Below are 56761 nucleotides of genomic sequence, written 5' to 3' on the forward strand. Positions count from 1 at the left end.
CCATGCCAGCTTCGCCTGCCGGCTCCAGCATCCTTGCGATATCCTTGTGCGATCCGACCCGGATACGCGTCGGCGCGTCTTCTTCGCCGACATCCGAGAACAGGAAAAGCATCAGGAGCGCCCGTCCGCGCGAGGTGACGTTCACTCGCCAGGCGGAAAAATCCCGCTGCTCATCTGGGTCGCCGTCGTCTCCCGGAAAGCTCAGATCCACATGCCAGCCGGCATCGCCGGGATCATCAGGATGCGGGAAGCGGACCGGGAAGCTGCCAAGACCGCTGCGCGGTTCCCAGCGTCCCTTGCCCACGAGCTGATCGAAAGCCGAATGCAGCAGGGGCGTATTGACCGCCGCATTGAACGGTCCGCCGCCATAGCCGGCCAGCCGGACGACCGGCTGCACCCAAGTCTTTGAATCGTCGGGATCGAAAAGAATGTCCCGCCACATGATGGCGCGGGCTTCCTCGGCCACGTCGCGGGGAAAAGCATCGTCGATGCGAACGAAGCCATCCTCGATGAATTGTTCGATCTGCGCGGCGCTGAGCGCCGGCGGATAACCAGTGGATGTCATGAAATATCTCTCTATCGCCGAACCCTGTCGGCATTGTCCATCGGCCGGATGCAGGGTGGTTACAGTCCACGGCAACGCCCCAGCCAGCAGGCTGGTGAAGCGGCCGCATCTTCCTTTGCCCGAGGGCAGAGCCTTAGAGGCTCAAGAAGAAGACCGTAGCGATGTTGAGAGCGATCATTTTCATAGCGATGGGAGGCTACCGGCTTCCGCAAGCAGGGTCAATATTTCACCCGAACCTTCGCAGCGCCTTCTCCTGATCGGATGAGATAGAAATGTCTCGCACCGCCTCATGCACCGACTGCAGCACCAATTCCGCCAGCCGGCTCGTTGCAGCATCCGGCTCCGCTTCCGCTCGATGCAAGACCAGCCCCAGGTCAGGCAGTTCCGGCAGGCCGGCTTCCCCCGGCGCCAACATCCGCACCTTGGCAGGCAGCCCGATAGGCGTGCGCACCGTAATACCCAATCCTGCAGCGGTTGCCGCCCAGAGACCGCCGAGGCTTGGGCTGACGAAGGACAGCCTCCAGGAGATACCGGCCTCGTCCAGCACCTTCGTCGCGGCATTCCTGAGCAGGCAGGGTGCCTCCAGCGAAGCAAGCGGCATCGGCTCACCGCTTCCAGCCGCCCATGCCGGCAAGCCGTTCGCCGGGCCGATCCAGCGCATCGGCACATCGGCGATATGCTCGCAATGGGCGGTCAAAGTGCCGACGCTCCAGGCGAGTGCAATATCGAGCTTGCCCGTCGTCACCCGTTCCAGAAGCTCGGCATTGCGCACCACTCGCGCCTCGATCCGCACCTTCGGATGTGCCCGGGCGAAGCGTCCGAGCACTTCAGGCAGCAGGTTCTCACCGAAATCCTCCTGCAGGCCGAGCCGCACCCAGCCCTCCAGCTCGACGCTCTGCACCGCCGCGACCGCTTCGTCATTCAGATCGAGCAACCGCCGGGCATAGGCAAGCATTGTCTCACCGGCTTCCGTCAGGGCCAATCCCCGTCCCGATTTGCGGAAGATCGGCGTGGCGGCCTGCTCCTCCAGCCTTTTTAGCTGTGCACTGACGGCGGATGTCGATCGTCCCAGCCGATCCGCCGCCCTGGCGAAATTGCCGAGATCCACGCCGGTCGCGAAGGTTCTCAGTACATCGAGATCGAACGTCATCCGCCTCATCCTACAATCCCATTTTAATGGACTATAAATCCATAAAATTCTGATTTTCTGCATTATCGTGGCGTGAGATGCTTCTCCAGTCAAGTCACACAACAAGGAGGCATCCAATGCCGTTTGCTCGTATCTCCCTTCTGAGGGGAAAGTCGCCGGACTATCTGCGCGCGCTTTCGGACAACATCCACAAGGCCATGGTTGAGACCTTCAACGTGCCGCCTGCTGACCGCTTCCAGATCATCCACCAGCACGAGCCGGGTGAATTGATCTTCGACCGCAATTACCTCGCCGGCCCGCGCTCGGATGATTTCGTACTGATCGCGATCACGACTGGCAAACCGCGCACGACCGAAACGCGCAAGGCTTTCTTCCGACGAACCGTCGAACTGCTGCAGCAATCGCCCGGCCTGCGCCCGGAAGATGTGATGATCGTCATCTCGACCAGCGAACCCGACGAATGGTCTTTTGGCGACGGCCTGGCGCAGATGGCCGAGCCCGGCTGGGAAGCCCACACCATGGGAGCTCCATCGTGAGCGAGGCCAACCCGAAGACCATGATCATTCGCCGCCCCGGCAACGCCGCCCGCGCTCCGGAAGGTATCTCGAATGCGCCCTTCTGGATCGAAATGGTGCTCGACAGTCAGATCGATGGTGAAAACACCGCCATGCGCGCAACCCTGGATCCTGGCACCGTCACACACTGGCATACACATCCCCGCGGCCAGTTTCTCTATGTCCTCTCCGGCGTCGGCCGCGTGCAGCGGGAGGGCGAACCCGTCGAGAAAGTCAGGACCGGCGATGCGATATGGTTCGCTCCGGACGAGCTTCACTGGGACGGGGCCACAGCCGACAGCCCCTTCAGCTACTTGAGCATCCAGGGCTTCGAGCAGGGACGCTTCGTCGACTGGTCTGGCCGTAAGGAACCTCAGCCATGATGGCCATGCAATATTCCTTCACCCTCCCTGCCGATTACGACATGGAGATCATCGATCATCGTATCCGCGAAAAGGGGCCGGCCATGAACGGCTTCCCGCATCTCGGCTTTAAGGCCTTTCTGAGCGCTCGGCGGGGCGAATACGGCAGCCGCGAAAATCTCTATGCGCCCTTCTATCTCTGGAAGCAGCCGGAAGGCGCCGGCGACTTCATCTGCGGCCCCGGCTTTGCTGCGCTGACGGACGCCTTCGGCCGGCCGCGCATTCGCCACTGGATCGTCTGGAGTGCGCAGGTCTTGTCCGACCTCGCCAATACCCGCTTCGCCGACTGCGAATATCGCGCCATCGAGCCGTATGCCCAACTGCCCCACCTGCGACAGCAGGAGGTTGCCCTGGCAAAGCAGGAAACCGGCGGCAAACATGTCCTCGCCCGCATCGCCGCCTTCGATCCGCATGACTGGACGATAGTACGTTTCGGCCTCTATGCAGAGGCGCCTCCCGCCTCAGGCACCAATCAGATCTATCGCGTCGGCCACCTCTCCCGCGGCTGAAGCACTTAAAGCGAGATCAACAAAAAAGCGCCCCTCTTTCGAGGAGCGCTTTGTATATTCTAGCCTGAAAACGATCAGATGCCGCTCTGGCCGTCCGAACCGATATAGGCGATGCGCAGCATATTGGTCGCGCCCGGTGTGCCGAGCGGCACGCCGGCGGAGATGATGATGCGATCGCCCGGCTTGCCGAAGCCTTCCGCGGCAACGATTCGGCAGGCGCGATTGACCATGTCGTCGAGGTCGGTCGCATCATGCGTGACGACGCAATGCATGCCCCAGACGACGGACAGGCGGCGTGCCGTCTTGATAATCGGCGACAGAGCGATGATCGGCACCTGCGGACGCTCGCGCGAAGCGCGCAGGCCGGTCGTGCCCGAAGAGGTGTAACAAACGATGGCCGACAGCTTCAGCGTCTCGGCGATCTGGCGGGCGGCAAGCGAGATAGCATCCGCGCCGGTTGCTTCCGGCTGGGCGCGCTGCGCGTAGATGATGCCGGGATAGTGCGGATCCTTCTCCACCGTGCTCGCAATCGAGGCCATCATCGAGACGGCTTCGACCGGATAAGCGCCGGATGCGGATTCGGCCGATAGCATGATCGCATCCGCGCCTTCGAAGACGGCGATGGAAACGTCAGACACTTCGGCTCGGGTCGGAACCGGCGAAGAAATCATCGATTCCAGCATCTGCGTGGCGACGATGACAGGCTTGCCCGAACGGCGGCAGGAGCGGATGAGCTGCTTCTGAATGCCAGGAACAGCTTCGAGCGGCATTTCGACACCGAGGTCGCCGCGGGCGACCATCAGCGCGTCGGAAAGCTCGATGATTTCTTCGATGCGTTCCAGAGCCTGCGGCTTCTCGATCTTCGACATGATGCCGACGCGGCCACGGGCGATCTTGCGCACTTCGGCGAGGTCATCGGGGCGCTGGACGAAAGAGAGCGCCACCCAGTCGACGTCGTCGGTCGCAAGAACAGCGTCGAGGTCGGCACGATCCTTATCGGTCAGCGCACCGACGCCGAGCAGCGTGTCGGGCAGGCTGACGCCTTTGCGGTCGGAAATGCTGGTGCCGGCGATGACGGTCGTGACAATGCTCTTGCCATCGCACTTTTCAGCGCGCAGCGCCAGCTTGCCGTCATCAATCAGCAGCCGGTGACCCGGCTGAACGGCTTCGAGAATTTCAGGATGCGGCAGGAAAACGCGCGTATCGTCGCCGGGGGTATCGTTGCTGTCGAGCGTGAAGGTCTGGCCGGGCTTCAATTCCACCTTCACATTGGCGAATTTGCCGACGCGCAACTTCGGACCCTGAAGGTCCGCCAGAATGCCGATCGGCCGGCCAGACCGGGCTTCGACGGCGCGAATGCGCTGCACGAGCATACGCATCACATCATGGCTCGCATGGCTCATGTTGATGCGGAAAATATCCGCCCCTGCCTGGTGCAGCTTCTCGATCATCGATTCCTCGGAGGAGGCGGGGCCGAGTGTGGCGAGGATTTTAACTTTGCGGTTACGCTTCATCAATTCTGGCTTTCTTGCGTCCCTGGGGTGTCGGAGAGTTGAACCATCCAGCTACCCTGGCGGCCCGTATCGTATTCCTTGAATCCCATCTTTTGATAACCCCGGGCATAGCAGTCCTGCACGCCCGCGATCTTGAATTCATTTTCCGCCACGCACATCTGCACGTCACCCGTCCATCGGCCTCCCCGGGCGGCATCTTCTGCATAGAGGTAATAATAACGCGACTGTAATTCTCCCTCGATCAGCGTGGCGCAGGTCGTTGCCGGCACCTGCCACCAGCCCTCCGTGATCCAGCCTTCCTTCGCGCGATATCCGATTGCAACGCCAACCAGATTTTGCGTACCATTGCATACACGGAAATCCGCGCGCGCGGCATCGGCGATGAAGAACGGCGAAACGGCTGCAAGAGCGAACAATGCGAGACGGACCAGCGGCCCGGACCGCGTGAGGAAACTTGGCGCGGCTTGGATCAACACGGCTCCCAAATAGCTCCACGGTTATTCGTTGTCCGTGTCTTCTTGCGCCGCCGTCAAGCGAAAGTCAACGCGATGCTAATCGATTATATTTCCTTTCATAACCGTCTGCTGAGCGCATCCCGTCGCGCTGACCCTGCCCATCGCGCTTGAACCGGCCGAACGCGCATGCAATCACTGGCCGAAGACGCGAAATGACAATCGGCAATTTCCTGATGAACCACTTCCAATCCTTCGAAACCCTACCCGGCCAACATGACAAAGGCATGGTGATCCTCGGCGATCATGCCATGAACCGCCTGCCCGAACGATATGGAAGGCTCGGCCTGCCGGAAAGCGCCTTTCTCAGGCATATTGCTTACGACATCGGCATCGAGGGCCTGACCCGCCGGCTTTGTGCGCAACTGGGCGTACCGGGTGTGCTCGGCGGTTTTTCGCGCCTGCTGATCGACCCCAACAGAGGTGAGGATGATCCGACCCTGGTCATGAAGATATCTGATGGCGCCATTATCCCCGGCAACCATCCAATCACCCGGGAAGAGTGGAATTACCGGATCGAGGCCTTTCACAGACCCTATCACAATGCCGTGTCGGAGACGATCGACAGGGTGGCGAATGCGACAGGCAAGGCGCCGCTGGTGCTCTCCTTGCACTCCTTCACGCCCGCCTGGAAGGGCGTTCCCCGCCCTTGGCATGCCGCAGTGCTTTGGGATAGCGACCACCGCGCCGTTCGTCCATTGCTTGACAAACTGCGCGCCGATCCCGATCTCCTCGTCGGTGACAACGAACCCTATGACGGTGCGCTGAAGGGTGACACCATGTACCGCCATTGCATGATCACGGGCATCCCACACGCGCTTCTGGAAGTGCGCCAGGACCTCATCGGCGATGACACCGGCATCGAGGAATGGGCGACGCGTCTGGCCCCTATCTTTGCCGACATGAACGCCGATCCAGCCCTTCATGCATACAGCGTGCACGCTTCACGCACCGGCCCCTATTGAGTAAAAGGACCAGGCCCATGACCACGCTCAGCAAGGAACAGAAGACGGAATTCGAGGCTGCCGCCTTCCGCCGGCTGATCGCGCATCTTCGCGAACGAACCGACGTGCAGAATATCGATCTGATGAATCTTGCCGGCTTCTGCCGCAACTGCCTGTCCAACTGGTATCGCGAGGCTGCGGAAGCTGAAGGCATCGCCGTCACGAAGGACGAATCGCGCGAGATCGTCTACGGGATGCCCTACGAGGACTGGAAGAACCTTCATCAGACGGAAGCATCGCCTGTGCAAAAGGCAGCTTTTGAGGTGAACAACCCGCATAAATAGGCCATGCGGTCTCAAATCGCCTTGACGCTGGCCGCACTTCGCGGCAGTCACTGGCAACCGAATGCACATCCCGAAATCAGGAGAACACGATGTCTGATGCACATGGCGTCGCCCGCGATCAGCTCCGCGCTTTTGTCGAGCGTATTGAACGCCTGGAAGAAGAAAAGAAGACAATCGCCGACGACATCAAGGACGTCTATGGCGAAGCCAAGGGCATGGGCTTCGACACCAAGATCCTCAAGAAGGTCGTTGCGCTCCGCAAGAAGGACGAGCAGGAACGTATGGAGGAAGATGCGATCCTCGACACCTACCTGCACGCCCTCGGCATGATCGAATCCCCGCCGGAAGGCTGAGTATCAGTCATCTGCTTTTCCCGAGGAGCCACCGCTTTGGTGGCTTTTCTTTTGGTCCCATCAAAATGTCGGCACCAATTTTCGCCTTGCCGGCAGCCACAAAAGCAAAAGCCGCCGGACATTGTTCGGCGGCTTTTGCTTGTTCGGGTATAAGCGGATCAGCGCGTGTTGAACTTGCGCACCTCCATGAAATTGACGGCCGTGCCGCTGAAGCGGGCGGGATCGACCGAAGCAGTCTTCTGGAAGCCTTCGGCATAAACCGCGGTCGGCTGGGCGCGCAGCGTCTGACTGACAAAACGTGGGGCCTGGACCTTTTTGGAGGCCATTTCCAGGCGGGCGTTGGTGAGAGCCCACTGCGAGATCATCTTCTGCGTCAGCTTCGGCTCCGTACGCACCGTCTGGCGGCTTTCATCCGCAGCCACCGCTTCCTGCTTCGTCGGACGGCCACCCTTGGTGGGCAGGCCCTGCGCAACCGGACTGTCGACGACAGTAGGCTTCGGCGCTACGATCGGTGCAGCAAAGCTCGCAGACTTCGCCATCGGCGCGAGTGCGGCAAGCTGCAGCGGCGGCTTGTCGAGTGCCGGCGGGTTCTTCGGCGCGGCAGCGTTGATCGCCTGCTCCACTGTCTGCGGCTCAGAAGGCGCGTTCAAAGCAACCTGCGTGTCTCCGCTCTCATCCTGCTGCTTTGCAAGTGCTGCCACCATGGCTGGCGAAAGCGTATCCTGATCAGCCTCGTCCTCCGCTGCTTCAGGATCGGCATTCTGTGCAGCAAGCAGGTTTTCGGCAACGGCCGGACGCTCGACTGGGGTCGGAACGCCCGCCGACATCAAGTTGGGATCGACGGAGGCGAGTTCGGCATCCCCCGGAGCACGACGCTGCCCAAGGAGCGACGGAACCGGAATACTGTAACCGCTAAGATCTGCGTAATGCTCCGGTCCCTGCGGCTGGCCCGCCGGCATGGCAGCAAGAGCCTGCTGGGCGGCGTTACCCGCAGACGGCGGCACCAGGGCATTGGCAACCTCGTTGCCGGCAAGCTGGTTGCTGAAAGCCGGGCGAACCTGCGGCACCGGTGCGTTCACGCTTGCGACTTCGGTCTGCGGCTGAGGTTCATCAACTGCCGGGACAGCCTCAGCCTTCGGCGGTGTTGCCTTGGCGACAGCCACCGGTGTGCTATCCTCCGAATTATCCTCTTCCTCGTCGGCGCCGCCACCAAAGAGGTAGGCAAACAGTGTCTTCTGCTTGCGAGGTGCGTCATCGGAAACGGAAGCGCCGGCGCTTGCCATCATGATCTGGCTGCCGTTTGCCATGCGGCGCTTGTAATCGGCCATCGCCTGCTGATAACCCGGCAGCGGCTTGCCATCCGCGGGGATATGGATGGTATTTCCATCAGGGAAGAGCCTGACGAGTTCGTCACGACTCATGCGCGGCCAGGCGCGAACGCCGCCGACATCCATATGCACGAAAGGCGAACCGGACTTCGGATAGAAACCGACGCCGCCAACCTGCATCTTCATGCCGATACCGCGCAGCGTGGCGAGCTTCACGTCGGGAATGAAGAAGTCCATCGCCTTGCCGAGCATGTGCTGGCTCTTTTCGGCGACACCGGACTTACGCGAACGGCCACGCAACATCTCGTTGGTGGCAGGCGAGCGGAAACCGCAGACGACGTTGATGTAATCCCTCGAGCCGGACTGGCGGTAAACTTCCCAGATGAGGTCGAAGAGGCGCGGGTCCATCTTCGTCGGCTGATTCTTGCGCCAGTCGCGAAGGAAGCGGTTGAGCTGCTCCAGACCCTTCGGGTCGAACTTGCCGTTGCGCTTGTAGGTGATGACCGCCTTTTCGCCGGTATGAATGAAATAGAGCTTCAGGCTGCGGGTATCGCCTGCAGCCTGAGACGGTGTGCTTACGAATACAGGCGAGGAAACCGCGAGCGCAAGAAGGGCGGCCGCTGCCGTCCTAACTGCCTTTCCGCCAATCTTGGCGCACAAACGCCAACTCAAGCGCGAAAGCTTGGTATTCCCATTCAAATTCGGCAACTCGATCCCCGTCAGACAGTCAATGTCCCGTGCTGTCTCAAATGGCTGTCAATTGCGGTCACACGATGGCAAAAATGCCACACATGATCAACCTTTTCTTTACATAGTGAACGAGCCGCTAACAAGTGGTTTATGGCGAGTAACCAAACATGGTTGCCTATTTCTTAACAAAAACGCCTCTATGCCGCATCTTTCTGAGGATTATCGGGGTCGATACCATAATCCTTGAGTTTCCGATAAAGTGTGGATCGCCCGATGCCTAGCTTTCTTGCCACTTGACTCATTTGCCCGCGATAAAACTTCAACGCGAAACGAATCAGTTCTTCCTCGACATCGGCAAGACGGCGGACGTCACCGGACTGATTGACGCTTGGGATCGCGTTGTCGGGCGCCTCCGGACCGCGGCGCATCGTCTCGGCGACGGATACCGTCTGATAATCCTCGGGGAATTCGGCATCCGGATCGAGATGCGAATTATCGGCGACGAGCGCCAGGTGATCCACGACCTCGTAGTTCGGAAGCTGGGCGGCGATCTGCGGGAAGTCCGATTCGGCCAGTTCCGGACCTTCGGCAAGCACGACGGCGCGAAAGATCGCGTTTTCGAGCTGGCGGATATTGCCCGGCCAATCATAAGCGGTCAGCAGCGCCAGCGCGCCGGCATTGGCCGTCATGCGGCGGCCGTTCTTCTGCTCGCTGGAGAAGCGATCGGTAAAGACGCGCACCAGATGAGGAATATCTTCCTTGCGTTTGCGCAGTGCTGGAATGGTGATCGGGAAGACGTTCAGGCGATAGTAGAGGTCCTCGCGGAATCGGCCGTTTTTGACCTCTTCGATCAGATCCTTGTTCGTCGCCGAAATGAGGCGGACGTTCACCTTGTGCGCAGTGCGCGCGCCGACGGTCTCGATCTCGCCCTGCTGGACGGCCCGCAACAGCTTCACCTGCACTTCGAGCGGCAGGTCGCCGATCTCGTCGAGGAAGATGGTGCCGCCATCGGCTTCCATGAATTTGCCGATATGCTTTTCGGTCGCACCGGTAAAGGCGCCCTTTTCATGGCCGAAGAGAATGCTTTCGACGAGATTATGCGGAATGGCGCCGCAATTGACCGTCACGAAAGGCTTGTTGGCCCGGTCACCGGCCGACTGGATCGCACGCGCCACCAGTTCCTTGCCGACGCCCGATTCACCTTCGAGCACAACGGGGATGTTGGACTGCGAGGCGCGCTGCGCCAGATCGATGACGCGGATCATCGCCGGGCTTGCCGAAACGATATCGTCGAAGCCGACAGAGCCCGCACGCGATCGGCGGCCCGCACGGGCCTTCACCTCGCGCTGGTCGAGCTTCATCGCATTTGAAATGGACGTGTTGATCCGTTCCGGAGAGACCGGCTTGACAACGAAATCGAAAGCGCCAGCGCGCATCGCCTGCACGACCGTCTCGATGCCGCCCTGTCCTGTCTGGACAATAACCGGAATCGGCGTGCCAAAATCATGCATCGCTTCGAGAAATTCGAGGCCAGTCATTTCCGGCATCATCAGATCGAGCACGATGACATTGAAAAGCCCAGGATCGCGCTTCACCATTTCCAGCCCAATGCGGCCGTTTTCGGCCTGATGCACCACATGGCCGCTGCGCTCGATAGCGTTCTTGAGCAGACGGCGCTGGACGGGGTCGTCCTCGACCACAAGGATCTGCCCTGCCCCTTTGAGCTCATTGTAACCGGTCATTGTCGCCTCACTTCATGCGAAACCATAGAGCGCACTCTGACAGAAAGGCTTGAACATCCAGTTTTGAGAAACAATTGCATTTTAACGACTACGACAGGCCGTTTTCGTGCCGTAACAGGGCCTTTTTCGCGCCGAAAAACCCTTGCTGACAGGCGTTACGACGCTTAGACAGTCAAACCTGTTATAAAAGAGAAAGAGGAACCGCCCCATGAGACACACGCTTGCGCACGCCGATCTTCACCTTTCGGCAACGGCTCCCGCCGCAGCGGCAGCCCCGGCTCTGGGCGAGCTTCCGACCTGGAAGCTGCAGGATCTTTACCCTTCGGCCACCTCCACCGCCTTCGTCTCCGATATGGAAAAGGCCGGCAAGGCTGCTTCGGATTTCGAGGACAAATGGAAGGGCAAGCTTGCCGACGCGGCCGAAAAGAAGGGCGAGGAAGGCATCGGCCAGGCGCTGAAGGAATATGAGGCGCTCGATGAGATCATGGGCCGCCTCGGCTCCTTCGCCGGCCTCACCTATTTCTCTGATACCTCCAATCCTGCAAACGGCAAGCTCTACGGTGATGTTCAAGCCAAACTGACAGAATATTCCGGCCGCCTGCTTTTCTTCGCGCTGGAGCTGAACCGCATCGACGATGCTGTTATCGATGCCTGCATGACGAACGATCCGCTTGCCGGCCATTACCGCCCCTGGCTGGTCGATCTGCGCAAGGACAAGCCGTATCAGCTCGAAGACAAGCTGGAGCAGCTCTTCCTCGAAAAGTCGATGACGAGTGCTGCCGCCTTCAACCGCCTGTTCGATGAAACGATGGCAGAACTGCGTTTCGAGGTCGACGGCGAAAAGCTGCCGCTCGAAGTGGCGCTGAACATGCTTCAGGAAAAGGATCCGGAGGTACGCCGCAAGGCGGCGATGGCCCTCGCCGAAACTTTCAAGACCAATATCCGCACCTTCACGCTCATCACCAATACGCTCGCCAAGGACAAGGAAATCGCCGATCGCTGGCGCGGCTTCGAAGACATCGCCGATAGCCGCCATCTGGCAAACCGCGTCGAGCGCGAAGTCGTCGATGCCCTCGCCGCAGCTGTGAAGGAGGCCTATCCGCGCCTCTCGCATCGCTATTACAAGATGAAGGCGAAATGGCTCGGCATGGATCAGATGAATTTCTGGGATCGCAATGCGCCGCTTCCGGAAACCTCGAACGCCCTCATCTCCTGGTCCGAAGCCAAGGACACCGTGCTTTCCGCCTACGCCAATTTCGCGCCGGAAATGGCTGATATCGCCAGGCGCTTCTTTGATGAACAGTGGATCGATGCGCCCGTTCGCCCCGGCAAGGCGCCGGGCGCCTTCGCCCATCCGACTGTTCCGTCCGTCCATCCCTATGTACTCGTCAACTATATGGGCAAGCCGCGCGATGTCATGACGCTTGCCCACGAACTCGGCCACGGCGTGCATCAGGTCCTTGCCGGCGCGCAAGGTGCCCTCATGTGCCAGACGCCGCTGACCCTTGCCGAAACCGCTTCCGTCTTCGGCGAGATGCTGACCTTCCGCGCACTGCTGGACCGGACGACTGACAACCGTGAACGCAAGGCGATGCTGGCCCAGAAGGTCGAGGACATGATCAACACGGTCGTGCGCCAGATCGCCTTCTACGAATTCGAGCGCAAGGTCCACACCGCCCGCAAAGCCGGCGAACTGACCTCAGACGACATCGGCGAGCTCTGGCTCTCCGTCCAGTCTGAAAGCCTCGGCCCGGCCATCAAGATTTCCGAGGGCTACGAGACCTATTGGGCCTACATTCCCCACTTCATCCATTCGCCCTTCTATGTCTATGCCTATGCTTTCGGCGACTGCCTGGTGAACTCGCTCTACGCCGTTTACCAGAAGGCCGAGACGGGCTTTCGGGAGAAGTATTTCGAACTGCTGAAAGCCGGCGGCACCAAGCATCATTCCGAACTGCTGAAGCCCTTCGGCCTCGACGCGACCGATCCTTCCTTCTGGAGCAAGGGCCTGTCGATGATCGAAGGCCTGATCGACGAACTCGAGGCACTGGACAAGGCATAAGACCGCCCAGACCCGCAGCTTCGCTGGAAAGGCAATGGCAGCGCCCGACCCCTTCATTTTGTTCCGGGACGATACGACCGGCGAAATCATGCTCTTCGCCGGCCCCGAAGATATCATCATCGCCCGCAAGCGCGCGGAATTCCTGCCGGCGCTCAAGCGGATGGAGGAGGCGCGAAAAGCCGGCAAATGGATTGCCGGTTATCTCGCCTATGAGGCAGGCCATCTTTTCGAAAAAAAACTCTCTCCCTTTGCTGAAGAAAACCGAGAGACGCCGCTGTTGCTCTTCGGCGTCTTTGATGCGCCGCAGTCGGATGATCATCCTCTCGCAAGGCCGCGGCAGCGCCACGAAAACGAGGAATTCCTGACCGCACCGAAGGCCGGTTGGAATTTCGCTATATATAAAGAGCGTTTCGAACGCCTCCACCGGCATCTACGCCTCGGCGATATCTATCAGGCCAACCTGACGATGCCGATCGAAGCCCGCTGGAGCGGCGATCCGCTCGCCGCCTTCTGGTCGCTGATCGACCGCCAGCCTGTGAAATACGGTGCGTTTGCCAATCTCGGCGGCCCCATCATTCTTTCTCGCTCTCCGGAACTGTTTTTCCGTACCGACGAGAATGGCTGGATCGAGACGCATCCCATGAAGGGCACGGCCAAACGCGGTGCGACACCTGCCGAAGATGCCGAAATCGTCGAAGCGATGAAGGCCGACATCAAGACGCAGGCGGAGAACCGCATGATCGTCGACCTCTTGCGCAACGATATCTCACGCATCACCGAAGTCGGTACGCTCGACGTTCCCAAACTCTTTGACATTGAGACTTATCCCACAGTCCACCAGATGGTGAGTCACGTGCAGGCGAAGCTCCTGCCCGATCTTTCCGTCAGCGACATATTCGCGGCACTCTTCCCCTGCGGCTCGATTACCGGCGCGCCGAAGATACGCGCTATGGAAATCCTCCACGACCTCGAAGACACGCCGCGTGATGCCTATTGCGGCGCGATCGGCATGATCTCGCCCGGTGGCGCCATGCGCTTCTCCGTCAGCATCCGCACTATGACGCTGTTCGATAGCGGCAGGGCCGTCTTCAATGTCGGCGGTGGCATCGTCTTCGATTCCACCGCCGCAGCGGAATTTGAGGAATGCCTGCTCAAGGCCCGCTTCGCCGTCGGCGACCAATGGATTGCCCGATGACGGATTTTTCGCTGATCGAAACGCTGCGCTGGCAACCGAACGAAGGGTTCATTCGCCTGCGCCTGCATCTTGCCCGACTCTCCCGCTCCGCCCGCCGCATCGGTTTTCCCGAGCCGCTGGATGCGGCTGCCAAGTTGGAAGATGCGCTGAAGGGGGAGCACGAACCGCGCCGTGTCAGGCTGACGCTTGACCATCAGGGCCATATCGACGTTACCACGGCGCCCTTCGTCCCGCTTCCGCCCGACGCCGTCTGGACCCTCCGTATCTCGAACACCCGTATCGATTCCGCCGACAGGCTGCTGCGCATCAAGACCACGCGCCGTGGCATCTACGAGGCAGCACGCGCCGAGTTCACACAGCAACAGGCGGATGAAGTCATCCTGCTCAATGAGCGGCAGGAAGTCTGTGAGGGAACCATCACGTCCGTTTTCCTTGATGACGGTACCGGCATTCTCAAGACACCGCCGATCTCCTGCGGCCTACTCGCTGGCGTGCTGCGCACCGAGCTCATCTGCCAGCGCAAGGCCCGCGTTGGTCGCATCACGCTCGATGATCTCGACAATGATACGCTTTACGTTGGAAATTCGCTGCGCGGGCTGATCCGCGCCACGCTGCAAAAGGACTGAGCATGTTTATTCTCTCCCTGACCTATGTGAAGCCGAACGAAGAGGCCGATAGGCACATGGAGCCGCATATGGCGTGGGTAAAGGAGGGATATGCCAGGGGCTGGTTCCTCGCCTCCGGCCGCAAGGTGCCGCGCACCGGCGGCGTCATCCTCGCCGTCGGCGACCGCGCGTTGATCGAAACCTATGTGGCGTCCGATCCCTTTATCATTCATGGCGTCGCCGAATATGACGTCACCGAAGTCGCGCTGACCACGGTGACCGAAGGGCTGGAGGCTTTGAAACGCTGAGCCGCAACCGCGCCGGCTGGTTATCGGTCTCAAAAGGGAGCGGCGATGAAACGTCCGACTTATATGCCCTATGACGGCTCGGCCCGACCCTTCACGATCGGCCTGATGCCGCTCGACCCTGTCAGGTGGATCGAACCCGACGATGATCTCAACCGCTACCTCGCGGAAAAGGCGCGGCTGGCAAACGAGCGCTTCGATGACATCTTCGTCGCTGAGGAAGGGACTGAAACGGCCCAGGAGGAGGCGCTGGATCTTCTCCTCGCGCACCTTGCCGAGCGGCATCCGGCAACGCACCGTCAGGATATTTCGGCCCTGCCGCCTCTGTTCAAGGCCGGTTCGCTCGTTCAGGACGATCTCGTCCTCATGCGCCGCAAGCCCGATGGCTGGCATCTCGTTGCCGCCCACGTCGCCTTTCCCTCTTCGTGGTCGCTGCGCGAGAAGTTCGGCCGCCCGATGCACGAGATCCATGCCGATGTGCCCGGTTTCGGCGAAGGCACACGCAACGCTGCGCTCATCACTCGCATCTTCGATAGTCTGCACGTTGCCCAGCCAGTCGAGCGGCTGAACTGGTCGATCAACACGACGGCCGATCTCTTCCTCCCCGTCTCGAAACATCGCCGGCCGCCTTACGCCGAAGCCTTCACGCTCGAAGAGCGCTTCGTCCGCGTCGAACGCCAGACCCTGCACAAGCTTGCCGTCTCCGGCGATATCCTCTTCACCATCCGCATCTATATCGATCCAATCGCCGTCGTCGCCCGCCATCCGCGCGCGGCTGAGATCGCCGTACGTTTCGCCGATCAACTGGAAGCACTCGACGAACATCAGGCCGCCTACAAGGGCCTGACTTTGCAACGAGACGAACTCGTGCGGAAATTGCGGGCGCTTTGCAGCGCCGATATTTGGCCTTTGCGGAGGGAACGCTCTTTATTGTGACGCCATTTTGTGATTAGAGCCGGTCACTTCGCGAGCTTCGCGGCATTTTCACATGAATTCTTTAGGCTAAAGGCCTTCGTTCCCTTCCAACAGGAGAAAAGAATGACGGAACAGAACTATCCGGTATATGGCGAAATTACCGGTCCGATCGTCATGATCGGCTTTGGCTCCATCGGCCGCGGCACGCTGCCCCTGATCGAGCGCCATTTCAAATTCGACAAGAGCCGGATGGTCGTCATCGACCCGCGCACGGACGATGCCCACATTCTGGAAAAGCACGGCGTCAAGCACATTCAGGCATATGTGACGAAGGACAACTACAAGGAACTGCTGAAGCCGCTGCTGACCGAAGGCGAAGGCCAGGGCTTCTGCGTCAACCTCTCCGTTGACACTTCGTCGCTCGACATCATCAAGCTCTGCCGCAAGCTTGACGTGCTCTATATCGATACCGTCGTCGAGCCCTGGCTCGGCTTCTACTTCGACAAGGATATGAAGAACGAGGAGCGCACCAACTATGCGCTGCGCGAAACCGTTCGCAAGGAAAAGGCCAAAAACCCGGGCGGCACCACTGCCGTTTCCACCTGCGGCGCAAATCCGGGCATGGTCTCCTGGTTCGTCAAGCAGGCGTTGCTCAACCTCGCCAAGGATATCGGCTTGAAGTTCGACGAGCCGGGCCAGGACGACCGCGAAGAATGGGCAAAGCTCATGAAGAAGGTCGGCGTCAAGGGCATCCATATCGCCGAACGCGACACGCAGCGCACCATCCATCCGAAGCCGCTCAACGTCTTCTGGAACACCTGGTCGGTCGAAGGCTTCATCTCCGAAGGCCTGCAGCCGGCAGAACTCGGCTGGGGCACCCATGAAAACTGGATGCCGAAAAACGCCAAGAAGCACAAGAAGGGTTCCAAGGCCGCTATCTTCCTGGAACAGCCCGGCGCCAACACTCGCGTGCGCACCTGGTGCCCGACGCCCGGCCCGCAATACGGCTTCCTCGTCACTCACAACGAGTCGATCTCGATCGCCGATTTCTTCTCGGTCAGGGACAAGGACGGCGACGTCACCTACCGTCCGACCTGCCACTATGCCTACCATCCGGCCAATGACGCCGTTCTGTCACTGCATGAGATGTTCGGCAACGGCGGCACGGCACAGCCAGTTCATCACGTTCTCGATGAGAACGAATTGGTCGACGGCGTCGACGAGCTCGGCGTGCTGCTCTATGGCCACGACAAGAACGCCTACTGGTACGGTTCGCGCCTGTCGCTGGAAGAAACCCGCCGCATCGCTCCCTACCAGAATGCAACCGGCCTGCAGGTGACTTCTGCCGTTCTCGCCGGCATGGTCTGGGCTCTCGAAAATCCGAAGGCCGGCATCGTCGAAGCCGACGAGATGGATTACAAGCGCTGCCTCGAAGTGCAGCTCCCGTATCTCGGCCCGGTCGAAGGCCACTACACCGACTGGACGCCGCTCGACGGTCGTCCGGGCCTGTTCCCGGAAGACATCGACACCAAGGATCCGTGGCAGTTCAAGAACATCCTCGTTCGCTGAGTCCTGTCGTAATGCTTTCGAAGATGCCCGCTGCAAGGCGGGCATTTTTGTAACGCCTGCTGTCTAAATCCGGTCGTCTGCTGCCGAAGGCTTGCCTTCGCAGAATGCCCGCGCCATGTTTTGGCGAACTGTCGCGGATAGTTTCCGCCTAGATTCGCCGGGAGAAGCCTATGAAAATCAGAACTGGTCTCGTTCTTGTGGCTGCATCGGCAGCTCTTGCCGCCTGTGTCTCCTCCGGCCCGCGCCCCCTCCCCGTCGCGTCAGGACCCGCTCCCGCCGGTGTCGAAGGAACCTGGGCCGATCCGAACGGTATCGTCTCCACCTTCCAGGGCGGCACCTTCACCACGCGCACGACTGACAGCAACCAGCTTCTGGCCTCCGGCACCTATATCAAAACCTCGCCATCGCTGGTGGAAATCAACATGACTTCGCTGGTTCGCAACACCCAGTCGAAGGTCAATTGCGCCCTCGTCACGACAAGCCAGCTAAACTGCACCTCGGATGCCGGCGCGCAGTTCGTCCTGACGCGCCGCAGCTAACCGCTTATCTCGATGCTTGGCGCCGCGTCCGGCTTTTTTGCCGGCCGCCCCTTGGAAAGCGGCGCCACTTCCACAGCTTCCCTCTTGCGGTTGAGCCACCGAGGTGGAAACATTCGCGCGCCGGTATCGTCAGTGACGATCCACGTGAAGGATGGGGCAGGATCAGGGATAAAGATCCTGTCCCTAATCAGGAGAACAGGGATGGTGAGATCTCTTAGCTTCGGTCTTTTGACAGCGTCTATTCTGGCGCTGAGCACAAGCGCCGCATTTGCAGATTACGAACTCAATATTCTTCATATCAACGATTTCCACTCGCGCATCGAATCGATCAACAAGTTCGATTCCACGTGTTCTGCCGAGGAAGAGGGCAAGAACGAGTGCTTCGGCGGAGCCGCACGGCTGAAGGTCGCCATCGACCAGCGTCGCCAAGCCTTGACAGGTAAAAACACGCTGCTGCTCAATGCCGGCGACAACTTCCAGGGTTCGCTCTTCTACACGACCTACAAGGGGGCAGCTGAAGCCGAAATGCTGAACCTCATGAAGTTCGACGCCATGACGGTCGGCAATCATGAATTCGACGACAGCGAGGACGGGCTCGCAACCTTCCTCGACAAGGTGCAATTTCCGGTCGTCACCGCCAACGTCAAGGCAAGTGCCGCCTCCAAGATCGGCGACCGCGTCAAGCCTTCGCTCGTGCTTGATGTCGGCGGTCAGAAGATCGGCATCGTCGGCGCCGTCACCAACGATACGCCGGAGCTTTCCTCGCCCGGCCCCAACGTGACGATCGCCGATGACATCAAAAGCATCACGGCAGAGGTTGAGAAACTGAAAGGCGAAGGCGTCAACAAGATCATTGCGCTCACCCATGTCGGCTACCCGCGCGACCTCGCCATGATCGCCAAGATCCCCGATGTCGACGTGGTCGTCGGCGGCCATTCGCACAGCCTGCTGTCGAATACCGATCCGAAAGCCGAAGGTCCCTACCCGACAATGGTCGACAATCCCGGCGGCTATAAAGTGCCGGTGGTGCAGGCAGCTTCCTATAGCAAATATCTCGGCGATCTCGTCGTGAACTTCGATGACAACGGCGTCGTCAAGGACGCCAAGGGCGATCCGATCCTGATCGATTCCTCCTTCACGCCGGATCCGGCCGTCGCGGCACGCATTGTCGAACTGGCAAAGCCGATCGAAGAACTGCGCAAGAAGGTGATCGGCTCCTCCGAAGGCCCGATCGAAGGCGACCGCAAGGTCTGCCGCGTCAAGGAATGCTCGATGGGCAATCTGGTGGCTGATGCCATACTTGATCGCAGCAAGAACCAGGGCGTAACCATTGCCATCCAGAACGGCGGCGGCCTGCGTGCCTCCATAGATGGCGGCGACGTCACCCAGGGCGAGGTCATCACAGTGCTGCCTTTCCAGAATACGCTTGCAACCTTCCAGCTAACCGGTGCCGATATCGTCAAGGCGCTCGAAAACGGTGTCAGCCAGATCGACCAGGGGGCCGGCCGTTTCCCGCAGGTCGCCGGTCTGAAATTCACCTTCGACCAGTCGAAGCCGGTCGGCAGCCGCGTCAGCGACGTGCAGGTTAAGGACGGCGACACTTTCGTTCCGATCGACAATGCCAAGACCTACAGCGTTGCCACCAACAATTTCATGCGCGCCGGCGGCGACGGTTATGTCGCCTTCAAGGATGGCCAGAATGCCTATGACTACGGTCCGGACCTGGCCGACGTGACAGCCGAATATATTGCCGCACACTCGCCCTACAAGCCTTATACGGACGGCCGCATCACTGAAATTGCGCAGGCGGCACCTGCTCCCTCCGCAGAGCAGGCTCCTGCAGCCCCTGTACCCGCGGCCCCGGCTCCATCTGCCGAACCGACCCCAGTTCCCGCAGCACCGGCTCCTTCAGTTGAGCCGGCGCCTGTGCCTGCCCCGGCAGCCTCCGCACCGGCCACGCCCTCGACCCACGTCATCGTTGCCGGCGATACTTTCTGGGATCTCGCCAAGACCTTTTACGGCGATGGCGCCGAATGGCGCAAACTCTCGGAAGCCAATGGCAGCCCGAACCCACGCCATCTGCGGATCGGCGAGGAAATCCAGGTTCCGGCCAAGTAAGACGATTTGTCCCGATCGTGAGAGCCGGTCCGGGGTTCCCCGGGCCGGTTTTTCTTCTTATAGGGTGAACCGTGATCGGCTGGCTGCGTATGAGCCGGCGAGACACGAAAAGCGCGTTGGGGCAAGAATGACAGATACTTCACTCCGCCCGGCGGACCATCCCGCCGTCAAATTCGGCAAGGTCGGCGTCCTGCTGGTCAATCTCGGCACGCCTGACGGCACCGATTATACGTCCATGCGACGCTACCTGCGCGAATTCCTGACCGACAAACGCGTCATCGAATGGTCGCCCTGGAAATGGTACCCGATCCTGTTCGGCATCGTCCTCAACACGCGCCCGCAGAAGGTCGGCAAGGCCTATGAGACGATCTGGAACAAGGATCTGAATGAAAGCTGGCTGCGCACATACACCCGCAACCAGTCCGACTTCATGGCCGCGCGCCTGAAGGACTTGCCCAACGTCAAGGTCGATTGGGCGATGCGCTACGGCACACCATCGATCCCCTCGCGCATCGAAGCGCTGAAGGACGAAGGCTGCGACCGCATCCTGCTCTTCCCGCTCTATCCGCAATATGCGGCAGCCACCACCGCCACCGTCAACGACAAGGCTTTCCAGAAGCTGCTCACCATGCGCTGGCAGCCGGCGCTGCGCACGGTGCCGGATTATCACGACGACGAGACCTACATCGAAGCGCTCGCAAAATCGGTAGAGCAGCATCTCGCTACTATCGACTGGAAGCCGGAGATGCTGCTTGCCTCCTTCCACGGCATTCCACTCTCCTATTTCCAGCAAGGCGATCCCTATTACTGTCAGTGCCAGAAAACCGGCCGCCTGTTGCGTGAGCGTCTAGGGCTCACGAAAGAGAATTTCATGGTCACCTTCCAATCCCGCTTCGGGCCGGAAGAATGGCTGCAGCCCTATACCGACAAAACCGTGGAGAAGCTGGCTCAGGATGGCGTCAAGCGCATCGCGGTCATGAATCCCGGCTTTGTTTCCGACTGTCTGGAGACGCTGGAGGAGATTGCGGAACAGGCCGCCCATTCTTTCAAGCACAATGGCGGCGAGCAGTTCACGCATATTCCCTGCCTGAATGACAGCGAGGACGGCATGCAGGTGCTGGAGAAGGTCGTGCGTCGCGAGCTGCTGGGCTGGGCATGATCAGCCTGGCGGCAGATTTTCTGGCGCCCGGCGATAGATAAAGACGTCCTCCTCTTCAGATCTACGGAAGGGTCGAAGCCAGCGACCGCAACCGCGGTGCACAGGTTCCCGGTCTGAGGCTTATTCATCTGGACGTATTTGATGACTGCAGGTTTCAGAAAATTGATTGTCTTTGCCTATGTGCTTGTCATTGCAGGTGGCGGTTATCTCACTTGGGAGCAATATCAACGGATGCATCGCGGCACGCCACCCAAGGGCATCGTCGGTCAGGTGGTCTGCCAGCTCCGCCTGCGCGACGTCAAGGCCAGCAATCTGAGCCCGGACGATCAGCCATTCCTCACAGATTGCCTGATGGGCGGCTACATCACAAAGACCGACCTGGACGATGCCGGCCTATCACCCTGATTTGACAGGCGAGGCTCGTCATTCCGTCCTTGCAAAGAACGTGCTAACTCACCACGTCAGATAGGTGGGCTGAGGGAGGAATACATGCTGCTGAGCGGCTTCGATATTCTCGTGATCGTATTGGTGATTTTCGTCATCCTGGTGCTCTTTGCGGGCATCAAGACGGTTCCGCAGGGTTATCGCTACACGATCGAGCGCTTCGGCCGCTATACGCGCACGCTGGAACCCGGCCTGAACCTGATCACCCCTTTCATCGAGCGGGTCGGCGCCCGGATGAACGTGATGGAGCAGGTGCTGAACGTGCCGACCCAGGAGGTGATTACCAAGGACAATGCCTCGGTCTCTGCCGATGCCGTGTCCTTCTACCAGGTGCTGAATGCCGCTCAGGCCGCCTATCAGGTTTCCAACCTGGAAAATGCGATCCTGAACCTCACCATGACCAATATTCGCTCCGTCATGGGCTCCATGGATCTCGATGAGCTGCTCTCCAATCGCGATGCGATCAACGACCGGCTGCTGCGCGTCGTGGACGAGGCCGTGCAGCCCTGGGGCATCAAGGTCACCCGCGTCGAGATCAAGGATATTCAACCGCCCCGCGACCTCGTCGATGCGATGGCCCGCCAGATGAAGGCCGAGCGCGAGAAACGTGCCCAGGTGCTGGAAGCTGAAGGTTCGCGCAACGCGCAGATCCTGAGAGCCGAAGGCGCCAAGCAGTCCGCCATCCTTCAGGCCGAAGGCCAGCGGGAAGCGGCCTTCCGCAATGCCGAAGCCCGCGAGCGTTTGGCCGAAGCAGAAGCCAAGGCGACAAAGATGGTCTCGGAAGCGATCGCCGCCGGCAACATCCAGGCAATCAACTATTTCGTGGCGCAGAAATACACCGAAGCACTGACCTCGATCGGCCAGGCGAACAATGCCAAGGTCGTGCTGATGCCGATGGAGGCCTCCTCCATTCTCGGCTCGCTCGGCGGCATCGGCGCAATTGCCCGCGAGGTCTTTGGCGACGGCAGCAATCCACCTCCGCCTCCGCGCCCCCGCCCCGGTCCCGCGCGCTCGACACCGCCCGTCAGCGCAGCTCCGCCCAGTTCTTTCAATCCTAATCCGGAGAGCTGAGCCATGCTGGCGAAGATCGTCGGCGAACTTGGGCCGTGGAGCTGGTGGGTAGCAGGCCTGGTGCTGCTTGCCGCCGAATTGGTCGCGCCGGGCTTCTTTCTGGTCTGGATCGGCCTTGCAGCACTTAGCGTCGGCGCGTTGTCGCTGCTCTTCTGGGATACCGCTTTCTGGGTCTGGCAGCTTCAGGCGCTTCTCTTCGCCGCCTTTGCGGTCATCTCCACACTCATCGGTCGGCGGTTGACGCTGCGCAACAGCAAGACCGACGAACCTTTCCTCAACCAGCGCGGCGCGAGCCTCGTCGGCCGCACAGCCACACTGCACGAACCGATCCGCGAAGGCCGCGGCCGCATTCGCCTCGACGATACGACGTGGCGGGTGATGGGGCCGGATCTTCCGGCTGGAACCCAAGTCAGGGTCGTTTCCAGCAACGGTCGCGACCTGACGGTAGAGCCGATCTGATCAAGCGACGCCGATCCTCAAGAGATCGTGGAAGTGAACCAGGCCTATCGGACGCTGGTCGTCGTCAGTGACGATAAGCGCGCCGATCTTGTATTGCTCGAGCAGCGCCAGGGCTGCTGTCGCCAGGATCGTCGGCCTGACCGTCTTCGGCGCGCGCGTCATGATGTCGTCGACCGTCAACTCCGCAAGATTGCGGCTGAGGTTGCGGGACATGTCACCATCCGTGACGATGCCGCAAAGCCGGCCTTCGGCATCCAGCACGCCGACGCAGCCGAAATGCTTGTGCGACAATACTCTGATCGCATCCGGCACGGACGTGCCCTTCACGACCAGCGGCAGGCGGTCACCGGTATGCATGATGTCGGCAACATGCATCAGGCTGGCACCCAGCTTGCCGCCGGGATGGAAGACATGGAAATCCGTCGCCGTAAAGCCTCGCGCGTCAAGAAGCGCAATCGCCAGCGCGTCGCCGAGCGCAAGCTGCATCATCGTCGATGTGGTTGGTGCCAGCCCATTCGGACAGGCCTCTTCCTCGTTGGGGATAAGCAGCACGATATCGGCTGCCGTCGCCAGTGAGGACTGCGGGCTGCAGGTCATTGCAATCAGCGGAATGGAAAAACGCCGCGTGTAGGAAATGATGCTCTTCAGTTCCGCGCTTTCACCACCCTTGGAGATCGCCAGCACAAGATCATCGCCGGCGATCATGCCGAGATCGCCATGATTGGCTTCCGCCGCATGCACGAAAAAGGCAGGTGTGCCTGTCGAAGCGAAAGTGGCAGCGATCTTCGTGCCGATATGGCCGCTCTTGCCGACGCCGGTCACGATCACGCGGCCGGAATTCTCGCCGATCATCTCGACCGCACGGGTAAAGGGTCCAGCCAGCCCATCATCGAAAGCGCGTTCGAGCGCCTCGAGGGCGAGTCTTTCGATGCTGATCGTGCGCTTGCCCGACTGAAGCACGCTGTTTTCGACGAGTTTCACCGCTCTCCTGATCATGGCAATGCGTTAGACCTTTTCACTTTGCCTGTCCACCCGACAATGTTTCCCATGTATGAACGCGCGGCCCGCACGGCAACGAATGGTTAACCACAAGGCTTTACGCTTGGGTAAGACTTAAAAGCATTTCAGGCGCGGATTTGAATGGGCCAGGGAAAACAGACGAGCAGTGTGACGCCGCTCCGCGCCATGAGCCGTGCCGTCTCCGTTGCGGCTATCGGCCTGCTGATTGCACCCGTCGCTTACGCGCAACAGACGACATCGCAGCAGCAATCGGCAAGCACTACGAATTCACGCACCGGGGCCACCTCCACCACACAGCGCGCCGGCGCGAACAATGCGCCGGACTTTGGTGATGCAGGCGACACCACGACCGCTCCCGCCAATACCGCCGCCCAAGACGCAAATTCGGTCGCAGCACCTGTCTTGGCGACGCAGACCGATGACGAGGTTACCGGCGCAATCCTCGACGAGGATATGCGCAGGCTGAACACTCGTGAGCCGCGCTTTGACGAAACAGCAACGCGAAAAGTGCCGGGGAGTGCCTCGACCGAAGAAACGCCGGGCATCCCTCTCGGCAGCTTCGTGCTGCGCCCAAGTGTCACCCAGACGATCAACAGCGAGATCACCAAGGACGGTGGCACAAAAAAGAGCCGCGGCTTCCTCGAAACCGATATGGGCGCGACGCTGACCTCCGACTGGAGCCGGCATCAGTTGACCGTCACCTCCGAGGGCGCCTGGCAGAAAAACATCAGCGGCGACGGTGAAGAGCAGCCTTCCTTCAAGATCGATGGCGATCTGCGGCTGGACCTGTCGCGCGACACGGTCGGCCACATCACCGGCGGCTATAATTTCTATCGCGAGGATACGGATGATCCGGACGCGATCGCCAACGCCGATCAGCAGTCCGATGTGCAGGAATTTACCGGCGGCGCTTCCATTGAGCACGATTTCGGGATCTTGCGCGGAACGGCCGCCGTTGCACTCTCCCGCTCGATCTATTCGGACGCCACGCTCTCGAACGGCACGACGGTTTCGCTGAGCGACCGCAATCAGACGACAGGCACGGTTCGCGGTCGTATCGGCTATGAACTGTCGCCGGCACTCATTCCGTTCATCGAAGCGTCAGTTGGCAAAACCAATTATGACGAACGCACCGATTCCTCGGGTTATCAGCGTTCGGGAGATAGCTACGGCGCCAAGGGCGGCGTGCAGGTCGATATGGGCGAAAAGCTCAAGGGCGAGGTTGCGGTCGGTTATGCAACGGCGGACTTCGATGACAACAGGCTGAAATCGATCGATACGGCAACACTCGATGCCAGCCTGCTCTGGTCGCCGATCCGCGGAACGAATGTCAATCTCAATCTCCAGACCAGCATCCAGCCCTCCACCTCGGCAGGTGAAAGCGGCTATGTCTCGCATCAGCTGACGACGACAGTTGATCATCAGCTGCGCGACAATCTGGTGGCGACGGTCATCGGCGGCGTGACGCTGCGCGATTATCCAAGCGGCAGCACCATAAGTGACGAGACGGTTTACACCGCCTCGTCTGGTCTCGTCTGGAATATCAATCGTTACCTCGACTTCACCAACACGCTTGGCTACGAGCTGACGACACGCAAGGAAGGCGACGACTCGCAGCAATGGCGAGCCGGCGTCGGTCTCAAATTGAAGCGCTGAACAACCTTAGTTCAGACGGGCGAGCAGGTTCCTGAAGCCGTCTTCGACGCTCGGGCGAATGTCCGCGCGCTCGAGAGCAAAGGCAACGTTGGCGAGGATGAAACCATCCTTGGCACCGCAGTCGTAAGTCTCGCCCTTGAAGTGATAGCCTGCGAAATCCTGTTCCTTGAGCAGCTTCAGCATGCCGTCGGTGAGTTGGATTTCGTTGCCGGCGCCGCGTTCCTGGCTTTCCAGGATCTTGAAGACTTCCGGCTGCAAGATGTAGCGGCCGTTGATGAAGAAGTTGGAAGGAGCGGTGCCCTTGGCCGGCTTTTCCACCATGCCGGTGATGCGGAAGCCCTCGCCGATCGCATCACCAACGCCGACGATGCCGTATTTGTGAGCCTGATCGGGAGCACATTCCTCGACGGCGATAATGTTGCCGCCGCTGTGCTCGTAGAGCTCAATCATGCCCTTCATGCAGCCCTTTTTGTCCTTCATGATCATGTCGGGCAGAAGCAGCGCGAAAGGCTCGTCGCCGACGATCTCGCGGGCGCACCAGACGGCGTGGCCGAGGCCGAGCGGCTCCTGCTGACGGGTAAAGCTCACCGTGCCCGCCTTGGGAAGCTGCTGCTGCAGGAGGGTGATTTCCGCCTTCTTGGCGCGCTCCTTGAGCGTCTGCTCAAGTTCGAAATGAATATCGAAGTAGTCTTCGATGACGTGCTTGTTCCGGCCGGTAACAAAAACCAGATGTTCAATGCCTGCCTCAAGTGCTTCGTCGACGACATACTGAATAATTGGCTTGTCGACAACAGTCAGCATTTCCTTCGGAACCGCTTTGGTAGCCGGAAGGAACCGCGTTCCCAGTCCCGCGACTGGAAATACTGCCTTACGAACTTTCTTATGCTGAGCCACACCGATCTCCTGTTTTGACTATACCGCTTTTACCTAAACGCTATATCGATTTGAACTAGTATAGAATTGCTACCGTTTTGCAAATGGTGACTGTCCCGGCCGCCCATGGTAAAGAATTTGTTGACTCCGTTCCTGTAATTTCGGCGTAGAGCGGACATGACGTACCGCCTTGGCTAAAACTGAAGATGACGGATACGACTGCCGATGACCCAGAAATACACACACTCCCTTCGTGGTCTTGCTCTCGCCATCGTTGTCGCCACCGCGGCTGGACTGGCCCCCAATAACGCAAAAGCCGATGCCCGGTTCCAGAAGTGGATCGCGGACTTTTACCAAACTGCTGCTCAGAGTGGCATCAGTAAGGCAACGTACCAAAAAGCCTTTTCTGGGGTAAGCGAACCCGATCCCACAGTCCTCGAAAAGGCCACCTATCAGCCTGAATTTACATCGAAGATTTGGGACTATGTCGATTCCCGCGTCAACCCCTACACTGTGGAAATCGGCCGCAAGATGGCTGCCAAACACGCTAAAACGCTCGATGCCATCCAGCGCCAGTTCGGTGTCGACAAGTCGATTCTGCTGGCGATCTGGTCGATGGAATCAAATTACGGCGCCGTTCTCGCAAAAGATGAGCGTCTTCACTATGTGCCGCGAGCGCTGGCCACCCTTGCCTATGCCGATCCCAAGCGCGGCAAATACGCCAAGAAGCAGTTGATCGCAGCCCTGAAGATCCTGCAGAACGGGGACGTCCCCGCCAGGGAGATGACTGGCTCCTGGGCCGGCGCCATGGGCCACACCCAATTCATTCCGACGAGCTATCTTCTTTACGCGGTCGACGCGGATGGCAATGGCCATCGCGACATCTGGAATTCCGTGCCTGATGCGCTGGCGACCTCGGCGAATCTTCTGATGAAGAATGGCTGGGATGCCGGCAGAACCTGGGGTTACGAGGTCGCAGTACCTGCTTCTGCGGCAAAGCAGGTTGGCAAGACGCACACGCTTGCTCAGTGGGCAGCACTCGGTCTCAAACGCCCGAGCGGTAAGCCCTTCAAGGATGGGCAGAGCCGCGCCGTCTTGAAGATGCCGGCCGGTTCCGATGGTCCAGGTTTCCTGATGACGGCCAACTTCTTCACGATCAAGAACTACAATGCCTCCGACAGCTATGCACTCGCCGTCGGCCTGCTTGCAGACCAGATCGCCGGCTATGGCGGCATGCAGCAGCGCTGGCCGCGCCCGGAAGGCGCTCTCGACATCACCGAAAAGTTCGAACTGCAGACGCGTTTGAAGACGCTCGGCTATTATAGCGGCGATGTCGACGGCAATTTCGGCTCCGGCTCCAAGGCTGCGATCGCCGCCGTACAGGAGCGTATCGGCATGCAGCCGGATGGTGAGCCATCACTTTCGCTTCTTCACGCGCTGCGCCGCTAGAGCGCCGTGCGTCCAATCGGACGTACAAAGGATGCTCTATCCCTTTGAATCTACAGCATCGGCCCGAAAATCGATTCCGATTTTCGGGCCGATGCTGTAGAAGCGGGAAAAGCGTGACCTAAATAATGATGTGGAGTGGACGGAAAGCCGCTGCCCATGCAAGATGCCCGGCAGATGCGGAACTGCCCGATGACGAGAAAAACTAACCGGACCCGATGGATTCGCGTGCTTGTGTTTGCCGCAGCCGCGCTTTCCCTTTGCCTCGGCTCGATGGTGCCGATGCACTATGCCGAAGCGCAGGAGCTTCGCTACCAGCGCCGGTCCATCCTCGATTTCTTTCTCGGGCGCCGCTACATCGATGAGAATCCGCAGCCCGAAATGCGGGACCAGCCCAGACGGCAGCAGCAGCGCCGGCGCCCGCCAGCAACACAGAAGGCCGTAACCCCGACGCGAACGGCGCCCGTAACGCCGGCTGAGCCGGTTGTTCAAAAGCTAGATAGCGCCCAGAAAATCCTTGTTGTCGGCGACTTCCTCGCCGGTGGCCTCGGTGACGGCCTCACTGCGGCCTTTGAAACCTCTCCAGGTGTCGTGGTCGAAGCCCGCAGCAATGTGTCATCGGGTCTCGTACGCGACGACTATTACAACTGGCCCGGCGAATTGCCGAAGATGATCGACGAACTGAAGCCGGCGATGGTCGTCGTCATGATCGGCGCCAATGATCGCCAGCAGATGGTGACCGATTTCGGCAAGGAAAAATTCCGTACCGACGGCTGGTTTACCGAATACCAGCGCCGCGTACTTGCCTTTGGCAAGGAGATCACAGGCCGCAAGATCCCGTTGCTCTGGGTCGGACTTCCCGCCTTCGAATCCGATTCGATGACATCCGACGCCGTGCAGATGAATCAGCTCTATCGCAACCAGATGGAAAGCATCGGCGGCGAATTCGTCGATATCTGGGACGGCTTCGTGGATGAGAACGGTAAATTCATCGTCACCGGCTCCGACGTCAACGGCCAGCAAGTGCGCCTGCGCACCACTGACGGCATCAACCTGACACAGGCGGGCCGCCGCAAGCTCGCCTTCTATGTCGAAAAGCCGGCGCGCCGCATTCTCGGCACCCAGGCGAGTCCCGACCTCGTGCGCCTCGACCCCGGCAACCTGCCGGCACTGACGCTGCCCACCGATCCAGTGGAACATACGCAGCCGATCAGCCTGTCCGACCCGAACCTTGATGGCGGAGCCGAATTGCTCGGCGCCAGCAGGGCTATGCCTGTGACGCTGACGAAATCGCCGCGCGATCTCCTGGTCGAGCAGGGAGAAATGGCACCGGCACCCGCAGGCCGCATCGACGACTATCGCATGCCGACGCTGAGGACGACGGCAGAAACTTCTATAAAATGAGAAAGGACCGCCCGAGCGGCCCTTTGCATGAGGCTTGCCTGAAGCAGCCGCGCATCAACTGGTCGCACCACGAAGAACTCCGCCGGGATACGGCGGAGTTTATTACCTGACCAATTCTTCCGGCAAATCAGCGCGGCAGAACCGTCGAGCCCATCAACGCTTCGTCGATGGCGCGTGCTGCCTGGCGGCCTTCACGGATCGCCCAGACGACCAGAGACTGGCCACGGCGCACGTCGCCCGCCGTCCAGAGCTTATCGACAGAGGTTTTGTAGTCGCGGTCGTTGGCGACAACATTGGTTGAGCCACGCTTGTCGGTGTTGAGCGTCAGTTTGCCATCGAGCTCCTTCAGCACGCTGTCTTTGAACGGACCGCTGAAACCGATGGCGATGAAGGCGAGATCCGCCTTGATGACGAAATCCGTTCCCGGTACCGGGCGACGACGCTCATCGACTTCACAGCACTTCACGCCCGTCAGCACGCCGTCTTCACCGACGAATTCGAGCGTCGCGACCTGGAATTCGCGGATCGCGCCTTCGGCCTGCGAAGAGGAGGTGCGCATCTTCGTTGCCCAGAAGGGCCAGACAGCGAGCTTGTCTTCCTTTTCCGGCGGCTGCGGGCGAATGTCGAGCTGGGTCACCTTGACCGCCCCCTGACGGAAAGCCGTGCCGACGCAGTCCGAAGCCGTATCACCACCGCCGACGACGACGACATGCTTGGCGCCGGCCAGGATCGGATCGGACGGCCAGCCGGTACTGTCGATGTTTTCGCGGCCGACACGCTTGTTCTGCTGCACCAGATAGGGCATCGCGTCATGAACACCGGCGAGATCGGTGCCTGGAATGCCGGCTTCACGCGGTGTCTCGGAACCGCCGCAGTAAAGCACGGCATCATGATCAGCCAGAAGCTGTTCGACCTTGACGTCGATGCCGACATTGACGCCGCAATGGAAGGTCACGCCCTCGCCCTTCATCTGCTCGACACGGCGATCGATGAAGTTCTTCTCCATTTTGAAGTCCGGAATGCCGTAGCGCAGCAGGCCACCCGGCTTTGTCTCGCGCTCATACACATGCACATCATGGCCGGCGCGGCCGAGCTGCTGGGCTGCCGCCATACCGGCCGGACCGGAGCCGATGATCGCTACCTTCTTGCCGGTATGGATCGTCGCCGGCTGCGGACGGATGAAGCCGAGTTCGTAGGCCTTGTCGGCGATTGCCTGTTCGACCGTCTTGATTGCGACCGGCGCATCTTCGAGGTTCAGCGTGCAGGCTTCCTCGCACGGAGCCGGGCAGACGCGGCCGGTAAATTCCGGGAAGTTGTTGGTCGAATGCAGGTTCTGGATCGCCGCTTCCCAGTTGTTGTTGTAGACGAGGTCGTTCCAATCAGGAATCTGGTTATGAACAGGGCAACCCGTCGGGCCGTGGCAGTAGGGAATGCCACAGTCCATGCAGCGGGCTGCCTGTTTCTGCACTTCCGGGTCCGACATCGGGATCGTGAATTCACGGAAATGCCGGATGCGGTCCGACGCCGGCTGATACTTCGCTACCTGCCGATCGATTTCCAGAAACCCTGTTACCTTACCCATATTTTCGTCCCTTACCCTCATGACCGCCTCGCCTGCGGCCAGTTGTCTGTTCAGCCTCGATCGCGGAGGCAGGTTGTTTGCTTTGACCGTCATCAGAACATATCTCCTGATTTCCATCCACGCGGTCGCGCCAGCTTCAAGCTCGCGGCTGATCGTCGTTGAGTCATTGAGATATTTCAGTCACCCGCCACGCGCTGTTGAGGCGTGGCGGATTGTTCGGTGCAATCACTCGGCAGCGATGCCCATCCGGCTGCGCTCCATTTCCTCAAGCGCGCGGCGATATTCGACCGGCATGACCTTGCGGAATTTCGGACGGTAGTCACCCCAGTGCTCAAGGATTTCCTTGGCACGAGTAGAGCCCGTGTAGTGCAGGTGATTGGAGATCAGCTGATAGAGCCGTTCCTCATCGTGGCGCGTCATGTCACCGGAGACGTCGACGCGTCCCTTGTGCATGAGGTCGCCACCGTGATGGTGCAGCTTCTCCAGCATGTCGTCCTCTTCCGGAACCGGCTCGAGCTCGACCATGGCCATGTTACAGCGGCTGGCGAAATCGCCGGCTTCGTCGAGAACATAGGCCACGCCACCGGACATGCCGGCTGCGAAGTTGCGGCCCGTTCCGCCGAGCACGACAACCACGCCGCCCGTCATATATTCACAGCCGTGGTCGCCCACGCCCTCGATGACGGCGATCGCGCCGGAGTTACGAACCGCAAAGCGCTCGCCCGCGACACCGCGGAAGTAGCACTCACCTTCGGTCGCGCCGTAGAGCACCGTATTGCCGACGATGATCGAGTTCTCAGCCACGATCCTCGAATTGTCAGGCGGACGAATGATGATCTTGCCTCCCGAAAGACCCTTGCCGACATAGTCGTTGCCGTCGCCAACGAGGTTGAAGGTGATGCCGCGCGCCAGGAACGCGCCGAAGCTCTGTCCCGCCGTGCCCTTCAGGGTGACGTTGATCGTGTCTTCCTTCAGGCCGCGATGGTTATAACGCTTGGCCACTTCGCCCGAGAGCATCGCGCCGGCCGAACGGTCGACGTTCTTGATGTCGACCTCGAAGGCGACCGGCGTCTTCGACGCCAGCGCCGGTTCGGCCGCCGCAATCATCTTACGGTCGAGAATGTCGTCGATCGGATGCTTCTGGCGCGTCGTCCAGTAAGTCTCTTCCTTCGGTGCATCGACCTTGTGGAAGATCTTCGCGAAATCGAGTCCCCTAGCCTTCCAGTGCGCTAGCATCTCGTCCTTCTCGAGCAGCTCGGAAGCGCCGATGATCTCATCGAGCCTGGTGAAGCCGAGGGAGGCCAGAATTTGGCGCACTTCGTTGGCGACGAAGAAGAAGTAGTTGATGACGTGCTCGGGCGCGCCCTTGAAGCGCTTGCGCAAGACCGGATCCTGCGTCGCCACGCCGACCGGACAGGTGTTGAGATGGCACTTGCGCATCATGATGCAGCCGGCAGCGATCAGCGGTGCCGTCGCGAAGCCGAATTCGTCGGCACCGAGCAGCGCGCCGATGATGACGTCGCGGCCTGTCTTCAGACCGCCGTCGACCTGCAGGGCGACGCGCGAGCGCAGACCGTTCAGCACCAGCGTCTGCTGGGTTTCGGCAAGGCCGATTTCCCACGGGCTGCCGGCATGCTTCAGCGAGGTGAGCGGCGATGCGCCCGTACCGCCATCGAAACCGGCGACCGTGATATGGTCGGCGCGCGCCTTCGCAACGCCGGCGGCAACCGTGCCGACGCCGACTTCCGAGACGAGCTTGACCGAGACATCCGAGGTCGGGTTGACGTTCTTCAGGTCGTAGATCAGCTGCGCCAGATCCTCGATCGAGTAGATGTCGTGGTGCGGCGGCGGCGAAATCAGGCCGACGCCCGGGGTCGAGTGACGCGTCTTGGCAACGACCGCATCGACCTTGTGGCCAGGCAGCTGACCGCCTTCGCCGGGCTTGGCGCCCTGCGCGACCTTGATCTGCAGCACGTCGGCATTGACGAGATATTCCGTCGTCACACCGAAGCGGCCGGACGCAATCTGCTTGATGGCCGAACGCTCGGGGTTCGACGAACCATCCGGCAGCGGCATGTAGCGGTCGCTCTCTTCGCCGCCCTCACCGGTGTTCGACTTGCCGCCGATCCGGTTCATGGCGATCGCCAGCGTCGTATGTGCCTCGCGGCTGATCGAGCCGAAGGACATGGCGCCGGTGGAGAAGCGCTTGACGATATCGATTGCCGGCTCGACGCTGTCGAGCGACACCGGCTTGCGACCGAGCGCCTCCGCGCTCTTGATCTTGAAGAGGCCGCGGATCGTGTTCATGCGCAGCGCCGACGTGTTCACCATCTCGGCGAACTCGCGGTAGCGATCCTCGGCATTGCCACGCACCGCATGCTGCAGGGCAGCGACGGCATCCGGCGTCCAGGCATGGCTTTCGCCGCGCATGCGATAGGCATATTCGCCGCCGATATCGAGCGTGCTTGCCAGGATCGGGTCGCGGCCGAAGGCTGCCTTGTGGCGAACAACGGTCTCGCGCGCGATCTCTTCGAGACCAACGCCTTCGATGGTCGTCGCCGTACCGAAGAAGTACTTGTCGACGAATTCCGACTGCAGGCCGATCGCATCGAAGATCTGCGCGCCGCAATAGGACTGATAGGTCGAGATGCCCATCTTGGACATGACCTTGAGGATGCCCTTACCGACCGCCTTGATGTAGCGATAGACCACTTCGCTAGCATCGACTTCCTTCGGGAATTCGCCCTTGGCATGCATGTCGAGCAGCGTGTCGAAGGCGAGATAGGGGTTGATCGCTTCGGCGCCGTAACCGGCCAAAAGGCAGAAATGATGCACTTCGCGCGGCTCGCCGGTTTCGACGACGAGACCGACCGAGGTACGCAGCCCTTTGCGGATCAGGTGATGGTGCACGGCAGCGGTTGCGAGCAGCGCGGGAATAGCGATCCGGTCCGGCCCGACCTGGCGGTCGGAGAGCACGATGATGTTGTAGCCACCCTTGACGGCTGCCTCCGCACGCTCGCAGAGACGATCGAGCATTTCCGGCATGCCTTCGGCACCACGCTCCACATCATAGGTGAAGTCGAGCGTCTTGGTGTCGAAACGGTCTTCCGTATGACCGATGGAGCGGATCTTTTCGAGATCGCCATTGGTCAGGATCGGCTGGCGCACTTCGAGGCGCTTGGCGTTCGCCATGCCTTCATGGTCGAGAATGTTCGGACGCGGACCGATGAAGGAAACGAGGCTCATGACGAGCTCTTCACGGATCGGGTCGATCGGCGGGTTCGTCACTTGCGCGAAGTTCTGCTTGAAATAGGTATAAAGCAGCTTCGACTTCTCGGACATGGCCGAGATCGGCGTATCCGTGCCCATCGAGCCGATCGCCTCCTGGCCCGTCGTCGCCATCGGCGACATCAGGATCCTGGTGTCCTCGGTCGTGTAGCCGAAGGCCTGCTGGCGGTCGAGCAGCGAGACGTCGCGGCGAAGCGCGCGCGGTTCGACCGGCTTCAGGTCTTCGAGGATCAGCTGCGTGCGGTTCAGCCAGCTGCGATAAGGATGAGCGTTCGCAAGCTGCGCCTTCACCTCGTCGTCAGAGATGATCCGGCCCTCTTCCATGTCGATCAGCAGCATCTTGCCCGGCTGCAGTCGCCACTTCTGGATGATGTTTTCTTCCGCGACCGGCAGCGTGCCGGCTTCGGAAGCGAGGATGACACGGTCGTCATTGGTGACGAGATAGCGGGCCGGACGCAGGCCGTTACGGTCGAGCGTCGCACCGATCTGCTTGCCGTCGGTGAAAGCAACGGCAGCCGGACCATCCCAAGGCTCCATGAGAGCGGCATGATATTCGTAGAATGCCTTGCGCTCCGGCGACATGGACTGATTGCCGGCCCAGGCTTCCGGAATCAGCATCATGACCGCATGCGACAGCGAATAGCCGCCGCGCAGAAGGAATTCGAGTGCGTTATCGAAACAGGCCGTGTCCGACTGGCCCTCATAGGAGATCGGCCAGAGCTTGGAGATATCCTCGCCGAAAAGCGGAGAGGAGACCGAAGCCTGACGCGCCGCCATCCAGTTGACGTTGCCGCGCAGCGTATTGATTTCACCGTTATGGGCGACCATGCGGTAAGGGTGCGCAAGCTTCCAGGATGGGAAGGTGTTGGTCGAGAACCGCTGGTGCACGAGTGCCACCGCGCTTTCGAAGCGCGGGTCCGACAAGTCCTTATAATAGGCACCGACCTGGTAAGCCAGGAACATGCCCTTGTAGACGACGGTCGTGCTCGACAGCGACACCGGATAGAAGTGGCTCTCTTCACCGTCGAACTCATCATAGATTCGGTTGGAGATGACCTTGCGAAGGGTGAAGAGCCGGCGCTCGAATTCGTCGTTCGTCGCAGCATCCTTGCCGGCACCAATGAAGACCTGCACATGATGCGGCTCGGTCGCGGCAATCGCCGGCGCCTTCGAGAGCGAGGAATTGTCGACCGGTACGTCGCGGAAGCCGATGAAAACTTGGCCTTCTTCGGTGATGACGTCCTTGATCACCTTCTTGAAATGTTCGATCTGCTTTTCGTCACGCGGCATGAAGATATGGCCGACGCCATATTCGCCGGCCTTCGGCAGAGTAATGTCCTGCTTGGCCATCTCCTCGCGGAAGAAGCGGTCGGGAATCTGCACGAGAATACCCGCGCCGTCGCCCATCAGCGGATCGGCGCCGACGGCACCGCGGTGCGTCAGGTTTTCGAGGATGAAGAGACCGTCCTTGACGATCTGGTGGGACTTCTGACCCTTCATATGCGCGACGAAGCCGACACCGCAGGCGTCATGTTCGTTGCGTGGATCGTAAAGCCCCTGTTTTTTCGGCAGGCCGGAGGCGGATTTACGCGTATTGGCCGTTGCGCGCACGTCTGCTGCTGCGAACTGGTCAATACCCATGGATGGCGTCATCTTCGTCATCGTCTTCCTCCTGTCGAAGCCCGCGGGACTGCGGGCGGCTTTTTGTCGCGCTCCGCACCCTGAAGATAGGTCCGGCGCGTGACAGCGCTGTTGCATTGTGAAGATCCGGTCGCAGACACCTGCTTCTCAAGGAAAGCAAACCGTCGCGTTCCGCGCCTGCCATTCGCCTCCGCGCGCCGCCATGTGAAGGCTTGGCGCTCGAAAGAACTATAGCGTGAAAGCCGCTCTGTGCCAGGGCTTTCGGCGCCTCTTCGGCCGGGAAGGCCAAAATAGGACAGCAACCCTGTCCTAGTTCATCCGTTCAATGCCAGAAACAACTCCTCTTCGCAAGGGCATCCTCTTAAAAAAACATCAATTTGCGACGGAAGATTGCCAAATCGGCCAAAACAGCGACATAAAATTACACAGAGAGAAGCCATTTTGTTTTTTGATTACGCAGTTCAATTTCTGTGATGCATTCCGGCTTCCGCCCTTGATCCTGTGAAGCTTTGGCGTAAAGTCCCTTCCCGAACCTCCCGCCCCATGATTTTCAATGGTTTCCTCCATGATTTTTGCTTCTGACAATTGGGCTGGCGCCCATAAATCCATTGCCGAACGCCTGCTTGCCGAATCCGCCGGGTTTGCGGCCGCTTATGGCAACAGTGATCTCGACAAGAAGGTGGACGCCCGCTTCTCCGAGATCTTCGAACGCGAGGTTTCCGTCTTCTTCGTCGCAACCGGCACAGCAGCCAACTCTCTGGCGCTGGCGAGCGTCCAGCGCCCCGGCGGGATCACCTTCTGCCATTCGGAAGCCCACGTGATCGAGGATGAATGCGGCGCGCCGGAATTCTTCTCCGGCTCCGCCCGCCTCATGGCCGTCGACGGTGAGGCCGGCAAGATCGATCCGGCCAGGCTCTCGGCAAAGATCGCGCACTTCCCCGAAGATGCCCTCCGTCATGGCCGCGCCAGCGCTGTGACCATCACACAATCGACCGAAATCGGTACCGTCTATTCGCTGCCGGAAATCGGCGAAATTTCCTCGATCGCCAAGAAACGGGGACTGCCCCTGCACATGGACGGTGCGCGCTTTGCCAATGCGCTCATCGCACTGAAAGCAACACCTGCCGAAATGACCTGGAAGCGCGGCGTCGACATCCTCTCCTTCGGCGGCACGAAGAATGGCTGCTGGTGCGCGGAAGCGATCGTCTTCTTCAATCCGGAGCAGGCGAAGGAAATGCATTTCATTCGCAAGCGCGCCGCCCAGCACTTCTCCAAGTCGCGCTTCATCGCAGCCCAGTTCGATGCCTATTTCGAAAACGGCCTCTGGCTTGATCTCGCCCGCCATTCCAACGGCATGGCAGACCGCCTGCGCGCCGGTATCGGCGCCAGCAATTCCGCTCGCCTCGCCTGGCCGACAGCCTCGAACGAAGTCTTCGCCGTAATTCCGAAGTCCGCAGCGAAGACGGCAGAAGCCAGGGGCGCAAAATTCTACGAATGGCCAATCCCGGCCGGCACATCGGATCTCGTTTCGGAAGGCGAAACGCTCATTCGGCTGGTCGCCAGCTTCGCCACGACCGAAGCCGATGTCGACGGCTTCCTGAAGTGCCTGGCGGCCTGATTTTTGAGAGCACCGGACGCCCGCTCGCAAGGTGGTGTGTTCCGGTCTCTTTTGGAACAAAGCCGATTCTTCGAACGAAAATCCCGCCGTTCGGGCGGGATTTTGCACTCAGGTAGACCGCAAACCCCTGACCTTCTTCAAAATATCCTCCGAAAGGGCCGCCACCAACGCCTGATCGGCTCCCTTGCGCGGCACCAGAACGAATTCGACATCCTCCAGCGCCGGTAACTTGCTTGGAGCGATTTCCTTCAGACCCGAGGGCGCCATGCTGCGCGGCTGCACGAGCACCCCCATGCCGGCGCGCGCAGCAGCCGTCAGCCCGCTCAGGCTGCCGCAGGTGCACACGATGCGCCAGGCCACACCATGCCGCCCGAGCGCCTCCAGCGCGATGGCGCGCGTGACGCTCGGCGGCGGGAAAGCGATCAAGGGAAGCGGACCGGATGCAAGTACATGCTCCGGATCACGCGCCAACCACACCAGCGGCTCTCGATAGACGAGCCTTCCGAGCTCGTCGCCGAGCCTCCGCTTGGCAAGCACGAGGTCGATTGCTCCCGCATCCTGCATTTCGTAGAGCACACCGGAAAGCGCGACAGTCAGTTCCAGGTCGACGGAGGGATGCGAGCGCACGAAATCTTCCAGCACCGCCGGCAACTGGCTCGTCACGAAATCTTCGGAGACGCCGAGCCGCAGGCGTCCCCGCAGGCTGCCGCCCTTGAACAGCGACTGCACCTGCCCCTCGATCAACAGCATGGCGCGCGCATGCGAAAGCAGGGCCTCGCCGTCACCGGTCAGCACGACCTTGTGCGTATCCCGCTCCAGCAGCCGACGCCCGAGCGAGGTCTCCAGCCTCTGAATGTGCTGGCTGACCGTCGACTGCCCGAGACCCAGCCTTTCAGCAGCAAGCGTGAAGCTGCCCATTTGTTCGACGGTAACGAAACTGCGAAGCTGTGAGAGATCCAGCATGCCTAATATCCATATTCGTGATAACTGTTATTTCTTGCATCCTGGATCATAATGAGAGACAGAACAATGACTCATTTATTCCAGCGAGACCGCCATGCGCCGCTTCTTACCCGATACATTCACGATCCTGCTCGTCTGCACCGTTATTCTCGCCTCGATCTTCCCGGCGAGCGGCACGTTTGCCGACTGGTTCGGTGTGGCGACCGATATCGCCATCGCGCTCCTGTTCTTCCTGCATGGCGCGCGCCTTTCACGCGATGTCGTCATCGCCGGTCTGCTGCACTGGCGGCTGCATCTGGTGATCCTGCTGACGACCTTCGGTATTTTCCCGATCCTTGGCCTCGCAGTGGGTCTCATTCCAGATTCGATCCTGCCGCAGCCGCTCTATCTCGGCATTCTCTTCCTCTGCGTGCTGCCGTCGACGGTCCAATCCTCCATTGCCTTCACCTCGATGGCTGGCGGCAACGTGCCGGCGGCGATCTGCTCGGCTTCAGCTTCCAATATCTTCGGCATGTTCCTGACGCCGCTGCTCGTCGGCCTGCTCTTTTCGGTCGGCGGCCATGGCGGCTTCTCCTTCGATGCGCTCGAACAGATCCTGCTCCAGCTTCTGGCCCCCTTCGTCGTTGGCCAGATCCTGCAGCCCTGGATCGGCGACTGGATCCGCTCCAAGAAGAAGATCCTGATGCCCGTCGATCGCGGCTCCATCCTGATGGTCGTCTATCTAGCCTTCTCGACGGCCGTCGTCGAAGGTCTGTGGCACACCTTCTCGATCGCCGACATCGCTGCCGTCATCATCGCCGACATGGTGCTGCTTGCCCTCGTTCTAATCATGACCATGTACGGCAGCCGCTGGCTGGGCTTCAGCAAGGCCGATGAGATCACCATCACCTTCTGCGGCTCGAAAAAGAGCCTCGCAAGTGGCGTACCGATGGCAAACGTCATTTTCGCCGGCCAGTCGATCGGCGCGATCGTCCTGCCGCTGATGCTCTTCCATCAGATCCAGCTGATGGTCTGCGCCGTTATCGCCCAGAAATATGCGGCGGCCGCAGCCCGCCGAGCGACCGAAAAGCAGCTTGAAGAAGCTGCAAGCCCAGCCTGATCGAACAAAATGACCATAAACAAAAACGGCGCCCCTCAAGGGCGCCGTTTGTCTGATCCGTCTGAAAGCGGGTTAGTTGTTGACAACCTGTGCTTCGATGGCCTTCGGAGCTTCGACCGGCTCTGCGGCAATCGCAATCTTGCGGGGCTTCAGAGCCTCCGGGATGCTGCGCAGGAGGTCGATGTGCAGGAGGCCGTTCTTCAACGAAGCAGCGGTCACTTCGACATGGTCGGCAAGCTGGAAGCGGCGCTCGAATGCGCGCTTTGCGATGCCGCGATACAGGTACTCGCTGCCATCAGCATTTTCTTCGCGCTTTTCACCCTTTACGGTGAGCGCGTGGGCATGCGATTCGATGGCGAGTTCGGTTTCGTCGAAGCCGGCAACGGCCATGGTGATGCGATAGGTGTTCTCACCGGTCCGCTCGATATTGTAGGGCGGATAGGTGGGGACCTGCTCCGGCTGGGCAAGGCTGTCGAGCATCGTGAAGAGACGGTCGAAACCGACGGTGGAACGATACAGGGGAGAGAAGTCTACGTGACGCATGATGTCCTCCTTGGGAAGCGACGTGTTGCGATATGATGCCCCTGAAACCCCATTCTTGGCGGCTTCGGGACGGTTGCGCGGACCCTTCCGGCGTCCGCAAAGTTCAAATGGTGATGGCTTTCCGAGACTTCAAGCCCCTCGCCAAATCGCTGGAATTCCTGCGTGAACCCGGCATGAACGGCAGGTTCGGCGAAGGTTCAGACGCCGCTCGCTAGAGATAGGCGCATCGGGTGACACTGGCCCGAAGGCTGGAGTGTATCGTCCCTTCTTCTTCAGCCTAGATTCGGCCGGCCAAGAGCTCCCTCAGCTCCGCCGGCCACTTTTCTTCAGGCATATAGCTCCGCAAGTTGATGCTGCGGCTCGGCGTGTCTCAGCTTTTGCCAATGTTGTCGTATAGAAAAATCTCAATATATTACACTTTGCTCATATTAAGCGGTAATTTCGCCATTGATTTTCCAGATCCCTGCGGTATCCCCTAGTATATCCCTCATGCGAAGAAACACTGCGCTATGGAACAGGTTCTTTACTCGACTCCAGACAATCCGGCGCCGGAAAACCGAACCGAGGGCTTTTTCGAGACCCACGACGGCCATAAGTTGCGTTTTGCAGTCTTCCGGTCGCAAACACCGGTCGCCCACGGAACGGTGGTCCTCCTGCACGGACGCAGCGAATACATCGAGAAGTATTTCGAAACGATCCGCGACCTCACCGCTAAGGGGCTCTGGGTCGCGACCTATGATCTGCGCGGTCAGGGTGGCTCGCCCCGGCTGATCAAGAAACGCAATCACGGCCACATCCGCCGCTTTTCCGATTACGAGCGCGATCTCGACACGTTCCTCGAAAAGGTCGTGCTGCCGGATACAAGGCTGCCCTTCTACATGCTCGCCCATTCCACAGGCGCGCTGATTGCGCTTTCCGCCGCCCCTTATCTTTCGACGCGCATCGAGCGCATGGTACTGTCAGCCCCTTTCCTTGGCCTTATTGGCCAGGCTGCTTCCGAGGGTATTATCCGCACGGTATCAGCCACGCTTAGCGCCATCGGCCTCGGCGGCGTACCGCTCGGCAAGATGAACGAACTGCAATTCCCTGATAACCCTCTCACATCGGATGAAACGCGTTTCGAACGGAACGCGGCGATCGCAAAGGCTCACCCGGAGCTCGCTCTCGGAGCGCCAACCGCCCGCTGGATGCACGAATGCATGAAAGCGATCGACCGGGTGACCCAACCCTACCATCTCTTCTCGATTACCATCCCCTCCGTCGTCATCGCGCCGACGCGCGACGGACTGGTGCCTTATACGGCGCAAGAACGGCTTTCACGTTATTTCCGCGCCGGTCAGCTTGTCCCGATCAACGGTGCCCGCCACGAGATATTCCAGGAAAGGGATATTTATCGCACAGCCGCGCTTGCCGCCTTCCATGCCTTCATTCCCGGCAGCGATGCCGAGGCGACTGATGACGTGACGGCGATCGGCGTCTGAGCCTTTTTACGCATGTCGTTGCTTTAGCGCTGCAGGATGGTGATCGCCTCTTCGTAAACCGCCCTGCTGCCGGCTGCGATGATGGAGCCGCCATTTTCCGGCCGCGCCCCGTCCCAGGTGGTCATGATCCCGCCGGCGCCTTCGATGACAGGAATGATCCCGCCGACGTCATAGGGTTTGAGGCTGTTCTCGATAACGAGATCGACATGGCCCGCGGCCAGCAGCGCATAGGCATAACAATCGCAGCCGTAACGAAAGAGCCTGACCTTGCTTTCGATCTCACGATACTTCTCCATCTCCTCGCCGACGAAGAGATGCGGGGAGGTGGTGAAGAGGATGGCATTGGAGAGTGCGTCGCAGTCGCGCACCTGCAGCCGGCGCTCACCCTCCGGCCCGCTATAGGTCGAGCCATTCTCATCGCCGAAATACCGCTCGCCGGTGAAGGGCTGCTCGATCATGCCGGCAACCGCCCGGCCATTCTTCTGCAGGCCGATCAACGTTCCCCAAACCGGAACGCCGGAAATGAAGGCGCGTGTGCCGTCGATCGGATCGATCACCCACACATGCTCGCGATCGAGACCGACATCGCCATGCTCTTCGCCCAGAATGCCGTGCTCGGGAAAATGCTCCTCGATCAGCGCACGAATAGCCGTCTCGGCGGCCCTATCGCCTTCCGTGACCGGATCGAAGCCCGATGACAGCTTGTTGGTGACATTGATGCCCGAGCGAAAGCGCGGCAGGGTTTCTGCCTTTGCAGCTTCGGCGAGACGGTTGAAGAACGAACGGTCGGGAAGCATGGAGAAATCCATATGGCTAGCGGGAAATGGCGTTTTTCATAGCGAAAAAGCGGCGAAATGCAAATACAACAGGCAATTTCCGATTAGCTGCCTAAAGATTTTGCAGTGCAATATATTGCTTGACAATTGTGCAATGCAGCAGTAGCGTCTTACCTACAGTCTTCTGACTGTAAATACCCTCCTTGGGTGTTTCCTCCCTAGACTTAGCCGCGCTGACGAAGCGCGGTTTTTTTTGACCTGAAGGCTGAAAATCACTCGGCCGCAAGGGCTCGGTCGCCGGCAAATTTCTCGACATAATCAGCCATCTGCCGCATGAACGACGTGATGGCGGCCACAACGGTGTCGAAATCCGGCCGCTTCTCCAGCGTTACCTCATCGACATAGATCGAGCGATTGACCTCGATCTGCAGCGCATGCAGCCCGCGTGACGGCCGGCCGTAATGCTCTGTGATGAAGCCGCCGGCATAGGGCTTGTTGCGGATCGCCGCAAAACCCATCTCCTCGAGAATGCCGATCGCCGTGCGCGAAAGCTCTGCCGAAGCGCTGGTGCCGTAACGGTCGCCGATGATGAAATCCGGCCGCGCATTACTGCCGGCGACACGCACATTGCCCGGCATGGAATGGCAGTCTATCAGGACACCGAAGCCGAATTGCACATGCGTGCGCGCAATCAGCCGCCGCAGCGCGAAGTGATAGGGCTTATAGACGCTTTCGACACGCTCCAGCCCTTCCTGAACGGGTAGCCGGCGCGCATAGATTTCCATGTTCTCAGCCACGATGCGCGGAATCGTACCAAGCCCGCCTGCAACTCTTAGCGAATTGATATTCGCATAAGGCGGCAACAGCCCGTCGAACATGCGCGGATCGAGCTCGTAGGGCTCGCGATTGACGTCGAGATAAGCGCGCGGGAAATTCGCAAGCAGCAACGGTGCGCCGAGATCCACGGCCGCGCCGAACAGTTCATCGACATAATGGTCTTCAGAACGGCGTATTGAGATACCTTCCAGCCGCGACTGCGCGATGAATTCCGGTGGATAAATGCGGCCGCTGTGAGGGGAGTTGTAGACGAAGGGAATGGTCTGCGACACGGGCTCATGCACTTCAAAAAGCTCGTATTCGCGTATTTCCGGCACTTTCTGCCCTCTTTACCATGTCATCAAGTGGCTGTGACGGCCATGTTGCCAGTTGCCTGCCCTTAAGTCCATACTACATAGAAGGGATGGCGGTCGCGGCCAGGGCGATTTCACCGGTTGTTTACCGGGCGAAGTCTAGTGTAGACGGCTGGTATCCCATAAAACACTAGTGATCAGCGGTCCGGATTAATGACTCAGAAGATACTTCTCGCCGAAGACGACAACGACATGCGCCGCTTCCTGGTGAAGGCGCTCGAAAAGGCCGGCTACAAGGTCCTTTCTTACGACAACGGCGCGAGCGCTTATGACCGCCTGCGTGAAGAGCCCTTCTCCCTGTTGCTGACCGATATCGTCATGCCGGAAATGGACGGCATCGAGCTGGCGCGCCGCGCGACCGAGCTCGATCCTGACCTGAAGGTCATGTTCATCACTGGCTTTGCAGCCGTTGCGCTGAACCCTGATTCGAAGGCTCCGAAGGACGCAAAGGTCCTTTCCAAGCCTTTCCACCTGCGCGACCTCGTCGACGAGGTCAACAAGATGCTTGCCGCGTAAGGCGTCTTGGCGGCTCGTCACAAAACTTCAAAAAAGCCTATTGACGGCTCCGGAGGTTTTGTGGTCTATGCGCCGACATCGGATGGGCGTGTAGCTCAGCGGGAGAGCACTACGTTGACATCGTAGGGGTCACAAGTTCGATCCTTGTCACGCCCACCATCCTAATTCGCTGAAAAGCAAAGGCCTTTCGAGAAATCGAAAGGCCTTTTTAGTTTTGACGCTGTGGCCTTCGCAGGCCCTTCTAAGACCGGTACGATGTGTCTGCTTGTTCCGTGCCGCATTTGTCGAGACTTCCCTGAAAAGCGGTCTGACCAAGCGGTTGCAATGTTGTTTCGCTCTCCCGCATTGGGGGGCACATGAAAATTTTCATCGGATTGATATTGCTGATGGTGCTGAGCTGGAGCCCGGCTTCCGCAAAAGAAGACATGAAGCTCCGCACGCTCACGGATAGCAAGGAGACAAGCGTCGTCACGATGCTGATCGGCGAGGCCGGATTGACACTTCGAATGATGAACACCCACCTCGCAGCTGAGGACAACCCCTCTTATACTGCTCGCCGCGGAACGTTACGATTTCGCAAACCGAGTACGTCGAAATCGCGAAGAGATATCTGGAGCGGCACCCGGATGTCGGTGAGGAGACGTTCCAAGTTTGCCCCTTGGCCCTGCTCAGGTCACTGGAGCAAATGTATCAGTGCTGAGACGATAGAAATCCATCTTCGATGCCAAACCAAATTCGGACACAGAGCCATGCCATGCGCGATAATGAGCCCGAGGCGTTGATTCGCCTCGTCAGGACACGGGGTTCGAATCGAAATGAAATTATCTGCGCTTGCCATCGCCGCCTTCTCCACCCTCACTTTTGCCGCTGCAGCGCAGGCGGATGACAATTTTCCAGGCGCGCCCGGCGTCATCGCGCTTGGCGGCAAGTGCCAGAAGCTGGTCGTCGCCAAGTTCGACGCCACGAAGGGCTGCAAGGGAGAGCTGGCAAGTGTGACGCTCGTCAACGGCACCGTCACCTTCATCTTCACCTCAGATGGCAAGCTGCTGGGCTTCCAGGGCGATGGGAAGGCCATCAAGCCTGCATCCAATGGCAATGCCCGCCTGCCGCTCAGCCTCGTCACCACGGGTGTCGGCAACAAGATGACGGGCGAGGTGAAGGTTGCAGGCTTCTGCACCTTCGGCAATCCCTATGCCGGCAAGCCGACAGCCATCGAATGCACGGCGGAAAGCAAGGATTCGGCCTTCACGGGCAGCTTCCGCACCAGCGGCAAGGCACCGGCACGGAAAAACGGTGGAAAATAAGAGATCGTTGGACTGACAGCCTCAGGCGCACCAGGAGCCTGAGGCAGATCCCGGCTTCCTCGCTAGGCCCTCATTGATAAGACGCGTACCGAAGGAGCGCCCGTCACGCGAAATGACGCGCGGCGCGCCACGGTCATTCGCCTTGCCGGCGGCATTCATGTTGAACGGACCGGCATTCAGCAGCGCCAACAGCCGCGATTTGGCGGCGAAGGCGACCTTCCGTTCGTCTTCACAGCGCGCGCGGTCGACATCCGGGCTCACCATATCAGCGATGACGATCTTCTCACCCTTGTACCAGAAGGTGCCGGCATCGCCGACGCAATTGATATGCTCGCCTTGCCCGCAATATCCAAAGGCGGCTTTGGCGGTTTCCGAAGAAGACGGGGCAACAGGGGAGATAGAGGCCGGCACGATCTTTGCCGTCGGAACCGGAGCCGAGGGGATCGCCATAGGCGGCACCGGATCGTTCGTCTGCCGTGGCTTGGCGGCAGGTGCTGCGACAGCAACCTGCTTCGGCGCGTCCTTGGATGCCTGAGGCTTGGCTTCAGCCGCTTCGCGGATAACGGCAGCCGGTGCCTTGCCAAGCATCGGGCGAATGGTTTTCCAGTTGTCATAGGCGGCAATGGCGCCCACCGCGGCGATGCCGAGCACGAACCAGGGCATCGCGCCTCCGGAGGATGCGCTGCTCTTCCTTTTTGCCGGCGCCTTGCGGCGGCCGCGTGTCGCTGTTTTGGCCATCGATCCGATTCCCTTGAATGGGTCGGATTATCGCTGCGCAATCCTTTCCGAAAGGTTGGCAAGTCATCGCCGCGGATCGCTTTCCCGAACCGAAATTCGCCGGACATGAAAACGCCCGGCTTCATGGCCGGGCGTCTCGCACAAGTTCTACCTGGGACTCAGCAGCCTTGCGCTGCCGAAGGTGCAGTAGCGGGCATCTTCGCTGTTTGCTCACTTGGCGGCACGGATGGCGTCTCGCGCTTGCCGATATCCATCCGGCGCTCGGCCGCCTCGCGTACGGCCTGCCACTCATATTCGTGCTGGATGAAGATATCACGCGGCACAAGATTGATTGTCATTCGCATCTCACCTGTCTTGTTTTACGGAACTGGTTTCAACGGACGGGCTTTGCGAGCTTGGTATCGTCGCTCTTGATGTCAGGTCCGCCCTTGGAAAGGTCACTGCCGGTGACATGAGCAGGCACATGGATGTCGTGGAAGACACCCGGCGTAAGCGTCAGGTCGACTTGGTGCGGCGGAAGCACCTGGGCTTTTTGCATGCGATTGGGTCTTGCCCGCTTCATGCGGTCTGAGGCTTCCGTGCGCTTATCGGGAACATGGGTCGAATTCTGCATCGTCGCCCTCCTTCAAGACCATCTCAGATGTTTTCATCGGCTCAGCTAGGTCGTAACGGGCGAGAGCCCCGCATGGTTCCAAAGAAATCGCTAGCTCTGACCGATCGGGTGTCTTGACTGGCGCGACAACTTCACTACCTACTGGAGCACCCGCAGCCTCATCCAGACATCGGCTGCGGGGGAACCCTGGTGCCGGGCCCCTCTGGCGAGAGTTTTTACGGCGCTCTCGTGATGTCGGTACCGCCTGCAAATTAGCCGGCGGATTTTTCATCGATGAAAAAGCTCATCATGCCAAACGCGCATGCCCTTAGTGGTACGCGTTTTTCTGCTTTCACCCCATTTTCCGACCAGGTTTGCGGCTGCGAGGTGCAGCCATGAACCAGCTCCAATCCCACAAATCCTCGCTCGGCTATTTCCGCTGGGCTTTCATCGTCACGGCGGTCGGCCTTGCACTCGGCGCCTTCCTTGGCTGGCAATCGACCGGCACACTTGGCGGCATGGCCACCGTTTTCTTCATCTGCACCGTGCTGGCCGTTCTGGAGATTTCGCTCTCCTTCGACAATGCCATCGTCAACGCCAACAAACTCAAGGAAATGACCCCCGTGTGGCAGCACCGCTTCCTGACATGGGGCATCGTCATTGCCGTTTTCGGCATGCGTATCGTCTTTCCGCTGGCAATCGTCGCCATCGCGGCAAAGATCGGACCATGGGAAGCACTCGTGCTGGCGGCACGTGAACCTGCCGAATATGCCCGCATCATGAACGATGCCCATCTGCCGATCGCAGCCTTCGGCGGCACCTTCCTGATGATGGTCGGCCTCTCCTACTTCTTCAACCATGAGAAGGAAGTCCACTGGATAAGCTCGCTGGAGCGGCTGATGGCGCGTTCGGCCACGATCAAGGGCATCGAGATCGCCTTCGTGCTCCTGCTGATCCTGCTCTTCTCCTACCTCCTGGAGGGTGAAGACGCGACCACCTTCGTCTACTGCGCCATCTACGGTCTCGTGACCTTCCTGGCGGTGGAAGTCATCGGCGGTCTCCTCGATGCATCGCAGCGCGCGATGAGCGAGGCGGCAAAGGGTGGCCTCGGCGCTTTCATCTATCTGGAAGTGCTGGATGCCAGCTTTTCCTTCGATGGCGTCATCGGCGCCTTCGCGCTGACGCAAAACCTGTTCGTCATCGCCATCGGCCTCGGCATCGGTGCCATGTATGTGCGCTCCATGACGATCATGCTGGTGGAAAAGGGGACGCTTGCCGAATACCGCTATCTGGAACACGGCGCCTTCTACGCCATCCTGATCCTCTCGGTGATCATGTATGTGCAGACCTTGACGCACATTCCTGAAGTCATCACCGGCCTCGGCGGCGCGGCGCTCATCGGCATCTCGCTCTGGTCATCGATCCGCCACAACAGGCACGAACGGCAGAAAGAAGCTGATGTCCCCGAGCGGGAGCGCCTGCACGCCTGATGGTCAAAAAGCCGCGGCGGTCTGGCGCTGCGGCCCGCATAGTCCAAAAAACAAAGCCCGCGACCAACCGGTTGCGGGCTCATTCATTCAAGAGGTACTTGGTATTCAATCTATGCATCCGGCACGTCTTACCGGATGACACGGCCGAAGCTAACCGGATCGATACCAAGTTCCTGCAGGTCACGGGCGCGCGGCTTGCGGCCACCTTCGACAGCGGCGCTGACTGCGTTCGCAGCACCGAGCGCTGCAAAGGCGCGGGCCAGGAAACTATTGTGGATCGACTTTCTGAAAGCGGACATCTTCTTTTCCTCTCGCTCTTTGGTTGACCCCTTCTAGATGGGGGAATCTGCATGCACCTACAACGCGCAGGAAATCACCGCAGCTATGCAAAAAGCGCATATTTCTTTCGCCGGCGAAAGAACCAAGCTCAGGGATATGATAAATTTTCCGTTTGAATTCAGATAGTTACAGGGACGTTAATTTCCAGATGCCGACAAAAATGACAAATCGCAAAGAAATGGCCGGCCGTGTCGCCACGGCCAGCCTGAGTTAGGGGTCAGGGTCGTCTTTTGTTTTAGTCTTCGTTTGCCGCAAGCTGAGAGAGAACCTGGCCGCGGCCACGCAATCTCAGGATCAGCGGAATGAGGAAGGCAGCAGCAGCGACGATCAATAGGCCGCAGGCGATTGGCGACATGACGAGCGTAGTTACATCGCCCTGACTGATCGACAGTGCGCGGCGGAGCTGCTGCTCCGCCAGCGGCCCGAGGATGAGGCCGACGACAGTAGGGGCGATCGGGTAACCGAAGATCCTCATGATATAGCCGAGCACGCCGAAGCCAAGCAGCATGCCGAGCTCAAAGACCGACGGGTTAGCACCGATGGTGCCGAGTGTGGCAAACAGCAGGATGCCGGCATAAAGCCATGGCTTCGGAACCGTCAGCAGGCGAACCCAGAGGCCGATCATCGGCAAGTTCAGGACCAGCAGCATCGCATTGGCAATCAGCAGGCTGGCGATGAGACCCCAGACGAGCTGCGGATTGGTCGCAAACAGCAGCGGCCCCGGTTGCAGACCGTACTGCTGGAAGCCGGCAAGCATGATTGCCGCCGTCGCAGATGTCGGCAGGCCGAGCGTCAGCAACGGCACCAGCGTTCCGGCAGCCGAGGCATTATTGGCGGCCTCAGGACCGGCGACGCCTTCAATGGCGCCACGACCGAATTCCTCGGGGCTCTTCGACAGACGCTTTTCTGTGGCATAGGAAAGGAAAGTGCCGATTTCGGCACCGCCGGCCGGCATGGCGCCGATCGGGAAGCCGATGATCGTGCCGCGCAGCCAAGGCTTCCAGGAACGCGCCCAGTCCTGGGCATTCATCCAGAGCGAGCCACGCACCGCTTCCACCTTGTCCTCGCCGCGATTGCCCTGGGCGGCGATATAAAGCGTCTCGCCGATGGCGAACATCGCGACGGCGAGCGTCGTCACCTCGATACCGTCGAGCAGATCGGGAATGCCGAAGGAAAGGCGAGCCTGGCCCGTCTGCTGGTCGATGCCGACCATGGCGAGCGCAAAGCCGATGAAGAGCGACGTGAGACCGCGCAGCGCCGAATCCCCGAAGGCGGAGGAGACGGTGACGAAAGCAAGCACCATCAGCGCAAAATATTCGCGCGGACCGAAAACAAGTGCCAGCTTGACGATATAGGGCGCGACGAAAGCGAGGCCGAGCGTGGCGATGAGGCCAGCAACAAAGGAGCCGATGGCGGCTGTCGCCAGCGCCGGCCCGCCACGGCCCGCACGCGCCATCTTATTACCCTCGAGCGCTGTGACGATCGAGGCGCTTTCACCCGGCGTGTTCAGGAGGATCGAGGTGGTCGAGCCGCCGTACATGCCGCCGTAATAGATACCGGCAAACATGATGAGCGAACCGCCCGGATCGAGCTTGTAGGTGGCGGGCAAGAGCAGCGCCACGGTCAGCGCCGGGCCAATGCCCGGCAACACGCCGACGGCGGTACCCAGGGTCACGCCGATGAAGGCATAGAGCAGGTTGATCGGCTGCGCAGCAACCAGAATACCCTGCCAGAGGAATTCGAATGTGCTCATGTCTTTGTCCCAAGCGGCGGCTCCTTAGGGGCACTAGGACCGTCCGCGCAAAAAGCAAAAAACTGAAAGCGCAAGGCGCAAGGCGGACGCTGTCAGAAGAACAGATGTTCGAGCGGGCCGGCCGGCAGCGTCAGCTGCAGCAACTGCGAGAAGATCGCCCAGACGATGAAGCTCATGATGATGCCGATGGGCAACGAGATCCAGATCTGGCGCTTGCCGAAACCGCGTGCGGTCAGCGCAAAGAGCACGCCGGTCGCAATCGAGAAGCCGGCGGTGCGCAGGAGCAGCATCTGCCCGGCGAGGCCCGCGATAATCCAGATAACGGGCGCCACTTCCTGATGCTCGCGTTCCGGAAAATCGCCGCGCCAGGCTTCGATCGCCGTCCATATGCCAAGACAGAACAGGCCGAGGGCGACAAGCTGCGGGACGGTCGACGGGCCGATGCGATCATATTGCGCGATCGTCTTCAGATGCGAGGCATCCCAGAAGACCGCAGCAGCGACCACGATGAGGAAGGGGGCAATGATCAGCGCCGCCCAATCGGGGCGGCGCTTCGTTGCCGATGAGGTATCGGCTTCGCTCATTGAACGAGACCGATATCTTTGAGAATGCCTTCGGTAGCGGAGACATCCTTTTCGAGCTGCGCCTTGAACTCGTCCCCTGCGAGGTAGGTATCGGCCCAGCCCTTGGTCTTCAAGGTTTCCTGCCACGCGGCAGACTTGTGCAGCTTGTCGAAGTCGGCCGCTATCGAGGCGACTTCTTCATCGGTCAGGCCCGGAGCGGCAGCGACCATGCGCCAGTTCTGGATGGAAACGTCGGTACCGGCTTCCTTGAAGGTCGGAGCGTCGACGCCGGCAATGCGGGCATCGCTGGAAACGCCGAGCAGGCGCAACGTGCCGGCCTTGACCTGCGATTCGAACTCGCTGTAGCTCGAAATGCCGGCCGTGACCTGACCGCCGAGGATAGCGGCGAGTGCTTCACCACCACCGGAGAAGGCGACATAGTTGATCTTCGTCGGATCGACACCGGACGCCTTGGCGATCAGGCCGACCGCGATATGGTCCGTGCCCCCGGCAGAACCGCCACCCCAGGAAACGGCGCCCGGATCAGCCTTCAGCTTTGTGACGAGATCGGCAAGCGTCTTGATGTCGGACGCGGCCGGAACGACAATGGCTTCATACTCGCCGGTCAAACGGGCGATCGGGGTGACGTCCTTCAGCGTGACGACTGACTTGTTGGTCAACAGGGCGCCGACCATGACGTAGCCACCGACAATGAGAGCGTTCGGATTGCCGGCACTCTGGCTGCTGAACTGGGCAAGACCGATAGAACCTCCGGCACCCGGTACGTTCTGAACTTGAACGCTCTTGGAAATGCCTTCCTGCTGCAGCACCGTCTGCAGCGAGCGGGCCGTCTGGTCCCAGCCGCCGCCGGGCGCTGCCGGTGCGATGATTGTGTAATCGGCTGCATAGGCCGGCAACGCGATGGCCGCTGCCAAAAGGGTTGCGATGAAAGTGTGCTTCACGATGTGTCCTCCGTGCTGCGGCTGAGCGGACCGCCACTGCTATTTTTGAAAACGAGGAGAGATCACCGATCGGTGGACGCAATTGTCCTGATAGCGAGCGGAAGTCCCCCCGGAAATTCTTCAACTCTCCGCCTCCACGGAGAGGAAGTAGCCCAAGCCATCATATGAAGCTGTCATTTAGCTGACATCGGCGGGATATCCAGTGCGGCAAGACACTTTTTGCCGTAATTCGACTACCGCTCGTCACAGCCAGGCAAGTAGCCCTTGAGGAGGATTTCCTGGCGCTCGTCGCCAACTTCAACCGCGCCAAGGATGGCACAATGGTCGTGCCGGCTGAATATCTGGAAGTGGTGATCCACAAAGGCTGATTGACGCTGTCGCGGGATCAATTCGGAAGGGCGGGGCACGCCAGAGGTAAACCTCGCCCTTTATACGTTTTCGACTTGGAATTCGCTGCTGAACTGCAGCATTGACGAGCGAGGTTTTACTGCGTGCGCAGCACCTCATTCCAATGCGCAATCAGCCGCGCCCGCTTCACCTGATCGAGATAGACCATCAGGCCGGGGCTGACCGGTACAGGGCGCAACTGTGCACCGAGAAGTTCCTGCAACGTATTGGCAGTATTCTCGCCCGCCACTTCCGGGCTGACGGCCGGGATCTGCAGTTCGCGGGCCATGATCGTCTGGCCTTCCTTCGACATGAAGAAGGCAAGGTAGCGACGACCGAGTTCGGGCTCGGCGGCAGCTTGCGGCACCAGGCCGATCCGCGACATCACGACGGTGTAGTCCTTCGGCAACACGATGCCGACGTCGGGGTGACGCGAGGCCCAGTCGGCTGCATAGGAGCCGAGGATATTATAGCCGAGCACGAAGCGCCCATCCGCCACGCGCTCGAGGATCGCCGAGCTGGTGGAATATAGTTTTACGCCCGCCGCCCCCATCGCGCCGATCACCGACCAGATATCGCCGAACTGTTCCTGATCTCGCGCCATAAACAAAAAGCCGACGCCGGAACGCTCGATGTCATAGGTGCCGATCCGCCCATGGACATCGTTGCCCTTGCGCTTCAGATAATCGACTAATTCCGCACGCGAGCTCGGCACCGTTTCATGGGCAAAGCTGGGCTTATGATAGACGAAGACGGCCGGCTCGAAGGTCAGCGCATAAGCCGTATTGCGCCAGTTCGCCCATTTCGGCCACTGTGCACTCATCGGCAGATTGCTCACCTGCGCATAGCCGTCGTTCGAAAGCTTCACCTGCAGGTCCATGGCAGAAGAGAAGGCGAAGTCCGCCGTCTTGTGGCCGGCATCCGTCTCCCTGACGATCCGGTCGTAGATGTCCCCCGTCAGCATGTCCTCATATTTGACCGCCACATCCGGATTGGCCTCCTGAAAGCCGCGGATCATCGGCTGCGCGAGCGGTTCGTCAAGTGACGAATAGACCGTCAGCACCGGCGCATCGGCATTGCCTGATTTCGCCGGGTAGAAGACCTGTTCCGCGGCGGCAAGACCGGGCACCAGGCACAAGAACAGAATGAAAAGGCTCCTCATCGCGCAAGAATGCCCGAGCTGTACAGGCCAGACAAGGGTCGGCCTCCAATAGTCGCTGCAGCCAGACCTCAAAGTTCGCGCTCGAAGAACATCAGGATCGGCTTCAGACCATCAGGGATTTCGTAATAGGCGTCTCGCTCGCGAAAACCCAGGCGGCGATATAGCTTCTGCGCGGCGATCTGCCGGTGTCCGGTATCGAGCCGCATCATTCGGTAGCCATCCTCCTTGGCCTGTGCAAGGGAAGCTTCGCAGAGCGCCAGCGCCGCGCCGCTGCCGCGTGCCGCCTCGGAAACGAAGAGCCGCTTCATCTCCGAAATGCCCGGCGCAATCTCGTGCTGCATCACGCAACCGACGACCTCTCCGTCAAGCCGTGCCAGGAATATTGCACCGTGAGGCCTTGCATGGATATCAGGCAGATCGGCAAGCAGCGCCTCGAACCGTGCGGGGTTGTAGTAGAGATCGATCACTGGCCGCTCGGCCGGGTAATTGTCGTAAAGCCATTGCCGGAACATGCGGCTAAGTTGGCGCGCGGCGTCAAGGTCCTCGGGGCTTTCCGCGAGCGCAATGGACATATCTGTCATTTTCAGGCCCCCCAGGCTTTGCCGTAACCTTATCACGGCCGCCTTCGCGTCGCCACCGGAGCGACGCATGGTGCGCGAGCGAATACCCCTTGCCATCCTCCATTCACCAAGTCCCAGAATCGCTGTGACATCCGGATGCCATCCCTGATAAACTCCCCGAAAAAATCGAGGGAAACATCCGTTGCGCATCCTGCTCACCGAAGACAATATCGCACTGGCCGACGGCCTGTCGGCGATCTTGCGCGGCACGGGCCATGCGGTGGATGTCGTCCATGACGGAGCCTCGGCCAACGCCGTCATCGCAGCAGAAAATTTCGATCTCGTCATACTCGATCTGAACCTGCCGGAGATGGACGGGCTCGATGTATTGCGCGCCATGCGCGCCCGCGGCAACCGGGCTGCCGTGCTCATCCTGACGGCCCGCGGCTCGCCGGAGGAACGTGTGAAGGGCCTGGATCTCGGTGCCGATGACTACCTCATCAAGCCCTTCGATATCGCCGAATTCGAGGCGCGCGTCCGCGTGCTCCTGCGTCGCCAGGCCGGGCTGCATTCCTCGACTGTCAGTTTCGGGGCAATCTCGCTCGACCTCAACTCCCGCGCCTTTTCTGCCGGCGCCACACCGCTCGATATTCCCGCCCGCGAGCTCGGCCTCCTGGAAATCCTTTTCATGCGCGCCGGCAAGGTCGTCGCCAAGGAAGCGATCATGCAATCATTGACCGCTTTCGACGACGACATTTCGGCCAATGCCATCGAGCAATATGTCAGTCGCCTGAGAAAAAGGCTTTCGCCGCATGGCCTGACGGTCAAGACTGCCCGCGGCATCGGCTATTATCTCGACAAATTGCCCGAGGCCTCATGACGGCAGGCTATTCGCTCCGGCGCCGACTGCTTTTCTGGCTGCTTGTCTCGACTGCCGTCATCGGCACGCTAGCGCTTGCCGATACCTGGCGCGAGGCGGTGCAGACATCGAATATCGTTTCCGACCGCGTGCTCGCCGGTTCCGCACTGGCAATCGCCGAACGTGTCGTCGTCGCCGAAGACGGCACGCTCGAAGTGGACATTCCCTATGTCGCGCTGGAAATGCTGACCTCGGCAGCGCAAGACCGCGTCTTTTATCGCGTCGATGGCCCGCCCGGAACATTCATAACCGGCTATCAGGCTCTTCCCCTATTGAACGAAACACAGGGCGGTACGGCCGCCTTCGCCGACGACGTCTTCCGCGGCGAGCCGATCCGCGTCGCGACCTTGGGGCGCTCCGCCTCGACTGGCATCCGCTCCGTCCCTTTCGTTGTCACTGTCGCCGAAACCACCATTGCCCGCCGTCAACTTGCGCAGGCGATTCTCGTCCGCTCGGCATTGCGCCTCGCGGTGATGATTGCCGGTGCAGCCGTCATTGTCTGGATTTCTGTGACTGTCGCGCTGCGACCGCTCTACAAACTTGGCGATGCCATCGGCGAACGCAGCCCCGACGATCTGCATCCGATCGAACAATCCGTGCCGAGCGAGGTGCAGCCGCTCGTCGATACCGTCAACTCCTTCATGGTGCGCCTGCAATCGGCCCTCGATGCGCTGCGCAATTTCACCGGCAATGCCAGCCATCAGCTCCGCACGCCTCTGACGATCATCCGCACACAACTTGCCCTTTCGGCCCGTGCCGGCTCTCTCGATGAAGCGCAGCACGCCGCACTCAAGGGCGATCAGGCCGTGGCCCATGCCGAGCGCATCCTTGCCCAGCTTCTGCTGATGGCCAAGATCGACGCCGCGACCGCCAAGGAAGCGTTGACGGTCTCGGCCATCGATCTCACCGCCATCGCCCAGGAGATCACCGGTGAGCAGATCCCACGGGCTGCTGAAGCCGGCATCGATCTCGGGTTCGAGGGTGATGGCCCCGCGATGATCCGCGCCGAACCGCTGCTGATCGGCGAATTGCTGCGTAATCTCGCCGGCAATGCCATCGCCTATGCTGGTAAGGGCGCGGAAGTGACTGTCCGTATCATGGAGGATGCGGAAACGGTCAGGCTGGAAGTCGAGGATAACGGCCCCGGCATTCTGCCGGAAAAGCTGGAAGCGGTCCGGAAGCGCTTCTCCCGCGGCAATGAATCCGGTGCGCCGGGTGCCGGTCTCGGCCTGCCGATCGTCGAGGAAATCGCCAATCTTTTCAATGCGAGACTCGTGCTGATACCAGGCCGCGGCGGCAGGGGCCTCAAAGCTTCCGTGACATTCAACCGGGCGGCCTGAAAGCGGTCACCGCGTTAACCTTTCCGCCTTGCATTCTTTCGCTGCATTGCACACACTGATTTTGGGAACAGCTAAGCCGATCAACGGCAAGCGGATAAAAGAGCAATATGTCAATCAAAGCCAGCATCTATCATCTGACCCATTATCAGTATGACAAACCGGTCCGCCTCGGCCCACAGATCATCCGCCTCAAGCCAGCCTCGCATTCGAAAACGCGGGTCTTGAGCCATTCTCTGAAGGTCACGCCGTCGAACCATTTCGTTAACCTGCAGCAGGACCCTTACGGCAATTATCTCGCCCGCTTCGTCTTCCCCGACCCCGTGAGCGAATTCAAGATCGAAGTCGATCTCGTCGCGGACATGACGGTCTACAATCCCTTCGACTTCTTCGTCGAAGAAGAAGCGACAAAGTGGCCCTTCAACTACCCGGAATCGCTCCGTGAAGATCTCTCGATCTACATGATGCCGGAGCCGGCTGGCCCGCGCCTG

At 60.0% G+C, this 56761-nt stretch carries 53 protein-coding genes and 1 tRNA gene (2 of these 54 only partly in view); 31 read left to right on the forward strand and 23 right to left on the reverse strand.

Annotation, left to right across the window (positions count from 1 at the left end):
- Window positions 1-565: the 5' portion of a phytanoyl-CoA dioxygenase family protein gene (locus ACK9YZ_RS17555; protein ID WP_416064666.1), read on the reverse strand. The gene continues 242 nt to the left of window position 1, outside the view; only the first 565 of its 807 coding nucleotides appear in the window; it begins with the start codon at window positions 563-565; its stop codon lies beyond the left edge, outside the window.
- Between the two features lie 226 nt (window positions 566-791).
- Entirely contained in the window at window positions 792-1724 is a 933-nt protein-coding gene (locus ACK9YZ_RS17560) for a LysR substrate-binding domain-containing protein (RefSeq protein ID WP_416064667.1), read from the reverse strand.
- Between the two features lie 107 nt (window positions 1725-1831).
- On the opposite strand from ACK9YZ_RS17560, the gene ACK9YZ_RS17565 reads away from it, so the two are divergent.
- From ACK9YZ_RS17565 to ACK9YZ_RS17575, 3 genes are read left to right on the forward strand one after another with little or no spacing between them, the layout of a single operon-like run.
- Complete coding sequence (locus ACK9YZ_RS17565) at window positions 1832-2251, forward strand: tautomerase family protein (RefSeq protein ID WP_416064668.1); 420 nt, start codon at window positions 1832-1834, stop codon at window positions 2249-2251.
- Window positions 2248-2652 (forward strand): cupin domain-containing protein, encoded by a 405-nt coding sequence (locus ACK9YZ_RS17570; RefSeq protein WP_416064669.1) that lies wholly within the window; start codon window positions 2248-2250, stop codon window positions 2650-2652. The genes ACK9YZ_RS17565 and ACK9YZ_RS17570 overlap by 4 nt, the downstream gene beginning before the upstream one ends.
- Window positions 2649-3200, forward strand: coding sequence for a DUF4865 family protein (locus ACK9YZ_RS17575; RefSeq protein ID WP_416064670.1), 552 nt, complete (start codon window positions 2649-2651; stop codon window positions 3198-3200). The genes ACK9YZ_RS17570 and ACK9YZ_RS17575 overlap by 4 nt, the downstream gene beginning before the upstream one ends.
- A gap of 74 nt (window positions 3201-3274) precedes the next feature.
- Here ACK9YZ_RS17575 and pyk read toward each other — a convergent pair whose 3' ends face one another.
- Entirely contained in the window at window positions 3275-4714 is a 1440-nt protein-coding gene (gene pyk, locus ACK9YZ_RS17580) for a pyruvate kinase (protein WP_416064671.1), read from the reverse strand.
- Complete coding sequence (locus ACK9YZ_RS17585) at window positions 4714-5187, reverse strand: DUF1036 domain-containing protein (protein ID WP_416064672.1); 474 nt, start codon at window positions 5185-5187, stop codon at window positions 4714-4716. Before ACK9YZ_RS17585 ends, pyk begins: the two co-directional genes overlap by 1 nt.
- A 215-nt stretch (window positions 5188-5402) precedes the next feature.
- Here ACK9YZ_RS17585 and ACK9YZ_RS17590 point away from each other — a divergent pair, with 215 nt between their 5' ends.
- The 3 genes from ACK9YZ_RS17590 to ACK9YZ_RS17600 all read left to right on the forward strand — a co-directional run bounded on the left by ACK9YZ_RS17590 (window position 5403) and on the right by ACK9YZ_RS17600 (window position 6867).
- Window positions 5403-6191, forward strand: coding sequence for an N-formylglutamate amidohydrolase (locus ACK9YZ_RS17590; RefSeq protein ID WP_416066762.1), 789 nt, complete (start codon window positions 5403-5405; stop codon window positions 6189-6191).
- Window positions 6192-6208: 17 nt separating this feature from the next.
- Window positions 6209-6514, forward strand: coding sequence for a DUF1244 domain-containing protein (locus tag ACK9YZ_RS17595; protein ID WP_216755877.1), 306 nt, complete (start codon window positions 6209-6211; stop codon window positions 6512-6514).
- Between the two features lie 89 nt (window positions 6515-6603).
- Window positions 6604-6867: a DUF2312 domain-containing protein gene (locus ACK9YZ_RS17600; protein ID WP_007822869.1), complete on the forward strand. Its 264-nt coding sequence runs from the start codon at window positions 6604-6606 to the stop codon at window positions 6865-6867.
- Window positions 6868-7025: 158 nt separating this feature from the next.
- Here ACK9YZ_RS17600 and ACK9YZ_RS17605 read toward each other — a convergent pair whose 3' ends face one another.
- A complete protein-coding gene (locus ACK9YZ_RS17605) occupies window positions 7026-8903 on the reverse strand; it encodes a DUF882 domain-containing protein (RefSeq protein WP_416064673.1) in 1878 nt (625 codons plus the stop codon).
- 179 nt (window positions 8904-9082) lie between these two features.
- On the reverse strand, window positions 9083-10627 hold the full coding sequence (locus ACK9YZ_RS17610) for a sigma-54-dependent transcriptional regulator (RefSeq protein ID WP_216755879.1): 1545 nt from the start codon (window positions 10625-10627) through the stop codon (window positions 9083-9085).
- 208 nt (window positions 10628-10835) lie between these two features.
- On the opposite strand from ACK9YZ_RS17610, the gene ACK9YZ_RS17615 reads away from it, so the two are divergent.
- From ACK9YZ_RS17615 to ACK9YZ_RS17670, 12 genes are all read left to right on the forward strand, one after another.
- Entirely contained in the window at window positions 10836-12689 is a 1854-nt protein-coding gene (locus ACK9YZ_RS17615; protein WP_416064674.1) for a M3 family oligoendopeptidase, read from the forward strand.
- 34 nt (window positions 12690-12723) lie between these two features.
- Entirely contained in the window at window positions 12724-13884 is a 1161-nt protein-coding gene (locus tag ACK9YZ_RS17620; protein WP_416064675.1) for an aminodeoxychorismate synthase component I, read from the forward strand.
- A complete protein-coding gene (locus ACK9YZ_RS17625) occupies window positions 13869-14510 on the forward strand; it encodes an aminotransferase class IV family protein (RefSeq protein WP_416066763.1) in 642 nt (213 codons plus the stop codon). Before ACK9YZ_RS17620 ends, ACK9YZ_RS17625 begins: the two co-directional genes overlap by 16 nt.
- A 2-nt stretch (window positions 14511-14512) precedes the next feature.
- Window positions 14513-14797, forward strand: coding sequence for a YciI family protein (locus tag ACK9YZ_RS17630; RefSeq protein ID WP_216755882.1), 285 nt, complete (start codon window positions 14513-14515; stop codon window positions 14795-14797).
- A 45-nt stretch (window positions 14798-14842) separates the two neighbouring features.
- Window positions 14843-15730, forward strand: a complete 888-nt coding sequence (locus tag ACK9YZ_RS17635) for a heme-dependent oxidative N-demethylase family protein (protein WP_416064676.1) — start codon at window positions 14843-14845, stop codon at window positions 15728-15730.
- 102 nt (window positions 15731-15832) lie between these two features.
- A complete protein-coding gene (locus ACK9YZ_RS17640; protein ID WP_216755884.1) occupies window positions 15833-17278 on the forward strand; it encodes a homospermidine synthase in 1446 nt (481 codons plus the stop codon).
- A 170-nt stretch (window positions 17279-17448) separates the two neighbouring features.
- Window positions 17449-17817 carry an outer membrane lipoprotein Omp10 gene (omp10, locus tag ACK9YZ_RS17645; protein ID WP_416064677.1) on the forward strand — a complete coding sequence of 123 codons (369 nt, stop codon included), beginning with the start codon at window positions 17449-17451 and terminating at the stop codon, window positions 17815-17817.
- Window positions 17818-18018: 201 nt separating this feature from the next.
- Complete coding sequence (locus ACK9YZ_RS17650) at window positions 18019-19935, forward strand: 5'-nucleotidase C-terminal domain-containing protein (protein WP_416064678.1); 1917 nt, start codon at window positions 18019-18021, stop codon at window positions 19933-19935.
- Window positions 19936-20062: 127 nt separating this feature from the next.
- Entirely contained in the window at window positions 20063-21094 is a 1032-nt protein-coding gene (hemH, locus tag ACK9YZ_RS17655; protein ID WP_416064679.1) for a ferrochelatase, read from the forward strand.
- Window positions 21095-21235: 141 nt separating this feature from the next.
- Window positions 21236-21499, forward strand: coding sequence for a hypothetical protein (locus ACK9YZ_RS17660; protein WP_416064680.1), 264 nt, complete (start codon window positions 21236-21238; stop codon window positions 21497-21499).
- Window positions 21500-21583: 84 nt separating this feature from the next.
- On the forward strand, window positions 21584-22609 hold the full coding sequence (locus ACK9YZ_RS17665; RefSeq protein ID WP_216755888.1) for an SPFH domain-containing protein: 1026 nt from the start codon (window positions 21584-21586) through the stop codon (window positions 22607-22609).
- A gap of 3 nt (window positions 22610-22612) precedes the next feature.
- On the forward strand, window positions 22613-23068 hold the full coding sequence (locus ACK9YZ_RS17670; protein WP_216755889.1) for an NfeD family protein: 456 nt from the start codon (window positions 22613-22615) through the stop codon (window positions 23066-23068).
- Here the strand turns inward: ACK9YZ_RS17670 and ACK9YZ_RS17675 are convergent, their stop codons facing one another.
- Window positions 23069-24064 (reverse strand): KpsF/GutQ family sugar-phosphate isomerase, encoded by a 996-nt coding sequence (locus tag ACK9YZ_RS17675; RefSeq protein WP_416064681.1) that lies wholly within the window; start codon window positions 24062-24064, stop codon window positions 23069-23071.
- 144 nt (window positions 24065-24208) lie between these two features.
- Between ACK9YZ_RS17675 and ACK9YZ_RS17680 the strand changes: the two genes are divergently transcribed.
- Window positions 24209-25744, forward strand: a complete 1536-nt coding sequence (locus ACK9YZ_RS17680; protein WP_416064682.1) for an outer membrane beta-barrel protein — start codon at window positions 24209-24211, stop codon at window positions 25742-25744.
- A gap of 6 nt (window positions 25745-25750) precedes the next feature.
- On the opposite strand, the gene galU is transcribed toward ACK9YZ_RS17680, so the two are convergent.
- The gene (galU, locus tag ACK9YZ_RS17685; RefSeq protein ID WP_183735267.1) at window positions 25751-26638 is read right to left on the reverse strand and encodes a UTP--glucose-1-phosphate uridylyltransferase GalU; all 888 of its coding nucleotides are present in this window, start codon (window positions 26636-26638) and stop codon (window positions 25751-25753) included.
- A gap of 204 nt (window positions 26639-26842) precedes the next feature.
- Between galU and ACK9YZ_RS17690 the strand changes: the two genes are divergently transcribed.
- A complete protein-coding gene (locus ACK9YZ_RS17690; protein WP_216755892.1) occupies window positions 26843-28066 on the forward strand; it encodes a lytic murein transglycosylase in 1224 nt (407 codons plus the stop codon).
- A gap of 189 nt (window positions 28067-28255) precedes the next feature.
- Window positions 28256-29467, forward strand: coding sequence for an SGNH family hydrolase (locus tag ACK9YZ_RS17695; protein ID WP_416064683.1), 1212 nt, complete (start codon window positions 28256-28258; stop codon window positions 29465-29467).
- A 127-nt stretch (window positions 29468-29594) separates the two neighbouring features.
- On the opposite strand, the gene ACK9YZ_RS17700 is transcribed toward ACK9YZ_RS17695, so the two are convergent.
- Window positions 29595-31049, reverse strand: coding sequence for a glutamate synthase subunit beta (locus ACK9YZ_RS17700; RefSeq protein WP_416066764.1), 1455 nt, complete (start codon window positions 31047-31049; stop codon window positions 29595-29597).
- 225 nt (window positions 31050-31274) lie between these two features.
- The gene (gene gltB / locus ACK9YZ_RS17705; RefSeq protein WP_416064684.1) at window positions 31275-35999 is read right to left on the reverse strand and encodes a glutamate synthase large subunit; all 4725 of its coding nucleotides are present in this window, start codon (window positions 35997-35999) and stop codon (window positions 31275-31277) included.
- Window positions 36000-36543: 544 nt separating this feature from the next.
- On the opposite strand from gltB, the gene ACK9YZ_RS17710 reads away from it, so the two are divergent.
- The gene (locus tag ACK9YZ_RS17710) at window positions 36544-37596 is read left to right on the forward strand and encodes a threonine aldolase family protein (RefSeq protein WP_416064685.1); all 1053 of its coding nucleotides are present in this window, start codon (window positions 36544-36546) and stop codon (window positions 37594-37596) included.
- A gap of 108 nt (window positions 37597-37704) precedes the next feature.
- On the opposite strand, the gene ACK9YZ_RS17715 is transcribed toward ACK9YZ_RS17710, so the two are convergent.
- Entirely contained in the window at window positions 37705-38559 is an 855-nt protein-coding gene (locus ACK9YZ_RS17715; protein ID WP_216755896.1) for a LysR family transcriptional regulator, read from the reverse strand.
- A 94-nt stretch (window positions 38560-38653) separates the two neighbouring features.
- Here ACK9YZ_RS17715 and ACK9YZ_RS17720 point away from each other — a divergent pair, with 94 nt between their 5' ends.
- Entirely contained in the window at window positions 38654-39658 is a 1005-nt protein-coding gene (locus tag ACK9YZ_RS17720) for a bile acid:sodium symporter family protein (RefSeq protein WP_216755897.1), read from the forward strand.
- Between the two features lie 72 nt (window positions 39659-39730).
- Here the strand turns inward: ACK9YZ_RS17720 and ACK9YZ_RS17725 are convergent, their stop codons facing one another.
- Window positions 39731-40201: an Hsp20 family protein gene (locus ACK9YZ_RS17725; RefSeq protein WP_183735274.1), complete on the reverse strand. Its 471-nt coding sequence runs from the start codon at window positions 40199-40201 to the stop codon at window positions 39731-39733.
- 509 nt (window positions 40202-40710) lie between these two features.
- On the opposite strand from ACK9YZ_RS17725, the gene ACK9YZ_RS17730 reads away from it, so the two are divergent.
- Entirely contained in the window at window positions 40711-41682 is a 972-nt protein-coding gene (locus tag ACK9YZ_RS17730; protein WP_416064686.1) for an alpha/beta fold hydrolase, read from the forward strand.
- A 23-nt stretch (window positions 41683-41705) separates the two neighbouring features.
- Here the strand turns inward: ACK9YZ_RS17730 and hisN are convergent, their stop codons facing one another.
- Both hisN and ACK9YZ_RS17740 read right to left on the reverse strand, forming a co-directional pair.
- The gene (hisN, locus tag ACK9YZ_RS17735; RefSeq protein WP_216755899.1) at window positions 41706-42479 is read right to left on the reverse strand and encodes a histidinol-phosphatase; all 774 of its coding nucleotides are present in this window, start codon (window positions 42477-42479) and stop codon (window positions 41706-41708) included.
- Between the two features lie 251 nt (window positions 42480-42730).
- Window positions 42731-43612: an N-formylglutamate amidohydrolase gene (locus ACK9YZ_RS17740; RefSeq protein ID WP_416064687.1), complete on the reverse strand. Its 882-nt coding sequence runs from the start codon at window positions 43610-43612 to the stop codon at window positions 42731-42733.
- A gap of 189 nt (window positions 43613-43801) precedes the next feature.
- On the opposite strand from ACK9YZ_RS17740, the gene cpdR1 reads away from it, so the two are divergent.
- The 3 genes from cpdR1 to ACK9YZ_RS17755 all read left to right on the forward strand — a co-directional run bounded on the left by cpdR1 (window position 43802) and on the right by ACK9YZ_RS17755 (window position 45468).
- Window positions 43802-44164, forward strand: coding sequence for a response regulator CpdR1 (cpdR1, locus tag ACK9YZ_RS17745; RefSeq protein ID WP_003542883.1), 363 nt, complete (start codon window positions 43802-43804; stop codon window positions 44162-44164).
- A gap of 84 nt (window positions 44165-44248) precedes the next feature.
- Window positions 44249-44323 (forward strand) — tRNA-Val (locus ACK9YZ_RS17750).
- A gap of 656 nt (window positions 44324-44979) precedes the next feature.
- Complete coding sequence (locus tag ACK9YZ_RS17755) at window positions 44980-45468, forward strand: hypothetical protein (protein WP_216755901.1); 489 nt, start codon at window positions 44980-44982, stop codon at window positions 45466-45468.
- Window positions 45469-45489: 21 nt separating this feature from the next.
- Here the strand turns inward: ACK9YZ_RS17755 and ACK9YZ_RS17760 are convergent, their stop codons facing one another.
- The 3 genes from ACK9YZ_RS17760 to ACK9YZ_RS17770 all read right to left on the reverse strand — a co-directional run bounded on the left by ACK9YZ_RS17760 (window position 45490) and on the right by ACK9YZ_RS17770 (window position 46819).
- Complete coding sequence (locus tag ACK9YZ_RS17760; protein WP_216755902.1) at window positions 45490-46206, reverse strand: hypothetical protein; 717 nt, start codon at window positions 46204-46206, stop codon at window positions 45490-45492.
- A 158-nt stretch (window positions 46207-46364) separates the two neighbouring features.
- Window positions 46365-46544, reverse strand: a complete 180-nt coding sequence (locus ACK9YZ_RS17765) for a hypothetical protein (RefSeq protein WP_216755903.1) — start codon at window positions 46542-46544, stop codon at window positions 46365-46367.
- Window positions 46545-46579: 35 nt separating this feature from the next.
- On the reverse strand, window positions 46580-46819 hold the full coding sequence (locus tag ACK9YZ_RS17770; RefSeq protein WP_416064688.1) for a hypothetical protein: 240 nt from the start codon (window positions 46817-46819) through the stop codon (window positions 46580-46582).
- A gap of 374 nt (window positions 46820-47193) precedes the next feature.
- On the opposite strand from ACK9YZ_RS17770, the gene ACK9YZ_RS17775 reads away from it, so the two are divergent.
- Window positions 47194-48288 (forward strand): DUF475 domain-containing protein, encoded by a 1095-nt coding sequence (locus ACK9YZ_RS17775; protein WP_216755905.1) that lies wholly within the window; start codon window positions 47194-47196, stop codon window positions 48286-48288.
- 128 nt (window positions 48289-48416) lie between these two features.
- Here ACK9YZ_RS17775 and ACK9YZ_RS17780 read toward each other — a convergent pair whose 3' ends face one another.
- From ACK9YZ_RS17780 to ACK9YZ_RS17805, 6 genes are all read right to left on the reverse strand, one after another.
- Window positions 48417-48587 carry a hypothetical protein gene (locus tag ACK9YZ_RS17780; RefSeq protein WP_216755906.1) on the reverse strand — a complete coding sequence of 57 codons (171 nt, stop codon included), beginning with the start codon at window positions 48585-48587 and terminating at the stop codon, window positions 48417-48419.
- A 275-nt stretch (window positions 48588-48862) separates the two neighbouring features.
- Window positions 48863-50380, reverse strand: a complete 1518-nt coding sequence (locus ACK9YZ_RS17785; protein WP_416064689.1) for a tripartite tricarboxylate transporter permease — start codon at window positions 50378-50380, stop codon at window positions 48863-48865.
- A gap of 92 nt (window positions 50381-50472) precedes the next feature.
- Entirely contained in the window at window positions 50473-50964 is a 492-nt protein-coding gene (locus tag ACK9YZ_RS17790; RefSeq protein WP_216755908.1) for a tripartite tricarboxylate transporter TctB family protein, read from the reverse strand.
- Window positions 50961-51905, reverse strand: coding sequence for a Bug family tripartite tricarboxylate transporter substrate binding protein (locus ACK9YZ_RS17795; protein WP_037103547.1), 945 nt, complete (start codon window positions 51903-51905; stop codon window positions 50961-50963). The genes ACK9YZ_RS17790 and ACK9YZ_RS17795 overlap by 4 nt, the downstream gene beginning before the upstream one ends.
- Window positions 51906-52389: 484 nt before the next feature.
- The gene (locus ACK9YZ_RS17800; protein ID WP_216755910.1) at window positions 52390-53454 is read right to left on the reverse strand and encodes an ABC transporter substrate-binding protein; all 1065 of its coding nucleotides are present in this window, start codon (window positions 53452-53454) and stop codon (window positions 52390-52392) included.
- Between the two features lie 68 nt (window positions 53455-53522).
- Complete coding sequence (locus ACK9YZ_RS17805; RefSeq protein WP_416064690.1) at window positions 53523-54035, reverse strand: GNAT family N-acetyltransferase; 513 nt, start codon at window positions 54033-54035, stop codon at window positions 53523-53525.
- 181 nt (window positions 54036-54216) lie between these two features.
- Between ACK9YZ_RS17805 and ACK9YZ_RS17810 the strand changes: the two genes are divergently transcribed.
- The 3 genes from ACK9YZ_RS17810 to ACK9YZ_RS17820 all read left to right on the forward strand — a co-directional run.
- Entirely contained in the window at window positions 54217-54894 is a 678-nt protein-coding gene (locus ACK9YZ_RS17810; RefSeq protein WP_216755912.1) for a response regulator transcription factor, read from the forward strand.
- On the forward strand, window positions 54891-56273 hold the full coding sequence (locus tag ACK9YZ_RS17815; RefSeq protein ID WP_416064691.1) for a sensor histidine kinase N-terminal domain-containing protein: 1383 nt from the start codon (window positions 54891-54893) through the stop codon (window positions 56271-56273). The genes ACK9YZ_RS17810 and ACK9YZ_RS17815 overlap by 4 nt, the downstream gene beginning before the upstream one ends.
- A gap of 107 nt (window positions 56274-56380) precedes the next feature.
- Window positions 56381-56761, forward strand: the 5' end (the start) of a protein-coding gene (locus ACK9YZ_RS17820) for a DUF2126 domain-containing protein (RefSeq protein ID WP_416064692.1). Its footprint extends 2946 nt past the window's final position; only the first 381 of its 3327 coding nucleotides appear in the window; the start codon lies at window positions 56381-56383; its stop codon lies off the right edge, out of view.

The sequence above is a fragment of the Rhizobium sp. ZK1 genome (assembly GCF_047782645.1).
In the GTDB taxonomy this organism is placed as follows: Bacteria; Pseudomonadota; Alphaproteobacteria; order Rhizobiales; family Rhizobiaceae; genus Rhizobium.

Bases quoted from the DNA above. Each gene is read 5' to 3' on its own strand.
- ACK9YZ_RS17560 (WP_416064667.1), bottom strand. From the start codon at position 1,724: ATGAGGCGGATGACGTTCGATCTCGATGTACTGAGAACCTTCGCGACC.
- ACK9YZ_RS17565 (WP_416064668.1), top strand. From the start codon at position 1,832: ATGCCGTTTGCTCGTATCTCCCTTCTGAGGGGAAAGTCGCCGGACTAT.
- ACK9YZ_RS17575 (WP_416064670.1), top strand. From the start codon at position 2,649: ATGATGGCCATGCAATATTCCTTCACCCTCCCTGCCGATTACGACATG.
- pyk (WP_416064671.1), bottom strand. From the start codon at position 4,714: ATGAAGCGTAACCGCAAAGTTAAAATCCTCGCCACACTCGGCCCCGCC.
- ACK9YZ_RS17590 (WP_416066762.1), top strand. From the start codon at position 5,403: ATGAACCACTTCCAATCCTTCGAAACCCTACCCGGCCAACATGACAAA.
- ACK9YZ_RS17595 (WP_216755877.1), top strand. From the start codon at position 6,209: ATGACCACGCTCAGCAAGGAACAGAAGACGGAATTCGAGGCTGCCGCC.
- ACK9YZ_RS17600 (WP_007822869.1), top strand. From the start codon at position 6,604: ATGTCTGATGCACATGGCGTCGCCCGCGATCAGCTCCGCGCTTTTGTC.
- ACK9YZ_RS17610 (WP_216755879.1), bottom strand. From the start codon at position 10,627: ATGACCGGTTACAATGAGCTCAAAGGGGCAGGGCAGATCCTTGTGGTC.
- ACK9YZ_RS17615 (WP_416064674.1), top strand. From the start codon at position 10,836: ATGAGACACACGCTTGCGCACGCCGATCTTCACCTTTCGGCAACGGCT.
- ACK9YZ_RS17620 (WP_416064675.1), top strand. From the start codon at position 12,724: ATGGCAGCGCCCGACCCCTTCATTTTGTTCCGGGACGATACGACCGGC.
- ACK9YZ_RS17625 (WP_416066763.1), top strand. From the start codon at position 13,869: ATGGATTGCCCGATGACGGATTTTTCGCTGATCGAAACGCTGCGCTGG.
- ACK9YZ_RS17630 (WP_216755882.1), top strand. From the start codon at position 14,513: ATGTTTATTCTCTCCCTGACCTATGTGAAGCCGAACGAAGAGGCCGAT.
- ACK9YZ_RS17635 (WP_416064676.1), top strand. From the start codon at position 14,843: ATGAAACGTCCGACTTATATGCCCTATGACGGCTCGGCCCGACCCTTC.
- ACK9YZ_RS17640 (WP_216755884.1), top strand. From the start codon at position 15,833: ATGACGGAACAGAACTATCCGGTATATGGCGAAATTACCGGTCCGATC.
- omp10 (WP_416064677.1), top strand. From the start codon at position 17,449: ATGAAAATCAGAACTGGTCTCGTTCTTGTGGCTGCATCGGCAGCTCTT.
- ACK9YZ_RS17650 (WP_416064678.1), top strand. From the start codon at position 18,019: ATGGTGAGATCTCTTAGCTTCGGTCTTTTGACAGCGTCTATTCTGGCG.
- hemH (WP_416064679.1), top strand. From the start codon at position 20,063: ATGACAGATACTTCACTCCGCCCGGCGGACCATCCCGCCGTCAAATTC.
- ACK9YZ_RS17660 (WP_416064680.1), top strand. From the start codon at position 21,236: ATGACTGCAGGTTTCAGAAAATTGATTGTCTTTGCCTATGTGCTTGTC.
- ACK9YZ_RS17665 (WP_216755888.1), top strand. From the start codon at position 21,584: ATGCTGCTGAGCGGCTTCGATATTCTCGTGATCGTATTGGTGATTTTC.
- ACK9YZ_RS17670 (WP_216755889.1), top strand. From the start codon at position 22,613: ATGCTGGCGAAGATCGTCGGCGAACTTGGGCCGTGGAGCTGGTGGGTA.
- ACK9YZ_RS17675 (WP_416064681.1), bottom strand. From the start codon at position 24,064: ATGATCAGGAGAGCGGTGAAACTCGTCGAAAACAGCGTGCTTCAGTCG.
- ACK9YZ_RS17680 (WP_416064682.1), top strand. From the start codon at position 24,209: ATGGGCCAGGGAAAACAGACGAGCAGTGTGACGCCGCTCCGCGCCATG.
- ACK9YZ_RS17690 (WP_216755892.1), top strand. From the start codon at position 26,843: ATGACCCAGAAATACACACACTCCCTTCGTGGTCTTGCTCTCGCCATC.
- ACK9YZ_RS17695 (WP_416064683.1), top strand. From the start codon at position 28,256: ATGACGAGAAAAACTAACCGGACCCGATGGATTCGCGTGCTTGTGTTT.
- ACK9YZ_RS17700 (WP_416066764.1), bottom strand. From the start codon at position 31,049: ATGGGTAAGGTAACAGGGTTTCTGGAAATCGATCGGCAGGTAGCGAAG.
- gltB (WP_416064684.1), bottom strand. From the start codon at position 35,999: ATGACGAAGATGACGCCATCCATGGGTATTGACCAGTTCGCAGCAGCA.
- ACK9YZ_RS17710 (WP_416064685.1), top strand. From the start codon at position 36,544: ATGATTTTTGCTTCTGACAATTGGGCTGGCGCCCATAAATCCATTGCC.
- ACK9YZ_RS17715 (WP_216755896.1), bottom strand. From the start codon at position 38,559: ATGCTGGATCTCTCACAGCTTCGCAGTTTCGTTACCGTCGAACAAATG.
- ACK9YZ_RS17720 (WP_216755897.1), top strand. From the start codon at position 38,654: ATGCGCCGCTTCTTACCCGATACATTCACGATCCTGCTCGTCTGCACC.
- ACK9YZ_RS17725 (WP_183735274.1), bottom strand. From the start codon at position 40,201: ATGCGTCACGTAGACTTCTCTCCCCTGTATCGTTCCACCGTCGGTTTC.
- ACK9YZ_RS17730 (WP_416064686.1), top strand. From the start codon at position 40,711: ATGGAACAGGTTCTTTACTCGACTCCAGACAATCCGGCGCCGGAAAAC.
- hisN (WP_216755899.1), bottom strand. From the start codon at position 42,479: ATGCTTCCCGACCGTTCGTTCTTCAACCGTCTCGCCGAAGCTGCAAAG.
- cpdR1 (WP_003542883.1), top strand. From the start codon at position 43,802: ATGACTCAGAAGATACTTCTCGCCGAAGACGACAACGACATGCGCCGC.
- ACK9YZ_RS17755 (WP_216755901.1), top strand. From the start codon at position 44,980: ATGAAATTATCTGCGCTTGCCATCGCCGCCTTCTCCACCCTCACTTTT.
- ACK9YZ_RS17760 (WP_216755902.1), bottom strand. From the start codon at position 46,206: ATGGCCAAAACAGCGACACGCGGCCGCCGCAAGGCGCCGGCAAAAAGG.
- ACK9YZ_RS17765 (WP_216755903.1), bottom strand. From the start codon at position 46,544: ATGACAATCAATCTTGTGCCGCGTGATATCTTCATCCAGCACGAATAT.
- ACK9YZ_RS17770 (WP_416064688.1), bottom strand. From the start codon at position 46,819: ATGCAGAATTCGACCCATGTTCCCGATAAGCGCACGGAAGCCTCAGAC.
- ACK9YZ_RS17775 (WP_216755905.1), top strand. From the start codon at position 47,194: ATGAACCAGCTCCAATCCCACAAATCCTCGCTCGGCTATTTCCGCTGG.
- ACK9YZ_RS17780 (WP_216755906.1), bottom strand. From the start codon at position 48,587: ATGTCCGCTTTCAGAAAGTCGATCCACAATAGTTTCCTGGCCCGCGCC.
- ACK9YZ_RS17785 (WP_416064689.1), bottom strand. From the start codon at position 50,380: ATGAGCACATTCGAATTCCTCTGGCAGGGTATTCTGGTTGCTGCGCAG.
- ACK9YZ_RS17790 (WP_216755908.1), bottom strand. From the start codon at position 50,964: ATGAGCGAAGCCGATACCTCATCGGCAACGAAGCGCCGCCCCGATTGG.
- ACK9YZ_RS17800 (WP_216755910.1), bottom strand. From the start codon at position 53,454: ATGAGGAGCCTTTTCATTCTGTTCTTGTGCCTGGTGCCCGGTCTTGCC.
- ACK9YZ_RS17805 (WP_416064690.1), bottom strand. From the start codon at position 54,035: ATGACAGATATGTCCATTGCGCTCGCGGAAAGCCCCGAGGACCTTGAC.
- ACK9YZ_RS17815 (WP_416064691.1), top strand. From the start codon at position 54,891: ATGACGGCAGGCTATTCGCTCCGGCGCCGACTGCTTTTCTGGCTGCTT.